51 protein-coding genes, 4 tRNA genes and 1 pseudogene (2 of these 56 running past the window's edge) are annotated in these 57,671 nt (G+C 45.0%); 30 read left to right on the top strand and 26 right to left on the bottom strand.

The genetic code is table 11. The features are described from left to right. Window positions 1–1,009 carry the 5' portion of an MFS transporter gene (locus MHB78_RS24055; protein ID WP_046129427.1) on the bottom strand. It extends 290 nt beyond the left edge of the window, so the window shows 1,009 of its 1,299 coding nt (coding positions 1–1,009); its start codon is at window positions 1,007–1,009; its stop codon lies beyond the left edge, outside the window. Between the two features lie 184 nt (window positions 1,010–1,193). Here MHB78_RS24055 and MHB78_RS24050 point away from each other — a divergent pair, with 184 nt between their 5' ends. After that, window positions 1,194–2,654 carry a SulP family inorganic anion transporter gene (locus MHB78_RS24050; RefSeq protein WP_082094031.1) on the top strand — a complete coding sequence of 487 codons (1,461 nt, stop codon included), beginning with the start codon at window positions 1,194–1,196 and terminating at the stop codon, window positions 2,652–2,654. A gap of 48 nt (window positions 2,655–2,702) precedes the next feature. Here the strand turns inward: MHB78_RS24050 and MHB78_RS24045 are convergent. Next, a pseudogene (locus MHB78_RS24045) lies at window positions 2,703–3,162 on the bottom strand (spore coat protein). 144 nt (window positions 3,163–3,306) lie between these two features. Between MHB78_RS24045 and MHB78_RS24040 the strand changes: the two are divergent. From MHB78_RS24040 to rplI, 4 genes are all read left to right on the top strand, one after another. Beyond that, the gene (locus MHB78_RS24040; RefSeq protein ID WP_046129426.1) at window positions 3,307–3,447 is read left to right on the top strand and encodes a hypothetical protein; all 141 of its coding nucleotides are present in this window, start codon (window positions 3,307–3,309) and stop codon (window positions 3,445–3,447) included. 232 nt (window positions 3,448–3,679) lie between these two features. Continuing rightward, window positions 3,680–4,615, top strand: coding sequence for a DUF2232 domain-containing protein (locus MHB78_RS24035; protein WP_046129425.1), 936 nt, complete (start codon window positions 3,680–3,682; stop codon window positions 4,613–4,615). A 34-nt stretch (window positions 4,616–4,649) separates the two neighbouring features. Next, a complete protein-coding gene (locus tag MHB78_RS24030) occupies window positions 4,650–6,632 on the top strand; it encodes a DHH family phosphoesterase (protein WP_046129424.1) in 1,983 nt (660 codons plus the stop codon). Continuing rightward, window positions 6,629–7,078: a 50S ribosomal protein L9 gene (gene rplI / locus MHB78_RS24025; protein ID WP_046129423.1), complete on the top strand. Its 450-nt coding sequence runs from the start codon at window positions 6,629–6,631 to the stop codon at window positions 7,076–7,078. Before MHB78_RS24030 ends, rplI begins: the two co-directional genes overlap by 4 nt. Before the next feature lie 29 nt (window positions 7,079–7,107). On the opposite strand, the gene nagE is transcribed toward rplI, so the two are convergent. The 7 genes from nagE to MHB78_RS23990 all read right to left on the bottom strand — a co-directional run bounded on the left by nagE (window position 7,108) and on the right by MHB78_RS23990 (window position 13,593). Further along, window positions 7,108–8,475 carry an N-acetylglucosamine-specific PTS transporter subunit IIBC gene (gene nagE, locus MHB78_RS24020; protein WP_340033296.1) on the bottom strand — a complete coding sequence of 456 codons (1,368 nt, stop codon included), beginning with the start codon at window positions 8,473–8,475 and terminating at the stop codon, window positions 7,108–7,110. Beyond that, entirely contained in the window at window positions 8,475–9,374 is a 900-nt protein-coding gene (murQ, locus tag MHB78_RS24015) for an N-acetylmuramic acid 6-phosphate etherase (protein WP_046129421.1), read from the bottom strand. Before murQ ends, nagE begins: the two co-directional genes overlap by 1 nt. After that, complete coding sequence (locus MHB78_RS24010; protein ID WP_046129420.1) at window positions 9,371–10,102, bottom strand: GntR family transcriptional regulator; 732 nt, start codon at window positions 10,100–10,102, stop codon at window positions 9,371–9,373. Before MHB78_RS24010 ends, murQ begins: the two co-directional genes overlap by 4 nt. After that, window positions 10,099–10,845, bottom strand: coding sequence for a glucosamine-6-phosphate deaminase (gene nagB, locus MHB78_RS24005; RefSeq protein ID WP_046129419.1), 747 nt, complete (start codon window positions 10,843–10,845; stop codon window positions 10,099–10,101). Before nagB ends, MHB78_RS24010 begins: the two co-directional genes overlap by 4 nt. Window positions 10,846–10,847: 2 nt before the next feature. After that, window positions 10,848–12,047 carry an N-acetylglucosamine-6-phosphate deacetylase gene (gene nagA / locus MHB78_RS24000; protein ID WP_099047084.1) on the bottom strand — a complete coding sequence of 400 codons (1,200 nt, stop codon included), beginning with the start codon at window positions 12,045–12,047 and terminating at the stop codon, window positions 10,848–10,850. Between the two features lie 179 nt (window positions 12,048–12,226). After that, the gene (locus MHB78_RS23995; RefSeq protein ID WP_046129418.1) at window positions 12,227–13,432 is read right to left on the bottom strand and encodes an MFS transporter; all 1,206 of its coding nucleotides are present in this window, start codon (window positions 13,430–13,432) and stop codon (window positions 12,227–12,229) included. Between the two features lie 68 nt (window positions 13,433–13,500). Then, window positions 13,501–13,593, bottom strand: a complete 93-nt coding sequence (locus tag MHB78_RS23990) for a YycC family protein (protein ID WP_128748418.1) — start codon at window positions 13,591–13,593, stop codon at window positions 13,501–13,503. 130 nt (window positions 13,594–13,723) lie between these two features. Here MHB78_RS23990 and MHB78_RS23985 point away from each other — a divergent pair, with 130 nt between their 5' ends. Beyond that, window positions 13,724–13,942 (top strand): hypothetical protein, encoded by a 219-nt coding sequence (locus MHB78_RS23985; RefSeq protein ID WP_046129417.1) that lies wholly within the window; start codon window positions 13,724–13,726, stop codon window positions 13,940–13,942. A 130-nt stretch (window positions 13,943–14,072) separates the two neighbouring features. Beyond that, window positions 14,073–15,437, top strand: coding sequence for a replicative DNA helicase (gene dnaB / locus MHB78_RS23980; RefSeq protein ID WP_046129416.1), 1,365 nt, complete (start codon window positions 14,073–14,075; stop codon window positions 15,435–15,437). 18 nt (window positions 15,438–15,455) lie between these two features. On the opposite strand, the gene MHB78_RS23975 is transcribed toward dnaB, so the two are convergent. Then, entirely contained in the window at window positions 15,456–15,722 is a 267-nt protein-coding gene (locus MHB78_RS23975; protein ID WP_046129415.1) for a holin, read from the bottom strand. Between the two features lie 256 nt (window positions 15,723–15,978). On the opposite strand from MHB78_RS23975, the gene MHB78_RS23970 reads away from it, so the two are divergent. From MHB78_RS23970 to MHB78_RS23880, 19 genes are all read left to right on the top strand, one after another. Further along, on the top strand, window positions 15,979–17,271 hold the full coding sequence (locus MHB78_RS23970) for an adenylosuccinate synthase (RefSeq protein ID WP_046129414.1): 1,293 nt from the start codon (window positions 15,979–15,981) through the stop codon (window positions 17,269–17,271). Window positions 17,272–17,542: 271 nt separating this feature from the next. Beyond that, a tRNA-Lys gene (locus MHB78_RS23965) sits at window positions 17,543–17,618 on the top strand. Window positions 17,619–17,628: 10 nt separating this feature from the next. Further along, window positions 17,629–17,700 (top strand) — tRNA-Glu (locus MHB78_RS23960). Between the two features lie 90 nt (window positions 17,701–17,790). Further along, a tRNA-Asp gene (locus MHB78_RS23955) sits at window positions 17,791–17,867 on the top strand. A 10-nt stretch (window positions 17,868–17,877) separates the two neighbouring features. Beyond that, window positions 17,878–17,950: transfer RNA gene (locus MHB78_RS23950), tRNA-Phe, on the top strand. 384 nt (window positions 17,951–18,334) lie between these two features. Then, window positions 18,335–19,042 carry a cell wall metabolism DNA-binding response regulator WalR gene (walR, locus tag MHB78_RS23945; protein ID WP_046130588.1) on the top strand — a complete coding sequence of 236 codons (708 nt, stop codon included), beginning with the start codon at window positions 18,335–18,337 and terminating at the stop codon, window positions 19,040–19,042. Between the two features lie 7 nt (window positions 19,043–19,049). Next, a complete protein-coding gene (gene walK, locus MHB78_RS23940; RefSeq protein ID WP_046130587.1) occupies window positions 19,050–20,894 on the top strand; it encodes a cell wall metabolism sensor histidine kinase WalK in 1,845 nt (614 codons plus the stop codon). Next, complete coding sequence (gene yycH / locus MHB78_RS23935) at window positions 20,884–22,248, top strand: two-component system activity regulator YycH (RefSeq protein ID WP_046130586.1); 1,365 nt, start codon at window positions 20,884–20,886, stop codon at window positions 22,246–22,248. Before walK ends, yycH begins: the two co-directional genes overlap by 11 nt. Next, complete coding sequence (yycI, locus tag MHB78_RS23930; RefSeq protein ID WP_340033294.1) at window positions 22,235–23,077, top strand: two-component system regulatory protein YycI; 843 nt, start codon at window positions 22,235–22,237, stop codon at window positions 23,075–23,077. The genes yycH and yycI overlap by 14 nt, the downstream gene beginning before the upstream one ends. A 14-nt stretch (window positions 23,078–23,091) precedes the next feature. Beyond that, window positions 23,092–23,886 carry an MBL fold metallo-hydrolase gene (locus MHB78_RS23925; protein WP_046130584.1) on the top strand — a complete coding sequence of 265 codons (795 nt, stop codon included), beginning with the start codon at window positions 23,092–23,094 and terminating at the stop codon, window positions 23,884–23,886. Window positions 23,887–23,967: 81 nt separating this feature from the next. Further along, window positions 23,968–25,179, top strand: a complete 1,212-nt coding sequence (locus tag MHB78_RS23920; RefSeq protein ID WP_046130583.1) for a S1C family serine protease — start codon at window positions 23,968–23,970, stop codon at window positions 25,177–25,179. 231 nt (window positions 25,180–25,410) lie between these two features. Further along, window positions 25,411–26,256, top strand: a complete 846-nt coding sequence (locus MHB78_RS23915; RefSeq protein WP_046130582.1) for an S-adenosyl-l-methionine hydroxide adenosyltransferase family protein — start codon at window positions 25,411–25,413, stop codon at window positions 26,254–26,256. 187 nt (window positions 26,257–26,443) lie between these two features. Further along, window positions 26,444–26,914, top strand: a complete 471-nt coding sequence (locus tag MHB78_RS23910) for a hypothetical protein (protein ID WP_046130581.1) — start codon at window positions 26,444–26,446, stop codon at window positions 26,912–26,914. Window positions 26,915–26,925: 11 nt separating this feature from the next. Beyond that, window positions 26,926–27,408 (top strand): GNAT family N-acetyltransferase, encoded by a 483-nt coding sequence (locus MHB78_RS23905; protein WP_046130580.1) that lies wholly within the window; start codon window positions 26,926–26,928, stop codon window positions 27,406–27,408. A gap of 329 nt (window positions 27,409–27,737) precedes the next feature. Beyond that, window positions 27,738–28,238, top strand: a complete 501-nt coding sequence (locus tag MHB78_RS23900; RefSeq protein ID WP_046130579.1) for a DUF4234 domain-containing protein — start codon at window positions 27,738–27,740, stop codon at window positions 28,236–28,238. A gap of 184 nt (window positions 28,239–28,422) precedes the next feature. After that, the gene (locus MHB78_RS23895; RefSeq protein ID WP_065894714.1) at window positions 28,423–28,581 is read left to right on the top strand and encodes a CxxH/CxxC protein; all 159 of its coding nucleotides are present in this window, start codon (window positions 28,423–28,425) and stop codon (window positions 28,579–28,581) included. A gap of 80 nt (window positions 28,582–28,661) precedes the next feature. Next, entirely contained in the window at window positions 28,662–29,141 is a 480-nt protein-coding gene (gene rlmH, locus MHB78_RS23890; RefSeq protein WP_046130578.1) for a 23S rRNA (pseudouridine(1915)-N(3))-methyltransferase RlmH, read from the top strand. A gap of 265 nt (window positions 29,142–29,406) precedes the next feature. After that, window positions 29,407–30,954: a hypothetical protein gene (locus MHB78_RS23885; RefSeq protein ID WP_052948515.1), complete on the top strand. Its 1,548-nt coding sequence runs from the start codon at window positions 29,407–29,409 to the stop codon at window positions 30,952–30,954. Between the two features lie 286 nt (window positions 30,955–31,240). Then, window positions 31,241–32,104, top strand: a complete 864-nt coding sequence (locus MHB78_RS23880) for a DNA adenine methylase (protein ID WP_046130577.1) — start codon at window positions 31,241–31,243, stop codon at window positions 32,102–32,104. A gap of 397 nt (window positions 32,105–32,501) precedes the next feature. Here MHB78_RS23880 and MHB78_RS23875 read toward each other — a convergent pair whose 3' ends face one another. The 7 genes from MHB78_RS23875 to MHB78_RS23845 form a co-directional block, all read right to left on the bottom strand. Next, a complete protein-coding gene (locus tag MHB78_RS23875) occupies window positions 32,502–33,104 on the bottom strand; it encodes a response regulator transcription factor (RefSeq protein WP_046130576.1) in 603 nt (200 codons plus the stop codon). Next, window positions 33,101–34,243: a sensor histidine kinase gene (locus MHB78_RS23870; RefSeq protein WP_046130575.1), complete on the bottom strand. Its 1,143-nt coding sequence runs from the start codon at window positions 34,241–34,243 to the stop codon at window positions 33,101–33,103. Before MHB78_RS23870 ends, MHB78_RS23875 begins: the two co-directional genes overlap by 4 nt. A 5-nt stretch (window positions 34,244–34,248) precedes the next feature. Then, window positions 34,249–34,986, bottom strand: a complete 738-nt coding sequence (locus tag MHB78_RS23865) for an ABC transporter permease (RefSeq protein ID WP_046130574.1) — start codon at window positions 34,984–34,986, stop codon at window positions 34,249–34,251. Next, the gene (locus MHB78_RS23860; protein WP_046130573.1) at window positions 34,983–35,885 is read right to left on the bottom strand and encodes an ABC transporter ATP-binding protein; all 903 of its coding nucleotides are present in this window, start codon (window positions 35,883–35,885) and stop codon (window positions 34,983–34,985) included. The genes MHB78_RS23865 and MHB78_RS23860 overlap by 4 nt, the downstream gene beginning before the upstream one ends. A gap of 381 nt (window positions 35,886–36,266) precedes the next feature. Then, window positions 36,267–36,578 (bottom strand): nucleotide pyrophosphohydrolase, encoded by a 312-nt coding sequence (locus MHB78_RS23855; protein WP_046130572.1) that lies wholly within the window; start codon window positions 36,576–36,578, stop codon window positions 36,267–36,269. After that, window positions 36,575–38,218 carry a DUF2075 domain-containing protein gene (locus MHB78_RS23850; RefSeq protein ID WP_046130571.1) on the bottom strand — a complete coding sequence of 548 codons (1,644 nt, stop codon included), beginning with the start codon at window positions 38,216–38,218 and terminating at the stop codon, window positions 36,575–36,577. The genes MHB78_RS23855 and MHB78_RS23850 overlap by 4 nt, the downstream gene beginning before the upstream one ends. A 358-nt stretch (window positions 38,219–38,576) precedes the next feature. Then, window positions 38,577–39,284: a GntR family transcriptional regulator gene (locus tag MHB78_RS23845; RefSeq protein WP_046130570.1), complete on the bottom strand. Its 708-nt coding sequence runs from the start codon at window positions 39,282–39,284 to the stop codon at window positions 38,577–38,579. Window positions 39,285–39,433: 149 nt separating this feature from the next. Between MHB78_RS23845 and MHB78_RS23840 the strand changes: the two genes are divergently transcribed. Then, window positions 39,434–41,290: a beta-glucoside-specific PTS transporter subunit IIABC gene (locus tag MHB78_RS23840; RefSeq protein WP_046130569.1), complete on the top strand. Its 1,857-nt coding sequence runs from the start codon at window positions 39,434–39,436 to the stop codon at window positions 41,288–41,290. A 15-nt stretch (window positions 41,291–41,305) separates the two neighbouring features. Continuing rightward, window positions 41,306–42,745 carry a 6-phospho-beta-glucosidase BglA gene (bglA, locus tag MHB78_RS23835; protein WP_046130568.1) on the top strand — a complete coding sequence of 480 codons (1,440 nt, stop codon included), beginning with the start codon at window positions 41,306–41,308 and terminating at the stop codon, window positions 42,743–42,745. A 100-nt stretch (window positions 42,746–42,845) separates the two neighbouring features. On the opposite strand, the gene ahpF is transcribed toward bglA, so the two are convergent. Together ahpF and ahpC are read right to left on the bottom strand one after the other, a co-directional pair. After that, window positions 42,846–44,375 (bottom strand): alkyl hydroperoxide reductase subunit F, encoded by a 1,530-nt coding sequence (gene ahpF / locus MHB78_RS23830; RefSeq protein ID WP_046130567.1) that lies wholly within the window; start codon window positions 44,373–44,375, stop codon window positions 42,846–42,848. A gap of 13 nt (window positions 44,376–44,388) precedes the next feature. Then, entirely contained in the window at window positions 44,389–44,952 is a 564-nt protein-coding gene (gene ahpC, locus MHB78_RS23825) for an alkyl hydroperoxide reductase subunit C (RefSeq protein ID WP_046130566.1), read from the bottom strand. 270 nt (window positions 44,953–45,222) lie between these two features. Between ahpC and MHB78_RS23820 the strand changes: the two genes are divergently transcribed. Continuing rightward, on the top strand, window positions 45,223–45,852 hold the full coding sequence (locus MHB78_RS23820) for a hypothetical protein (protein WP_046130565.1): 630 nt from the start codon (window positions 45,223–45,225) through the stop codon (window positions 45,850–45,852). A gap of 17 nt (window positions 45,853–45,869) precedes the next feature. Here the strand turns inward: MHB78_RS23820 and adhE are convergent, their stop codons facing one another. The 5 genes from adhE to MHB78_RS23795 form a co-directional block, all read right to left on the bottom strand. Further along, window positions 45,870–48,473: a bifunctional acetaldehyde-CoA/alcohol dehydrogenase gene (gene adhE / locus MHB78_RS23815; protein WP_046130564.1), complete on the bottom strand. Its 2,604-nt coding sequence runs from the start codon at window positions 48,471–48,473 to the stop codon at window positions 45,870–45,872. A 381-nt stretch (window positions 48,474–48,854) separates the two neighbouring features. Next, window positions 48,855–50,261, bottom strand: coding sequence for a decarboxylating NADP(+)-dependent phosphogluconate dehydrogenase (gene gnd, locus MHB78_RS23810; protein ID WP_046130563.1), 1,407 nt, complete (start codon window positions 50,259–50,261; stop codon window positions 48,855–48,857). A gap of 22 nt (window positions 50,262–50,283) precedes the next feature. Further along, complete coding sequence (locus MHB78_RS23805) at window positions 50,284–51,630, bottom strand: GntP family permease (RefSeq protein ID WP_046130562.1); 1,347 nt, start codon at window positions 51,628–51,630, stop codon at window positions 50,284–50,286. A gap of 19 nt (window positions 51,631–51,649) precedes the next feature. Further along, the gene (gene gntK / locus MHB78_RS23800) at window positions 51,650–53,188 is read right to left on the bottom strand and encodes a gluconokinase (RefSeq protein WP_046130561.1); all 1,539 of its coding nucleotides are present in this window, start codon (window positions 53,186–53,188) and stop codon (window positions 51,650–51,652) included. Then, the gene (locus tag MHB78_RS23795; protein ID WP_046130560.1) at window positions 53,181–53,912 is read right to left on the bottom strand and encodes a GntR family transcriptional regulator; all 732 of its coding nucleotides are present in this window, start codon (window positions 53,910–53,912) and stop codon (window positions 53,181–53,183) included. The genes gntK and MHB78_RS23795 overlap by 8 nt, the downstream gene beginning before the upstream one ends. Window positions 53,913–54,401: 489 nt before the next feature. Between MHB78_RS23795 and MHB78_RS23790 the strand changes: the two genes are divergently transcribed. After that, window positions 54,402–55,568 carry an ROK family transcriptional regulator gene (locus tag MHB78_RS23790; protein WP_046130559.1) on the top strand — a complete coding sequence of 389 codons (1,167 nt, stop codon included), beginning with the start codon at window positions 54,402–54,404 and terminating at the stop codon, window positions 55,566–55,568. 26 nt (window positions 55,569–55,594) lie between these two features. Here the strand turns inward: MHB78_RS23790 and MHB78_RS23785 are convergent, their stop codons facing one another. Together MHB78_RS23785 and galE are read right to left on the bottom strand one after the other, a co-directional pair. After that, a complete protein-coding gene (locus MHB78_RS23785) occupies window positions 55,595–57,076 on the bottom strand; it encodes a UDP-glucose--hexose-1-phosphate uridylyltransferase (RefSeq protein ID WP_046130558.1) in 1,482 nt (493 codons plus the stop codon). Window positions 57,077–57,078: 2 nt separating this feature from the next. After that, window positions 57,079–57,671 carry the 3' portion of a UDP-glucose 4-epimerase GalE gene (galE, locus tag MHB78_RS23780; protein WP_046130557.1) on the bottom strand. 403 nt of this gene lie beyond the right edge of the window, so the window shows 593 of its 996 coding nt (coding positions 404–996); its start codon lies off the right edge, out of view; it ends in the stop codon at window positions 57,079–57,081.

Genomic DNA, 57,671 nt, shown 5'->3' with positions numbered 1-57,671 from the left:
AAATGATTGCAATGATGATGTTATGCGTGAAAATCGCGCCTAAAAAAGCAAATCCCAGGCTCATGCCGATCACGATGATCGTTTGATACACTTTTGTATTTGAATGCCCCTTTTTTATCAAAGAGTCGACAAGCCATCCGCCGACAATGATTCCGGAGATGGTCGAGATAAGCCAGGGAACGGCCGTAAACAGTCCTGATGACATGATGTCCAGTCCATAGGTTTCTTTAAAAAAGGTGGGGAGCCAAGTTAACAGCAGGTTGAACGTATAACCGTAACCCGTAAACCCGATCATCAGTCCCCATGCTTTTCGGTTTGTTATCATCGTTTTCAGGGCGTCTATTGTACGTTCTGATATTTCTTCAGTTGATACGGCATTATGCTTTTGAATGTAATGAAGCTCTTCCTTTGAGACCAATTTGTGCCGGTCAGGCTGCTCATAATACCACCAGAAAAAGATCGTAAAACATATATTCATGATTCCGATCGTCAAAAATGCGGTCCGCCAGTCATACGTCGTCACAAGGAATGCAACGAGCGGCGCACCGATTACATTTGCAAATTTCGCAGCCGAATCAAACAACGAATTGGCAAGGCCGCGTTCGTTCGGCGGAAACCAGAGGGCGGTCGCTTTCGAAGCTGCGGGAAACGCCGATGCGCTTGTCAGTCCGATTAAAAAACGAACGATATATAACAGCAGTTTTCCGTGCAAAAAAGCCAAAATGACCGTTAAAAGGCTCCAAATCGTCATTCCGATCCTTGTTACCCAGGCGACGCCGAACCTGTCCAGCAGGCTGCCGACGGGAAGCTGCATGAGGGTATAGGAATAAGTATATATCGAAAAGACCACGCCCAATTGTGTCGCCGTCAATTGAAAGGAGTCCTGTATCGCAGGAGCTGCGACAGAAATGGCGACACGGTCAAAGTAATTTAAAATGATCATGCTGCTTAATAGTGATGAAATATACCATCTTGTATGTCCCGGCCGTTTTTCCAGCTCTTGCGCCATGATGAAACCTCCTCTTTTCCTTAGATTGATCTCTTTTTTCAAAATACATTCCCTTTTTGCACTTTCTGATAACGGAAAAACTATATAGACATTTAGATGCATGTTTGCTAAAGTGAATCATGTTAAAAACAGACGGCTTCTATGAGAGTTGGAAGCAAAACAGATAAAAGAGGTGTTGAATATTTTGAGTATCAAACAATTAAATAGCGAATGGTTTTCAAATGTACGGGGTGATATCCTTTCGGGTATCGTCGTAGCGCTGGCTCTCATTCCCGAAGCCATTGCGTTTTCCATTATTGCGGGCGTAGACCCGATGGTCGGTTTGTATGCGTCGTTTTGTATTGCTGTTGTGATTTCGTTTGCAGGAGGGCGGCCGGCGATGATTTCGGCTGCAACGGGAGCGATGGCTCTCTTAATGGGTACGCTGGTCAGGGATTATGGCATCGAGTATTTGTTTGCGACTACGATTTTAACCGGAATCATCCAATTCATATTTGGGTTACTGAAAATCGCGCGCTTTATGAAATTTATTCCACGGTCGGTTATGGTAGGTTTCGTAAATGCGCTGGCCATTTTGATCTTTTTGGTCCAGGTTCCCCATTTTGTTGGAGTTTCGTATATGACGTATGTGGTTGTCGGTATTACATTGTTGATTATTTACATTTTGCCCCGCTTCACAAAAGCCATTCCATCTGCTCTTGTTGCGATCATTGCCATGACCGCATTTTCTATTTTCGGCCATCTTGATCTTCGCACGGTCGGAGATTTGGGAGAGATTAAGCAATCTTTGCCATCTTTTATGATCCCGAATATTCCTTTAAACTTTGACACGTTGTCGATCATTTTTCCGACTGCTTTTGCTCTTTCCATCGTCGGTCTTTTGGAATCATTATTAACATCTTCTATTGTGGATGACATGACGGAAACGGAAAGCGACAAACATAGGGAAAGCCGCGGTCAGGGAATAGCCAATATCGTTGCCGGGTTTTTCGGGGGCATGGCAGGCTGTGCGATGATCGGCCAGTCCGTGATCAATGTAAAATCAGGAGGAAGAGGACGTTTGTCCACTTTTGTGGCAGGTGTTTTCTTAATGTTTTTGATCATGGTGCTGGGCGATTGGGTCGTCCAAATTCCGATGGCTGCTTTGGCAGGGGTCATGATTATGGTTTCCATCGGAACATTTGACTGGTCTTCATTCGGCATGTTGAAAAAGGTGCCGCTTACCGATTCGATTGTCATGCTGGTGACAGTCATTACCGTCGTAGCCACGCATGATTTGTCAAAAGGCGTGTTTGCCGGCGTCATCTTAAGCGCGATCTTTTTTGCGGCGAAAATTTCTAAAATCAAAGTCGATACCGCATCAACCGGAAAAGAAAAAATATACATGCTCAAAGGTCAAATTTTCTTTGCATCTGTACACGACCTTGTAAAATCCATCGAAATAGACGATGACGCCAAAAAGGTTATTTTTGATTTTTCAGAAGCGCATATATGGGACGATTCCGCCGTTGCGGCAATCGATAAAATCATTCTGAAATACAAGGAGCAAGGCGCGGACGTTGAGGTGACGGGCTTGAATGAATCAAGCGGCAGGCTCGTCAAAAAGATGGCGACATATCATCTGCCAGAGCGTTCCGTGTCCTGATATAAAAAAAACCAGCCAGTAAGGATTAGATCCTTGCTGGTTGGTTTTTTATCGCATCGAAATCGCCTTCTGGGCGTGCATCGCATCGCCCTTTAAGAGCTCAGTGAGGTTGTAGGCAGGGTACAGTCCTCTTTGGTACATGAAGCCTGATGGCTGCATTAATCTGCTTCACCAGCACTCTTCTGAGCTCAGGGGTTGCCGTTTCCGTGATGGCGATTGCATAATTTCGGACGCTTGTTTTCGCCAATGCTAATAACTCTCCTGCTTCAAAGAAAAGATCCGCTCTTTCATCATCCCGGTGGAAAACCGGAGCCTTCGGCAAAAACGGGAGAAGCTCTCGTAAATTCCCCTCCAATCCTCTTGCCGCCATGCTGTAAAGGTGTCTGAGCTGGGGATCTCTAATCTTTTTCAGGCTCTTTTTCACCTTGATTAAGCCTACTGATTGTGTGGCGATCAGTTCATGCAATTCCAGCGTTTCATGCCACGCCAATGTTCTTGTATGACTCATATCCATTCTCCTTTATTGCTTTCTCTTTGATAGCATATGCCTAAAACGCCCAAAAGGTTAAAGGAACGTTTCAGACCGTAAAGGGGAATTCTTAAGTATGAGATTTTTCAGCTGAGTGATTACACAAGTGAGAGGTGATAAAGGGTGCTGGATTCTGTAAAAGACTTCTTTTTATTTATGAGCGGAGGACTTCGGATCACGATATTGATCATGGTTTTGATCATCTTGTTTATGATCAGAAAGGCGAAGAAAAAAAATAAAGATAAATCCGGATTTTTAGATTGATTGAGCTGCTTTTCTTGAAAGAAGGGGATGTTTCACATGGAACATTCCCTTCGTCGCCGCTGGCCTTATTTTACTTGAGATTTGCCCTTATGTTAAAATTAAAGAAACAATGAGAGAAGGCTTTGCACCTGCTCATGTTATCGTCTTATTGAAAATGAAATTGCGACGGAAAAAGAGCAGTCGTCCATGCTGCTCTTTTTGGATTCAGAAAACAAAAATATGAGGTGAACAAGTGAAACAAACAAGAGCTTTGGTAGAGGGCGCTATTTTGGTCAGTCTTTTTGCCGTTGTAATGATGATAAGCCTCTATCTTCCTTTCGTCGGAACGTTTCTCTTATTGGCATTGCCTTTGCCTGCCATGATTCAAACGATCAGGCACGGGGTAAAGCCCGGTCTTTTCATGGGCTTAGTGAGCTTGCCTGTTTCACTGATAACAGGCTCTTTGAGCGGTCTGGCTTTCGCTGTTCCCGTAACTGCCGCGGGGATTCTCATGGGGTTTCATTACAGAAAAAACGAGCCTGCGCAGGCGATTGCTTCAGCCGCTGTTGCTTATATGGTTTCCATTGTGCTGCTGTTGTTTATTAGCATTCAGTTTCTCGGGTTAAACTTAATAGAAGAGATCAATCAATCATATAATGAATCATTCAAAATGTCTGAATCGATTATGAAGCAGTTTGGAAATGACGATGAGGCGGCGAAACAGCTGGAACTCGTCAGAGTACAATTAAAACAGGCGCAGTATTTATATCCGACGGTGATCGTGATCTTTTCCGCCATCACCGCATTTTTAAACCATCTGATCGCAAAGCCGGTGCTGCGGCGTTTTGCCATGCAAATTCCGTCCCTGAAGCCTTTTAGGGAGCTGAAGCTTCCACAGGGCACGATTTGGCTGTATTTGCTGACGATTCTTCTGTCGCTGGCACCTGCTGAAGAGGGAAGCGTGTTCTACTCGATTATTTTAAATGCGAGCGTGATGATGGGGTTCATTATTGCCATTCAAGGTTTTTCATTCGTTTTTTATTTTTGTCACGCCAAAAAGCTGCCAACGGCCCTGCCGGTTCTTTTTTTGATCTTCGGGCTGCTTACGCCCTTGATGTATCTTGTCCGTATCTTGGGTATAATTGACATAGGTTTTAACTTAAGGGAGAAAGTAAAGAAATCATCGTGATGATGTTCTCTCTGGTGGTGAGGAGTTGATTGGAGTGCCAAGTTTTTATGAAAAACCGTTATTTCGATATCCCATTTATTCTTTAATTATCGTCACAATCATTTCTGTCCTCATCAACGTTTATTTTAATTGGGTGGCAGGAGCGGCCGGCGTCCTTATCCTTGGCGTCATTTTATTCTTTTTAAAACGTGCGGATTCTCAAATCAGACAAGAATTGGATGACTATATCTCGACTTTGTCCTACAGGCTGAAAAAAGTCGGGGAAGAAGCGCTGCTGGAAATGCCGATCGGGATCATGCTTTTCAATGACCAGTATTATGTTGAATGGGCGAATCCGTTCATGGCGTCATGCTTTAGCGAAAGTACGCTCGTCGGAAGGTCGCTTTATGATATTTGCGAATCGGTCGTACCTTTGATCAAGCAGGAAGTCGATACGGAAACGATCACCTTAAACGACCGGAAATTTAACGTCGTCATTAAAAGGGAAGAAAAGCTCTTATACTTCTTTGATGTCACAGAGCAAACGCAGATTGAGAAGCAGTATGAAAACGAACGAACGGTTCTGGCTTACATATTTTTAGACAATTATGATGATGTAACACAAGGTCTTGATGACCAGACAAGAAGCACGATGAACAGTGAAGTGACATCCCTTCTGAATCAATGGGCCAAACAATACGACATTTTTCTCAAGCGGATTTCATCCGAGCGGTTTATCGGTGTTTTAAACGAGCACATTTTAAGCGAATTGGAAGCATCGAAGTTTTCAATTCTCGATGAAATCCGGGAAAAGACGTCTGTTCATGCCATTTCGCTAACTTTAAGCATCGGGATCGGCGCGTCTGTCTCCTCTTTGAAAGAGCTTGGCGACCTTGCGCAATCAAGCCTTGATCTGGCGCTTGGCCGCGGCGGCGACCAGGTGGCGATCAAGCAGCCGAACGGAAAAGTGAAATTTTACGGCGGAAAAACGAACCCGATGGAAAAGCGGACACGGGTTAGAGCACGGGTGATTTCCCATGCGCTTAAGGAAATCGTTTCTGAAAGCAGCAATGTCATCATCATGGGGCATAAGTATCCCGATATGGATTCCATCGGTTCGGCGATCGGGATTTTAAAAGTGGCGCAGGCAAACGGAAAAGACGGATTCGTCGTGATTGACTCCGATCAGATCGGTGCAAGCGTTCAGCGGCTAATCGGGGAAATCAAAAAATACGAAGAGCTCTGGTCGCGGTTTATTACGCCTGAAGAAGCGCTTGAGATTGCCAAAGATGATACGCTGCTTGTGATCGTCGATACGCACAGGCCGTCTTTTGTTATTGAAGAGAGACTGGTCAATAAAATTGAAAATGTCGTCGTAATCGATCATCATAGAAGAGGAGAAGAATTTATTAAAGATCCGCTGCTCGTCTATATGGAGCCATACGCTTCGTCGACGGCTGAGCTTGTCACTGAGCTGCTTGAGTATCAGCCGAAACGCCTGAAACTCAATATGATTGAAGCGACCGCACTGCTGGCAGGGATTATCGTCGATACAAAAAGCTTTTCTCTCCGTACCGGCTCCCGTACGTTTGATGCGGCCTCATACTTGAGGGCTAAGGGCGCCGACACCGTGCTTGTGCAAAAGTTTTTGAAAGAGACAGCCGATCATTATATTAAAAGGGCGAGGCTCATTCAGCATACATCCTTTTATAAAGAGGGTATCGCCATTGCATCTCTGCCCGGCGGCGGGGATGATGACTATTTTGACCAGGTCATTATCGCTCAAGCCGCGGATTCTCTTCTTTCGATGAGCGAGGTTGAAGCTTCTTTTGCAGTGGCGAGAAGAGACGAGAGCACGGTATGCATCAGTGCAAGATCGCTAGGCGAGGTAAACGTTCAAATCATCATGGAGGCTCTTGAAGGCGGGGGGCATTTAACAAATGCCGCTACACAACTGACGGATGTCTCGGTTGAGGAGGCGCTCCGCCGTCTAAAAGAAGCGATTGACGAGTATTTTGAAGGAGGCAATGAGACATGAAGGTAATTTTTTTACAGGATGTAAAAGGCAAAGGGAAAAAAGGCGAGGTCAAAAACGTGGCAGACGGATACGCGCACAACTTTTTGATCAAAAAAGGCCTTGCTGTTGAAGCAACACCTTCCAACATCAGCGCGCTTGAAGGACAGAAGAAGAAAGAGAAAAAAGAAGCGGCTGAAGAGCTGAAGCAGGCTAAAGAGATGAAAGAAAAGCTTGAAAACATTACGGTTGAGCTTTCTGCCAAGTCAGGGGAAGGCGGCCGTCTGTTCGGTTCTGTCACAAGCAAGCAGATTGCCGATGCGCTGCAAAAGGGACACCAATTAAAAGTTGATAAGCGGAAAATTGAACTGAACGATGCCATTCGCACGCTGGGATATACAAACGTCCCGGTTAAGCTGCATCCGGAGGTACAGGCGACGCTGAAAGTACACGTGAAAGAGCAATCATAAGATAAAGCCCCTGCAAGAGGGGCTTTTTTTTATAAATCTTTCCGCATTTCGTTTGCCAAAAATTCAACATCTGTGCCGACGATTACCTGTATTTCGTGCTGGTACAGCTTGACGATCCCCTTGGCCCCCAGCGTTTTCAGCGATTTTTCGTCCAGCTTGGATGCGTCGCGGATTTTGAGGCGGAGGCGGGTCACGCAGTTGTTCAGCGTATCGATGTTTTCCTTTCCGCCCAGGGCTTTAAGGTATTGGACGGCAAGGCTTTCGTATTTGGATGAACCCGTTTCTGTTTCAGCCGGCGCAGCTGATTCTTCTTCGTCTTCACGTCCAGGCGTTTTTAAATTCAGCTTCGTGATCAAGAAATAAAACATGACGAAATAAATGGCGCCGTACACCAGTCCGATCGGCAGCAGGAGCAGCGGCTTTGTGGCGATTCCGAAGTTTAAGAGATAATCGATGATACCTGCAGAAAACGTAAAGCCGTGATGGATGCCCAGCATATTGGTAATGGCCATTGCGCTCGCCGTTAACACGGCATGAATGCCGAAAAGCAATGGCGACAGGAACATAAAGGTGAATTCAATAGGTTCCGTGATCCCGGTTAAAAACGACGTGAACGCCAAGCCGATCAAAAATCCGGCCGTTGCTTTGCGGCGGTGTTTTTTAGCGGCTGCAATCATAGCCAGACATGCGGCAGGAAGGCCGAACATCATGATCGGAAAGAAGCCCGTCATAAACGCGCCGGCACTCGGATCCCCGGCAAAGAATCGGTTCATGTCGCCCGTTTTGCCGGCAAATTCTCCAAATACCATCCATACCATGTTGTTTAAAATGTGATGAAGCCCCAGCGGAAGCAGCAATCTGTTTAAAAGGCCAAAAATTCCGACGCCGACCGCTCCGGCATGAATGATCCAGCTTCCGACGGCATCGATCGCCTGCTGTGCGTATATCCAGACAAACCCGAAAATGGCCGCGAGAATGATAGAAGACATGGCCGTCATAATCGGAACGCAGCGTTTACCGCCGAAGAAGCCGAGCCATTCCGGAAGTTTTGCATCTTTAAAGCGGTTGTACATCATAGCGGCGACCACGCCCGAGATAATGCCGCCGAGCACGCCCATGTTCAAATCTTTATTGATCGCTGCAAGGCCGCCCGTCAGCACGAAATAGCCGATTGCTCCAGACAGCGCTGCGGCCCCGTGTCCATCTTTCGATAAGCCGATGGCAACCCCGATTGCAAAGATGATCGGCAATTGATCAAGGATCGATTGTCCTGAGGCGGCGATAAACGGAATGTTGAACAAATCTGCTCTTCCCAAAGCGAGCAAAAGGCCCGCGGCAGGAAGAACGGCGATCGGCAGCATTAAAGCGCGCCCGATGTTTTGAAGAAAACCAAGCATCATGAAAACCCCTTTCGATGATATTGAATCGCGTGTTTTAAACGGCCATTTTCATAGGATAAACAGCGGTCTGCCTCTTCAAGCGTCCCGCCCGTCAGCACCATAAAAATCGCAGCTTTGACGTTGTAGCGGCTTTCTTTTAAAGCCTGTAACGCTTCGTCCCGTGATAAGCCGGTCGTGTTCATTAAAATGCCTGCGGCCCGGTTTTTGAGCTTTTGATTGACCAATTGCATATTGACCATCTCGTTTTGATAGACGTGGCCGAGACGGACCATTGCCGCAGTTGACAGCATGTTGAGAATCAGTTTTTGAGCCGTTCCCGCTTTTAAGCGGGTCGAGCCGCGGATAATTTCCGGTCCTGTCTCAGCCTCGATCGCAATGTCGCTGAACCTGGCTGCTTCCGTTTCCTTGTTGCAGCTGATCGAAACGGAGACGGCTCCCATCTCTTTTGCATAGGATAATCCCGCAAGGACATAAGGCGTTGAACCGCTGGCTGTGACGCCGATGAACACATCCGCTTCTGAAAATGAATGTGCCTTGAGCTGGGAGACGATGATGTCCCGGTCGTCTTCATTTTCTTCGATCGGCTTCCACATGGCCTCGTAATGTCCGGCAATCAGACCGACCCACTGACGTTCGTCAAGCGAGAATGTCGGCGGCAGTTCGGCGGCGTCAAGGACGGCAAGCCTTCCGCTCGTGCCTGCTCCTGCGGCAAACACCCTGCCTCCCGACTGAAGGCGGCTGACAATCGTGTCGGCGGCATGGGCGATATCGGGAAGACACGGTTTGACGGCTTGCGGCACCGTATGGTCTTCCTCGTTCATCAGTGCGACGATATCGAGCGAAGTCATCTCATCGAGTGCTTTGCTTTTTGCGTTTGTTCCTTCTGTTGTTTTCATCGTTCTTTCCTCTTCATGTCGATTACGAATTTGTAGCGGTCTCCTCTGTAAACCGATTTCACCATCTCAAACGGCCTGCCGTTTGTTAAATAGCTGCATCGTTCGATTAAAAGGACGGGTGATCCTACCTCGATGTCCAGCGGTTCGCTTTCGGCCTGCTGTGCGATGGAAGGCTCAAGCGTTTGCGCGGCTCTGTCGATTGTAAGGGACAGCTTGTTTTCCACATAGTCGTACAGCGAAGCATTCATAATTTCTTCTGTAAGGCCTTTGACAAGTTCAACAGGCAGATAAGAAATTTCATAAGCCATCGGAATCTTATCGGCAAGGCGGATCCGTTTGACTTCATAGACGGAAGAACCTTCAGGTATCTCAAGCTTTGCAGCCGTTCTATGATCACACGGAATGATCCCGAAGCCGAGCATCTTCGTCCCCGGCGTCATGCCTCTTGACTTCATGTCTTCGGAAAAGCTCGTCAGGCCTTGAAGAGGCTGCTCGATCTTTGGTTCGGCAATAAAGGTTCCTTTTCCCCGCTGCCTGACCAGAATCCCTTCATTTACGAGATTGTTGACAGCTTGCCTGACGGTCATTCTGCTCACTTCGTATTTTTCGGCAAATTCCCTTTCAGAGGGGATGAGGTCTCCGGGTTTTAAATCTTTCGTTTCTGCGAGCTTCTTAATTTCGGTTTCGATTTGGTAGTATATAGGAATGTGGGAATCTTTTTTGATCAAAAGGCAATGCTCCTTTCTTTTACAACCGATAATGCGTCACTGTCAGCGATGATCACCACGTCCCGGTGCATGTTTAAGACGGAAGCAGGAATGTCCTCATTCGGTTGTTCGCTGAGCAGCTTTGCCAGAATGCCGGCCTTTTTCTCTCCTGACACGAGCAGCAGAATCTGTTTGCTTCTCATGATCGTTGCAATGCCCATCGTGACGGCCTGAGCAGGCACGGATGACAGAGAATTAAAATAACGGGCATTTGCCTTTCTTGTAGAATCGGTCAGTTCAACGACATGTGTTTCAGATGAAAAGGGCGTCCCCGGCTCATTGAAGCCGATGTGGCCGTTCATGCCGAGGCCGAGCAATTGCAGATCAACGCCTCCGAGCCGCTCGATCAAAGATTCGTAGCGCCGGCACTCGCCTTGCAGATCTGCGGCCATTCCGTCAGGCAAATGAGTATGGCTCGCCGGAATGTCGATGTGGCCAAAAAGCTCCTTTTTCATGTAAAACGTATAGCTGTTGTCATCATCAGGCGAAAGGCCGACATACTCGTCTAAATTCACTGTATAGACATGCTGGTAAGACGTTTGATTGTTCAGATGGTCTTCCCGCAGGAACCGGTATGTTCCAAGCGGCGTTCCTCCGGTGGCCAGCCCGAGCACGGGCGCTGATGAACCGTTTATTTTTTCGATGATGAAGCTGGCCGCTTTTTTGCTCATATCCTCATAATTCCTGGCTTCAATGATTTTCATGATCAAACCTCCCTTTTGCTGTAAGCGATTGCTCCTTTACATAGCGTGAGAACGATTTCGTTATGTTCGTTTAATACGATCAGGTCGGCGTCTTTGCCGTTTCGAATGCTGCCTTTCCGATCAAACACCTGAAGCTGTTTGGCAGGATTGACCGCCGTCATATAGACGATGTCCTCGAGCGCGCAATCTGCGAATTCCATCATGTTCCTCGCGGCCTGTTCCATCTTAAGAATGCTTCCGGCCAATGTTCCGTCCTGTAAAACGGCTTTTTCGCCTTCGACGAAAACTTCCTGTCCCCCTAATGTGTAAGTTCCGTTCTGTAAGCATTTGGCGCGCATGGCATCCGTGATCAAAATGATGCCTTCTTTTTGTTTTTGCATGAACGTCAATTTGACAACGGCAGGGTGGACATGGATGCCGTCGGCAATCAGCTCCGTCTTAAGCTCAGGATATAAAAGGGCGCTTCCCGCAACTCCCGGCTCGCGGTGATGAAGGCCCCGCATGCCGTTAAATAAATGGGTCACATGTGAAATCCCGGCTTTTATCCCGGCTTTCATTTCTTCGAGCCCCGCGTCGGAGTGACCGGCTGACGCGATAACGCCGGTCTCTTTCAAATAGGCGATCAGTTCTAAAGCCCCTTCGGCCTCAGGCGCGATTGTAACTAATTTAATGTTATTCCCCGACAGCCGCTGCCATTCTTTGAATACCGCAAGATCGGGCGAAATGATGGCATCGGCCGGCTGGGCTCCGCAGCGTTTTTCCGAAATAAAAGGGCCTTCCAGGTGAATCCCGAGTATTTCCGCCGCACCGGGCTGATTTTGCTCTGATTGATACCGTTTTGCATTTTCAAGGGCGCGTTCGATGGTTGACGCATCCTGTGTCATCGTGGTCGCTAGAAAGCTTGTCGTGCCCTCCTTCGGAAGTGCTTCAGCCATCGTCTTTAACGCTTCCTGCGTCCCGTCCATCACATCGGCTCCATCGGCGCCGTGAATATGAACGTCAATCATGCCCGGCAGCACTTTGAAGTTCTCCGGGAACTGAAGCGGCTCGGCCGTCTCCGCTGAATCGGGAATATCGGCCATTGGTCCGTAAGCCTCAATCTTTTCTCCGTTCGTCAGAAGAAATCCGTCTTGAATCGTTTCATTTTCGCCATAAATCGTAAGGTGCTTAAAAATAAAGCGCTGAGATTTTTTTATCAACACAGTCAAAAGTCCTTTCTTGAAAACGTTATCATAAGTATAGAATAGTATAATTCTAGTTGTCTAGACCATTCGCGAAAATTTATTTTTTCTGGCATATGATGATCATGAAGAATCATTTATTTGGCCGCTTTATTGTCAGAATTTTATGACGTAAAAAAGCCGACTCGATGGTCGGCTTTTTAAGCGGCTTTTGCGTATATATAGAGATTTCTTCCCGCGCCGAGGCCTGTCCCGATCAAGGCGATCAGTGCGGCGATGAACAGGAGGATCGGTCCGTTCCAGGAATGCGTATGATCATACAGAAAACCGACAAAGCTCGGGCCGATCGCCGCCAGCAAGTAACCGGCGGACTGTGACATTCCTGATAAAGCTGCGGCTTGATGCGCATTCTCGCTCCGCAGTCCGATTAATGTCAAGGCCAAGCTGATGCTAGAGCCTTGTCCGACTCCGATCAAGATCACCCAAAAGGTCAGCATGGCCGGGCTGCCGCCGTACAAAAGGCCCGCCATTCCGGATAAATAAAGAATGCCGAGTCCGAGGACGATGCTTTTTTGGTCGCGGAAACGGCCGGCGAGAACCGGGGTTAAAAACGTTGACGGAAGGCTGGCAAACTGCATAAGCGAAAGCATCCAGCCTGCAAGCGACATGCTCATCCCGTGGGATCTGAGGATTTCGGGAAGCCAAGCGATCGTACAGTAAAACAGGAAAGACTGAATCCCCATAAAAAATGTGACTTGCCAGGCGATTTTCGACCGCCAGACCGATTGCCCGTCTGCTTTCAACTGAACTGTGCGGTTTGCCGTGTCATGATAGCGGAGCTGGGGAACCCAGATCAATATCGCCAAAAAGGCCAGTCCCGCCCAGACCATGAGTGAGGCGCTCCATCCCCAGTCCAAACCGTGGGAAAGGGGAATGCTGATCCCTGATGCCAAAGCCGCAAATATCGACATGGCCGTCGTATAAATACTCGTCATGATTCCCGCTTTATCAGGGAATTTATGTTTGATCAGGCTCGGCAGCAGAACGTTTAAGACAGCGATGCCGACGCCGATCAGAGCGGTTCCGGCAAACAATGTGAACGCTTCCCCGTAGGAGCGGAGCAAAATTCCGATCAAAAGAACGACCAGACCGATCCAGAGTGTTCTTTCATTGCCCAGCCGTTGTCCCAGCTTGGGGGTGACCGGGGAAAGAAACGCAAAAGACAATAGCGGCAAAGTCGTCAAAAAACCTGCCATTCCGTTTGTCATATCCAGATCGGTACGGATCGAACTGATCAGCGGTCCGACAGATGTAATGGCGGGCCTTAGATTAAAAGCGATGAATATAATTCCCGCAATGAGAAAGATTCTGTTGATGCGGGTCCGTCGTGCGTCAATGTGGTGCATGGTGTATTCTCCTTTGCTTTCGGGTGAACAAGTGGCATGAAAAAGAAACCCGGAAACGAGGTCCAAGGTTACTCTTCCTCTGTTTCGGCCAGCTTCGCAGGCAAAATATGCTGCGGCATATGCATGATTTGTTCAGTAGGAATATGTAAAGACTTCGATATTTTCTATTGTACTAAAGTGGAAAAGGGGCGCAACAGTAAATATTGTTCCCAACAATCATTGTAACATCATATAACGGGTTGGTTGGAAGAAAAACAAATAAAGGATATAAATAAAACAGGAGGTGATGTGATGAACACACCGTTATCGGCATTAAAAAAGAAATTGTATGAGCAGCAGGTCAGAGCGCAGGGGATGTATACGTTTGAAGAGTCGAAAGATATGCGCAACGCGTTGCAAACGCTGCGCATGAAATTTGCCGCTTACGAAGAATGGGAGCTGTATCAGAAAGCGACCGATGTAATGGTCGGCATGCTGTTTAAAGACAATTGGAACAAAAGAGCGGAATAATGCCGCCGCACCGGTTTGTTTCCTCTGCCCATTTCTAAAAATGCCCATTTTAATAGAGAGTCTACTATATTTTTTGTAAAAATGATAAAATAGACGTTGGGTTATTTTTAATGGGAGGACGGTGCTTAACATGACAGATCTTCTGAATGACAGGCTGCCGCCGCAGAATATTGAAGCTGAACAGGCCGTGTTAGGTGCTGTTTTTTTAGAGCCTTCCGCGCTCACGTTGGCGTCTGAAGTCTTAATTCCAGATGATTTTTACAGAATGTCGCACCAAAAAATATTCAACGCCATGCTGATTCTGGGGGACCGCGGCGAGCCTGTGGACTTGGTGACAGTCACATCAGAGCTTGCAAATACCGGCCTTTTGGAAGAAGTCGGCGGGATTTCTTATTTGACGGATATTGCAAATTCTGTGCCTACTGCGGCTAATATAGAGTATTACGCAAAAATCGTGGAAGAAAAATCGATTCTCCGCCGCTTGATCCGCACCGCAACGACGATTGCGCAGGACGGATATACAAGGGAGGACGAAGTCGAAGACCTTTTAAGCGAAGCAGAAAAAACGATTATGGAAGTCGCCCAGCGGAAAAACTCGGGCGCCTTTCAAAATATTAAGGATGTTCTCGTTCAAACCTACGATAATATCGAACAGCTTCACAACCGGAAAGGGGATATCACCGGAATCCCGACCGGCTTCACGGAGCTTGACAGAATGACGGCCGGATTCCAGAGAAACGACCTGATCATCGTCGCCGCGCGTCCGTCGGTCGGGAAAACCGCCTTTGCCTTGAACATCGCGCAAAACGTAGCGACGAAAACGGACGAAAGCGTCGCGATCTTCAGTCTTGAGATGGGGGCAGAGCAGCTGGTCATGCGGATGCTTTGCGCCGAGGGAAATATCAACGCCCAAAATCTCCGTACCGGAAATTTGACGGAAGAGGACTGGGGCAAGCTGACAATGGCGATGGGGAGCCTGTCAAACAGCGGAATTTTCATTGACGATACTCCGGGTATCAGGGTCAGCGAAATCCGTTCAAAATGCAGGCGTTTAAAGCAGGAGCACGGACTCGGCATGATTTTGATCGACTATTTGCAGCTCATCCAGGGAAGCGGCAGATCAAAAGACAACCGTCAGCAGGAAGTATCGGAAATATCCCGTTCCCTGAAAGCGCTGGCGAGGGAGCTCGAAGTTCCGGTCATCGCGCTTTCCCAGCTTTCCCGCGGCGTTGAGCAGCGCCAAGACAAGCGTCCGATGATGTCAGACATCCGGGAATCGGGAAGTATCGAGCAGGACGCCGACATCGTCGCCTTCCTGTATCGTGACGATTATTATGATAAAGAAACAGAGAATAAAAACATTATCGAGATCATTATTGCTAAACAGCGGAACGGCCCGGTCGGCACCGTATCACTCGCATTTGTAAAAGAATATAATAAGTTCGTAAACTTGGAGCGCCGTTTTGACGACGCAGGTGTTCCGCCTGGTGCATAGATCCCTAAGAATTGCTTCTTAGGGATTTTTTTTGTTTCTTGTTCCGCGGTTTTTGCCGATCTCAAACAGGCCGGTTGCCGTTAAGCCTGCCAGACCGCCGGCCCATAATCGCAGAACAAGCTCAAGTTCTGTAAACGGATATGCGGCGGCTCCGATCAGAAAACCAATCAATAGAGACGTAAGCGGAATCAAATTTTTGGGCACTCTTACCGTTTTTTTCACCAGCTCGACAAGCGCCAAAATGATGGGCGATAATACGGAAGCAAAAATCAATACGGTTTCCATTGGACATTCCCCTCCTTACTAATTTCATATTGAAGAAGACGGCGTTTTATGTGTATTTGTCCAATAAAAATGTAGTTTTTGAGATTTTATCTTAAAAACATCTCCCAAAAAAGAAATATATAAATCAATAACGAACAATATGTTTTGTGAAAAAAATAAATGTTCGGATTTACGATTGACTTTGCCTTCTTACACTGATAAACTGAATGTGTTTGATATTGATATCGTTTGAAAAGGTTAACGGAGGTGCACGGATATGTCTTCAGTAGTTGTTGTCGGTACGCAGTGGGGTGACGAAGGGAAAGGCAAAATTACCGATTTCCTTTCAGAGAACGCAGAGGTTATCGCACGGTACCAAGGTGGAAATAACGCAGGACATACGATTAAATTCAACGGGGTAACGTATAAGCTTCATTTAATCCCATCCGGTATTTTTTATAAAGATAAAATATGTGTGATCGGAAACGGCATGGTCGTTGATCCGAAAGCATTGGTTGCAGAGCTTGCATATCTTCATGAACGCAATGTCGCGACAGACAACCTGAGAATCTCAAACAGAGCCCATGTCATTCTGCCGTATCATTTGAAGCTTGACGCGGTGGAAGAAGAACGGAAAGGGGCCAACAAAATCGGAACGACGAAAAAAGGAATCGGCCCGGCTTATATGGACAAAGCGGCCCGCGTGGGAATCCGCATTGCCGACCTTTTGGACCGCGACGTTTTTGAAGAAAAGCTCGCCCGCAATTTAGACGAGAAAAACCGCCTGCTTGAAAAAATGTACGAAGCAGAAGGGTTTAAAATCGAAGACATTCTTGATGAATATTATGAATACGGCCAGCAAATCAAACAGTACGTATGCGACACATCGGTTGTCTTAAACGACGCGCTAGACGACGGACGTCGCGTCCTGTTTGAAGGCGCACAAGGGGTTATGCTTGATATCGACCAAGGAACATATCCGTTTGTTACGTCTTCCAACCCGGTTGCCGGCGGCGTGACGATCGGTTCAGGCGTCGGTCCTACAAAAATCAAGCATGTCGTCGGGGTATCGAAAGCATACACGACCCGCGTCGGAGACGGTCCGTTCCCGACTGAGCTTAACGATGAGATCGGAGACCAAATCCGTGAGGTCGGCCGCGAATACGGAACAACAACAGGACGTCCGCGCCGCGTCGGCTGGTTCGACAGCGTGGTTGTCCGCCATGCCCGCCGCGTCAGCGGAATTACTGATCTTTCTCTCAATTCCATTGATGTACTGACCGGAATCGAAACCGTGAAAATCTGCGTCGCTTACAAGTATCGCGGAGAAATTCTTGAAGAATTCCCTGCAAGCCTGAAAGCCTTGGCAGAATGTGAACCGGTATATGAAGAAATGCCGGGCTGGACTGAGGACATCACAGGAGCGAAAAGCCTCAGCGACCTGCCTGAGAATGCCCGCCACTACCTTGAGCGCATCTCACAGCTGACAGGCATTCCGCTTTCGATTTTCTCAGTCGGTCCTGACCGCTCTCAGACAAACGTCGTCAGAAGCGTCTACCGTCCGAATTAACCGATTTAGCCTCTGCAATCTGCAGAGGCTTTGTTTTTTACGGGTTGATTCGCAGAAGAGAAGGCCGTCAGCCTCCCGGGATTTTGGCGGAGCCTTGAGCAATGATAAGGAATGAATGCTCACCTGGCAATTTTAAGCTGTCTATAAACCGCGAAGGAACGGGGGAAACCATGGCAGGAAAAAATAAATAGAGAAAAAAATAAAAAAACATATTGCCACTTCTGTTCGTTCTATGATAATATAAATCTCGTTGTTGCGAAAACAACGACAAGAGCCATTAGCTCAGTTGGTAGAGCATCTGACTTTTAATCAGAGGGTCGAAGGTTCGAGTCCTTCATGGCTCACCATTTACCATATGGCCCGTTGGTCAAGCGGTTAAGACACCGCCCTTTCACGGCGGTAACACGGGTTCGAATCCCGTACGGGTCATTGATTTTACTTAGCATTATTGCTAAATCCCCGCTTGCTTCGGAAGGACCACGATTCCTTTCCGGAGCAGGTACTGTAAATAAAATATACGGTCCGGTAGTTCAGTTGGTTAGAATGCCTGCCTGTCACGCAGGAGGTCGCGGGTTCGAGTCCCGTCCGGACCGCCATTTACATAAAGGCTCGGTAGCTCAGTTGGTAGAGCAACGGACTGAAAATCCGTGTGTCGGCGGTTCGATTCCGTCCCGAGCCACTTTAAAGCGCGTCTGCTTTTAGCAGATGCGTTTTTCTTATAGGTTAAGCTTTAGCGGAAATTTTTTTTGAAAAGCAGCGGAGCGTTTATGAGAGAGAAAAAAAGAGAGGCCGGAGCAGCCGGCCAAAGAAGAAGACGTTACTATATAGACGTTCAAAAACGAAAGATGTTTCACTTTTCAGTAAAAAAAGTAACAGAAATTTAATTGGTGAGAAAGAAGCTGAAATATTATGAATGGGGGATATTACCAATTCATTTCCTTATAACTATTTTTTTAATTTTTGTCTCATAAACGTTATAATGTATAAGAAATCTATTTTGAATGTTACGACATGAACTTAATATAAACACTGTAAACAAACCCTGAACCAGGAGGAATAAGTAATGGAAAAAAAGATACTTGTTGTAGATGACGAAAAGCCGATTGCCGATATTTTAGAGTTTAATCTGAAAAAAGAAGGCTATGATGTTCATTGCGCTTATGACGGCAATGAAGCGCTTGAGATGGTCGAGGAGCTGAATCCTGATTTAATCCTTCTCGATATCATGCTTCCGAACAAAGACGGTGTGGAAGTATGCCGTGAGGTCCGTAAAAAATATGATATGCCGATCATCATGCTGACCGCAAAAGATTCCGAAATCGACAAGGTCATCGGTCTTGAGCTCGGTGCTGACGACTATGTCACAAAGCCTTTCAGTACCCGCGAACTATTGGCCCGTGTCAAAGCGAACCTGAGACGGCAGACTACGGCTGCGCCTGCTGAAGAAGAGCAAACGACAAACGAAATCCAAATCGGATCGCTCGTCATTTTTCCGGATGCCTATGTTGTGTCAAAACGCGATGAGACAATCGAGCTGACCCACAGGGAATTTGAGCTGCTTCACTACCTTGCAAAACATATCGGACAAGTCATGACCCGCGAACATCTGCTGCAAACGGTGTGGGGGTACGATTATTTTGGTGATGTCCGCACAGTTGATGTCACCGTACGCCGCCTTCGCGAAAAAATCGAAGATAATCCGAGCCACCCGAGCTGGATCGTGACGAGACGCGGTGTCGGTTATTATTTGAGAAATCCGGAACAGGACTAATGACCAAATGAACAAAGTCGGTTTTTTTCGATCCATTCATTTCAAGTTTACGTTAATATACGTACTGCTCATTATCGTCGCGATGCAAATTATCGGCGTGTACTTCGTAAATGCGATGGAGAAATACCTTCTCGATACGTATAAGGAATCACTCGATCAGCGGGTAAACAATCTGTCGTATTATCTTGAACAGGAGATGACGAAAGACAGAGGCACACCATCCTCCACAACGTTGAAGGAGGATGCTGAGCGGATTTTAAGCGATTTCAGCAAGGAAGGCAAAATTCTAGAGGTCAGCCTGATTGACAAAAGCTATGAAGTCATTGCGACTTCCAATCCGTATAACAGGGAAGTAGCCGGAAAAAAGACAACGGAAGGCATCATAAAAAGAACGCTGCTTGTCGGTCAGCCGTATGAAAACAAATTTTTTGATCCGGTACGGGACAGCAGAGTCCAAATTTCCGTCACTCCGATTAAAAAAGCCAATGAAGAGACGATCGGAGCGATTTATGTCGTAGCTTCAATGGACGATGTCTACAATCAAATCCGGATGATCAATACGATTTTAGCTTCAGGAACGATCCTTGCACTTGGGATCACTGCCTTTTTGGGAGTGTTTGTGGCGCGGACCATTACACACCCGCTTTCAGATATGCGAAAGCAGGCAATCGAACTGGCGAAAGGGAATTTCTCCCGAAAGGTCAGGAAATATGGAAACGACGAAATTGGCCAGCTCGCCACGACCTTTAATTATTTAACGAGAGAACTGAAAGAAGCACAGTCGATGACGGAAGGCGAACGGAAGAAACTATCTTCTGTTATCGCATATATGACGGATGGGGTCATCGCGACAAACCGAAACGGCGCCATCATACTATTAAATACACCGGCATTGGAGCTTTTGAATGTTTCACGTGAAACTGCTCTCGAAATGCCGATTACTACATTGCTCGGCCTTGATAAAGAATATACGTTTGAAGATTTAGTCGAACAGCAGGATTCTCTCATTCTTGAGATTGAACAGGAAGAAAGAACTTCTGTGCTTCGCGTTAACTTTTCGGTGATACAAAAAGAGCACGGAAAGATCGACGGATTAATCGCGGTCATTTACGATGTCACTGAACAGGAACAGATTGACCAGGAAAGAAGAGAGTTTGTGGCAAACGTGTCTCATGAGCTCAGAACACCGTTGACGACGATGCGAAGCTATTTAGAAGCGCTGGCTGAAGGCGCTTGGCAGGACGCAAATATTGCGCCGCATTTCCTGAATGTCACGCAAAATGAAACAGAACGGATGATCAGGCTCGTCAATGACCTGCTTCAACTTTCAAAATTTGACAGCAGGGATTACCAATTCAACAAGGAATGGATTCATTTTATCCGCTTCTTCTCTCTTATTATTGAGCGTTTTGAAATGACAAAGGAACAGCATGTCGATTTTATCAGCCATCTTCCTGACAGAGATCTGTATGTCGAAATGGATCCTGATAAAATTACGCAGGTGTTGGATAATATTATTTCAAACGCATTGAAATATTCTCCTGAGGGAGGCCATATTACCTTCTCCGTCGATGTAAATGAAGAAGAAGAGCTTCTTTATATCAGCGTCAAAGATGAAGGCGTCGGCATTCCAAGAAAGGATATGGAGCGGATTTTCGAACGTTTCTACCGCGTCGATAAAGCGAGAACGAGAAAGCTCGGCGGCACAGGTCTTGGTCTGGCAATCGCAAAAGAAATGGTGCAGGCTCACGGCGGAGACATCTGGGCCGACAGCATCGAAGGAAAAGGAACAACGATCACATTTACCCTGCCGTACAAAGAGGAAAAAGAGGATGATTGGGATGAAGCGTGAAACAATTAAAACGATAGTATTGTCCGTTTTAGTTTTGATCAGTCTTCTTTTTACCTTTAACATTTGGGGGTTTCAGGGCAATTACGAAAAGATCTCCAACTCCAAGGCGCAGGTAAGCGATAAGCAGCCGATCACAAATCAGACCAAATTATTGAACGAAGCGGTTAAACCGCAGCAAATGTTTATACATGACAAGGGAAAACACTATTTGCTAAACGATTTAACGCTTTACACGCAGCTGTGGGATGATATGAGCCGCTGGGAAGTCAAATCGCTGAAAGACATTTCAGATACCTTTGGCAAACAGCAGTTCAAAGATTGGCTTTATGCTTCAAACAAAGATCCAAAATTGGACCTTGTCTTCAGTGACAGCATTCCGCTTGACGTTTTGCAGCCGCTGTTCAAATGGAGTGCGAATTCTTATGAATATAACTCTTTTGACAGGATTGTCCTTCCTATCGACGAAGGAAGCGGAACGAAAAAGATTTATTTTGTTTCCTTCAGCAAAGAAACGGTCGTTGAAGCTGATATTGAATCGGCTAATTATCGAAACATCGTGTCGGAAATCTACAAGGAAAAATCGCGTATGCCTGCCTACAAGGCGTATGCCATTAATTCAAGAAGAGATGTGCTCCTTCCTGTTAACAGGCTGCACCTGACAGAAAAAGAGTACTTTACGGAAACGATCAGCCCAAGCCGATTTAAAAAGGCTTTGTTTGATGACCCTGAAACCGTTCGGCAGGAGACGAATTTAAACAATCCTATTTACACTGATGGAACCAGCCTTTTGGAAATTTATTCGAACAACAGACAGGTGAAGTTTCAGCACCGCAACTTAGAGCCGAGTTCATCTTATCAAAATGGAGAGCTGATTAATAAAAGCTTTAAATATTTAAACGATACCGGAAGCTGGACAGATGATTACCAGTTTTTCAGCTTAAATGAGAATCAGCAGATCAGTTTTTACCTGTATATGGATCAGCTGCCGGTCGTCAACAGTCAAAGCCAGCCTTTTGGAACGACTTCCATCGATCTGCGCTGGGCCAATAATGACATATTGGATTATAAGCATCCAAACTATGTTTTGGGGGCAAATTCAAACCCTCTCAGCAAAAAAAGCAAAGAAATCATGAACGGCAAGGAATTAATCGAGTACTTGAAAGAGCATGATGAATACAATTTTGATAGCATTGAACAAATTTTTCCTGCTTATGAAATGGTCTCGGTGTCTGAAGAACAAGACCCGGTTGTCAAGCTGGTGCCGACATGGTGCATTAAAATAAACGGCACAGTACAGCCCGTTTCTAAGGCGAATGAAGCGGTGAAGGAGGGCGAAGCAAATGGAGTGGAATAGAACGAAAACAATCTTCATTATCGTCTTCCTTATCCTTGATATCTTTTTGGCTTTTCAATATTTTGATAAGCGCACCAAAAACCAGTTCCCGATTTTAGAAAAATCGACGCTCCAGGAAGATATGAAAGCCGATCATATAACTTATGACAGCTTGTCCAAGGAATCACAAAAAGGCACTTCGATTTCAGCACAAAAAAAAGTGTTTAAAACGAGCGAGATTAAATCGCTGAAAGGACAAAAGCCTTTAATGGACATGTCAAAAGGAGACTCCCTTACTGAAATTGAGATGGGATTTGAAGAACCGATCCTTCTGCCGAAAGAGGACATGGAGACGAAGGCCAGGGAAATTGTGAACGAGCAATTACTGGACGGAAGCAAGTATAAGCTTTGGAAAGTCGACAAATCGCAAAAACAGATCATTTTCTTTCAAACGTATAAAGGGGACTACATTTTTCAGAACCAAAAAGATGATGCCGCAAATGAAATAGGCGAAGTTGTTTTGTTTTACAATGATAAAAATGAAGTCGTCAAGTACAAACAGTCGATGCTGAAAGAAATAAAAGAAGTCAAAACGGAAAACCTGATTTCCGCTGTCGGAGCGGTTGAAGCTTTATACTATCCTGATTTTCTTAAGCCTAACAGCAAAATTAAAACCGCCGAGATTGGGTATTACACGCAATATCCTCTTGCAAGCGCACAAATTTTCGTACCGGTTTGGCGGATCGAAGTACAGCGCAAATCGGACAACGGCGCGATATATGAAGAATTCATCATTGATGCACGGGATGGAGCCGTTCTTCAGTCACAGGAGAGAAAGGAAAAATCATAATGGAGTGAGGAACCATGAGGCTGCAATTTAGCGTACTTGCGAGCGGGAGTACGGGAAATGCATTTTATTTGGAAACCGAAGACCACGCTTTTTTAGTAGACGCAGGGCTTAGCGGGAAGGCAATCGAAGGGCTGATGGCCCAGATAGACCGCAGCTTGGACAAGCTTGACGGCATTTTCGTCACGCATGAGCACAGCGACCATATTAAAGGACTGGGCGTGCTGGCAAGAAAATACGAATTGCCCGTTTACGCGAATGAAAAGACATGGAAGGCGATGGAAGGGCACATCGGAAATATCGATACCGGCCAAAAATTCGTGTTCCCGATGGAAACGGTAAAATCGTTCGGCTCCCTTGATGTCGAATCGTTCGGCGTATCCCACGATGCAGCAGAGCCGATGTTTTATGTGTTTCACTACAATGGGCGAAAACTTGCGCTTATTACGGATACGGGTTATGTGAGCGATAGAATGAAGGGCATCATCAGGTCGGCCAACGTTTTTGTATTTGAAAGCAATCATGACGTCGGCATGCTGCAAATGGGCCGCTATCCGTGGAATATTAAACGGCGGATTTTAAGCGATGTCGGCCATGTATCAAATGAGGACGCAGCGCTTGCGATGACAGACGTCATCGGTGATGAGACATCGCGCATCTACTTAGCCCATCTAAGCCAGGATAACAACATGAAGGAACTCGCAAGAATGTCAGTGCAGCAAACCCTTGCTGCAAAAGGCCTGATTACAGGTGAAACGTTTGATTTATATGATACGGATCCAAAAAAACCGACACCTCTTGCAGCGGTATAAATTTTTCGGAATCAATGATTAATCTCACTGTTTGTGAACCACACTATATACATATATCGTTCCTTGAAAGGATTGAATATAGTGGAGTTTAATCATGATGATGAAAAATACGTTCGCGAAAAACCGGCGAGAAACTGGAGAACCTTTTTGTTTTCAAGCCTCGTCGGCGCCGTGATTGGTGCTTTATTAACGGTATTTGCCCTGCCGTACCTCTCACAGCAGGGGCTTTTGCCGTACAACCTCCAAGTCGCCGAACCGGACGGAAGCCAGGCGGCTGGACAAGGCGGAGCCGTTCGCAATGTCTCGGTCAATGTAAATACCGATGTCACAAGACTGGTCTCTAAAGTGTCTGATTCGGTCGTCGGCGTCATCAACATTCAAAAAACGGGTGTCTGGGATGAAAAAGGTGAAGCGGGAACCGGTTCCGGCGTGGTATACAAAAAGAACGGAAGCATATCCCATATCGTGACAAACCACCATGTCATCGAAGGCGCAACACAACTCGAAGTCAGCTTGCAGGACGGAAGCAGAATTCCGGCAAAGCTTATCGGCAGCGACAAGCTGATGGACCTTGCCGTTCTTCAAGTCAAAAGCAATAAAATAAAGTCGGCTGCCGATTTCGGAAATTCAGATAAAGTCAAAACAGGTGAACCGGTCATAGCGATCGGAAACCCGCTCGGCCTCGAATTCTCGGGCTCTGTAACGCAAGGAATCATCTCGGGAACAGAGCGTGCCGTTCCAGTTGATTTAGATGATGACGGCCAGCCGGACTGGAATGCGGAAGTATTGCAAACGGATGCGGCGATTAACCCGGGAAACAGCGGCGGAGGGCTGTTTGATCTTGACGGGAAAGTGATCGGCATTAACTCGATGAAAATCGCCGAAAGCGCCGTTGAAGGAATCGGATTGAGCATTCCGGCAAACCTTGCGATTCCGGTCATCAACGATCTGGAAACATACGGCGAAGTCAGACGTCCGTATCTCGGAATCGAAATGAAATCGCTCGGCGACATCGCAAGCTATCATTGGCAGGAAACCCTTAAACTGCCGACAAACGTAACATCGGGCGTCGTCGTTATGAGCGTGCAGGCATTATCTCCGGCTGCAAAAGCCGGGCTAAATGGCCTTGATGTCATCGTTGAATTTGACGGCAAGCGGGTGTACGATATCATCGATCTCCGCAAAAAGCTCTATACAAAAAAAGTCGGTGACACCGTGACATTCAAGTATTACCACCGCGGAAAAGTAAAAACGGCAAAAGTGAAGCTTACGCGATCCAAATTGGGGAGCTAACCATGAACAGTCTGGCCTTTGCAGCCAGGCTGTTTTTCGTATGCGTCCATTATGAAACGGCTGAGGAATTTCGTCAAAAGGCCAAAAAACGATTTTGATTAATCAAATATCAGTTTTCATACTATGGAAAAAACGGACATGCCGTTGTATTGCGTTTCATTTCCGCCTGCTGTATGATGATTTTAATATTTTTGACAGAGAACTAAAAATCGGGATGGAAAGGGAGATAGAATGAGTCGGAATGCGTTGGTCTTACAATCGGATTTTGGCATTGACGACGGGGCTGTCAATGCGATGTACGGAGTGGCTTATTCGGTTGACAGTTCGATCCGGATTTTCGATGTAACGCACAATATTCCTGTGTTTCACATTTGGGAAGCTTCATACCGTTTGCTGCAGACGGTTTCCTACTGGCCGGAAGGAACTGTATTCGTATCCGTCGTTGACCCCGGCGTCGGTTCGGAGCGCCGCAGCGTGGCAGTCAGGACGTCTTCAAATCAATATATCATTACCCCGGATAACGGCACGCTTACCCATGTCGTACAGAAAAACGGCATTGCCGAAGCGCGCCATCTCGACGAGGCGTTGAACAGGCTGCCAAACTCCGGTGAATCGCACACGTTTCACGGCCGCGACATCTACGCATACACAGGCGCAAGGCTAGCGTCAGGCGCAATCCGCTTCGACCAGATCGGCCCGGAGGTATCCCCCGATTCCCTCATCAAACTCCCTGTCATGGAAGCCTATATCGATCATGAGTGGGTTGCGGGCACCATCGATATTTTAGATATTCGCTTCGGAAACCTTTGGACCAATATCAGCCGCAGGCTTTTCAGCAATTTAGACATCCGCTATGGGGACGCTGTAGAAGTCGTCATCACTCACGGTATCAATGAAGTATACCGGCAAACCATCGTCTTTGGACGCTCTTTTGCTGATATACCTGTGGGCGAACCGCTCGTTTATGTGAATTCGCTGGACAATTTAGGCGTTGCGATCAATCAGGGCTCTTTCGCTGAGACGCACCATATCGGAACCGGAATCGATTGGCGGATTTCGATTCGCAAAGCGGGATAGACGAAAAACAATCTGGAGAAATTCAGATTGTTTTTTCATGTAAGCCGGGAATTTATGTCGAAAATAGTACAAAAGCCGTCTTAGTGCATAAGACTTATTGTCTAAAATTGTGAAAACAGATATATTGATGGAGTGTGCGTTATTAAGAATATTCGTTTGGAAAACTCAATACCCGGAGGAATCCTAGATGAACCACAATGAAATGATGGCGATGAAAGCGCTGTCCGGTGCGAAAAGCAAACGTATCATGTCCGTTTTTGTATTGTGTCTTGTCACCTTGGGAATGTATATTCCATACTGGTTTCTTTCACGGAAAAAAGTTCTCGATCTTCTGCCTAGTCTTGATATTCCATACACCACACTAAAAGTCATTATATTTTATTATTTATTTTCAATCCCAATAAGAATTACAGCACCGTTTGCATTTTCTGATATGCACTACAGCCTTTTCCTTTTGCTGCACAGAATCATCATGATCTTATCCGCAGGCGTTCTCATCTATTGTGCACTTTCAGTGACGGCAGCCGTCAACAAGCTGTCCGGAGATGAACCCGCCAAAGGAACCGCTCTCGCTTTCCTTTTGAACATCTTATACATACAGCACCGAATCAACAAAATGTCCGAACCGAAACATGCATATATCACGAGGGCTTCATAGGAGTGAACCAAATGTTAAAAAAACCGACAGTGGGTCTAACCCCCATGTCAGACAAAGATTTTACAGCCTACCGATCGTATTCAGTCGAACACTACGCCATGGAAAAAGTAAAAGCCGGCACATGGACGCTAGCAGAGGCTTTAGAGAAAGCGGAGGAACAGCTCCGGAAGCTTTTGCCGAACGGAACGAAAAGCACCAACCACCGCCTCTTCTCGATTGTCAACGAAAACAAGGACGTCATCGGGTGGCTTTGGGTTTATGCCGACCCGCATCATCCTCAGAAAGAAGCGTTTATTTATGATTTTGGCCTTTATGAAGCGTACCGCGGCCAGGGGAACGGGCGGCAGGCGCTTTTGGCTTTGGAAGAAGAGGCCAGAAGGCTTGGAATCGAGAAGCTGTCCCTTCACGTATTTGCCCATAATAAAACGGCAAGGAGCTTATATGAGAAGATGAATTTTGAAGTTACCGATTTGAATATGAGTAAGCTGCTGTAAAAGAGGAGGATCAAGGCTGACATAGCTTTGATCTTTTTTCTGCTTTGATAGGGAGAAAAAATGATTCGGGAATGAAAAATGGTTATTTAGACCTTATTTTTTAGAATGAAGACCTATTTATAAACAATATTTGAGAATTGATGTGGCATAAGAATCGATACGAAAGGCGTTGTTTATTCGATTGATTCAATAAAAAGCGCAAATTGACCCGGCGATATCTATTTAATTACAAATCGCAGTTTTGATTTCTCGGTTATTTTATAGTACCTTTTGAAAGTGGAAAAGTATACATACAGAGGATAAAAAGACCGAAAGAAGTGGATTTTATAATGAATGCGGAACAAAAATCAGCAGAATTTCCGAAAATTCGGGTTGGATATACAATCTTATTAACGATCGTGACGTTCGGAATGTATATTCCATATTGGTTTCTGTCGCGAAGACAAGCGCTTGAACGGCTTCACATAAAGCTGCCATATGTTTTCATAAAAGTAACTGTACTATTATTTGTTTTTTCGGTTTTGGAGTATTTTTGGATAGCATCTATAACAACTATGCAAAGTTTATTGTTTAAAGACATTTTACCTTTTGAAAATAACCCTTTTCTGCTTCCGCTGATTCCGGAAGACAGTTTTTTAAGCGAGTTCGGCTTTTTGCTGTTTACGATCGTAAGCATCATCAGCAGCTTTAAAATCCGGAATGGATTGAAAAAACAGCTTCCAAATCAATCGGTAAACGGATGGCTCACGTTCTTTTTTCACATTTGGTATTTGCAGCATATTGTGAATAAACATGCCTCAAGCGATCTAACAGCAAAAGAATCGGCATAACAGAAAAAATTTTAGTATTGGCTGAGGAGGCCGATGCTTTTTTAGTTATCCAGAAGTCTCGAGTGTCCTTGTGGATAAACCAGCTATAGAAGCATAACACCTATTAACATGTGAATAAATAGGGTATATTGAATATATAGCCTTTTAAAAAAGAGCCTAATGAATCAATATTGGAGGTACACTCATGAAGTCTTGTGAGGAACACATTGAAACCGTCATTGACATGTATGTAGACGAAGAAGAATCAGCCCCTGAAATCAGAAAAATCGAACATACGCACAGTTTATCCACAACCTGTGAATTGTGCGAAAAGCCAGCAGTATATATAGTAGGGAACGAATGATCGGACACTAAATACACAACTTTTATCCACAATTGTGGATAATATATATGAATAACTTGTTCTTAAAGTGGGGATGACCTGTGAATATATCAATCGTAGCAATCGGAAAACTAAAAGAAAAATACTTAAAACAAGGAATCGACGAATACATAAAACGGCTTTCCGCATACGCAAAAGTCGACATCATCGAACTCCCGGACGAAAAAGCACCGGAGAACCTGAGCGACCAGGACATGAAAATCATCAAAGACAAAGAAGGCGACCGAATCCTCTCCAAAATCAGCCCTGACGCCCACGTCATCGCCCTCGCAATCGAAGGAAAAATGAAAAGCTCGGAAGAATTAGCCGATAATATGGATAGACTCGCCACATATGGAAAGAGCAAGGTGACCTTTGTTATCGGAGGCTCGCTGGGCCTGAGCGACGCTGTCTTGAAACGCGCGGATGAGAAGCTGTCGTTTTCGAGGATGACGTTTCCGCATCAGCTTATGCGGCTGATTTTGCTTGAGCAGGTTTACCGGGCGTTTCGGATTAATCGGGGGGAGCCTTATCATAAGTGAGTAAAAGTTTGTAAATTATTAAGGGCAATTTTAATTATTTGAGAATATTGGCTATTTCAATTATTTGGTTAATTCTTCACAATTAATTAGTTTTTTAGCCTAATTAAAAACAATTTATTGAATTAAATCAGATTTTCAAACAATTTATGTTCCAGTTACATTTCTCTTATTTTAAAATAGTAAGAGTAAATATAAGTTAACAACCAAGAAGGCAAGGATGTTATAGTTTATATTTTTAATATCATCATAAATAGGAGGGCACAAAATGAGTAATGCGTATGAGATTATTAGTTTGAAAATTTCAGATTTAAATATTAATATTGGCAATCCTCGGTTTGAACCGGTTTCTACCCAACACGAAGCTATTGAAATAATTATTGAAGATCAAAAAGATAAGATTGTAGCTCTTGTGACAGATATATTGGAGGAAGGATTAAACCCATCAGATTTACCAATTGTTACACCAGATGATACACAGGAAGGCAAGTATGTCGTTTTAGAAGGAAACAGAAGAATGACTGCCTTAAAAATACTATTAGAACCGAACTTAATTCCTAAACGTTTTGGTAATATCGCAAAGAAAATTGAAAATCTAAAAAAAAGAAATCCTTACATAAAAATTACTGAGATAGATTGCGTAGTTTATGATAACCCGGATGATGCACTTCATTGGATAGAACTTAAGCATACCGGAGAGGGAAATGGCGAAGGGACTGTAAAGTGGGATAGTTTAGCAATACAAAGATTTAGATTTAATGTTAAAAGAGGAAAAACATCTCTTGCACTTCAAGTTATAAATTATTTGAATAATTCTCAACAAGTTAGTGACAAATTGCGTATGTCTGCTAAAAAAGTTCCCATTACAAACTTGGATAGATTAATTACAGACCCAGATGTCCGGGCACTTTTAGGTATAGAATTAAACGAAGGAAAACTTGTATCACATGTGCATCCTTCAGAAGTTATTAAAGGGTTGAGTAAAATAATATATGATCTTTCTAATAAAGAGATAACTGTAAATGATATTAAATTAAAAGGAGATAGATTTGATTACCTAGCTTCTTTTAGTGAAATAGATTTACCTAATTTGAATAATAAAGCACAAAAAAAATGGGATTTTATTGACGGATATAATCTCGAAGACTCTGAGGAAAAGCCCTCAGGTAAGGAGCAAGCAGGTGGAACAACGGGTGGAACAACAGGTGGAACAACAGGTGGAACAACAGGTGGAACAACAGGTGGAACAACGGGTGGAACAACGGGTGGAACAACAGGTGGAACAACAGGTGGAACAACGGGTGGAACAACAGGTGAAACAACGGGTGGAACAACGGCGGACGAAACAGGAAAAAGAAAAGCTGGTACACGAAGTAAAGCATATTCAACAAAGAGGAAATATGTGATACCTACTAATTTTATTTTAAAAATTGATGATAAGAGAATAAACAATATATACTTAGAACTTAGAAAGCTAAACGTAAATGACTTCCCTAATGCAGCCGCTGTATCTTTAAGAGTGTTCATTGAACTAAGTTTAGATTATTATATGAATAAGGTTAGTCTCCCTAATATCACTAACAATAGTAAACTTGTTCAAAAAATAAAGGTAGCCTCTAAATATATGGAGGAAAACAGAATTCTTTCTAAATATGAGCTTAAACCAGTTAGGACAGCTACGTCATCACCGGAAAATATTTTGTCTACAGAGACGTTAAATGCATACGTTCATAATAGATTAATGCAGCCTATTGCTAATGATTTAAAGATAACATGGGATAATTTTGGACCGTTTATTAAGGCGATATTTACTTAAGTAGATTAATTTGGGTTTATGAGAATTAATACTATCTTCTCTTTGAAAAGGAGTTAATTCATAATGTATAAAGTAATTTCACATTGGTATAATACAGGGAAATTATAATTTGAAGGAGTTCTATTTGTACTTATAATTTTCATTGTAGATACCAATCATAAAAACTAATTATTAATATAAAACAATTAAACATTGCATCACTTTATTAAAATAACCCCCTATCTATATATGTGAAAAAGGTTATATAGTGGGAGATCATTATTAAAATTGAAGGAGGCGATATAATTTGCCAAGAACACTTTCACCACTCAGATATCCAGGGGGAAAGACTCAATTATATAAGTTTGTAAAAAAATTGATTGAGCAAAATAATATTTTGCTACCTATCTATGTAGAACCATTCGCTGGTGGAGCTGGATTAGCTATAGAGTTACTTTTGAGAGGTGATGTAAACTCTATTATAATTAATGATTTCGACCCTGCAATTTATAATTTTTGGAAATGCGTCCTTTATGATACAGATAATTTTGTGAATTTAATAGAGGAAACGCCAATTAATATATCAGAATGGGAGAAACAGAAAGAAATATACAATAATCAACTAAATTATAGTGAACTCGAGGTAGGTTTTGCAACCTTTTATTTAAATAGAACAAATCGCTCAGGGATAATTAAAGGCGGTCCTATTAGTAGGGATAATAGTGGGAAATACAAGTTAGATTGTCGTTTTAATAAAGTAGATCTTATCAATAAAATCAGACATATTTCTTTAGTTAAAGATAGTATTAACCTTTATAACTATGATGCTATATTTTTCATAAAACATATTCTACCTATTTTTCCTGAGCAACAACTCTTTATTTTTTTCGACCCTCCATATTATGAACAGGGAAAAAATTTATATACAAACTTTTATACTCATAATGATCATGAAGAACTTTGTAATGCAATTAAAGAGATTTCAGAAAGTCATTGGATTACAACTTATGATTTTAATCAAGCTATAGCTAACCTTTATAAGGATGTTCCTACAAAGGTGTATCAACTACATTATTCAGCAAATCGAAAAAGGAAAGAAAAAGAATTCTTATTTCATAATATAAAAACAAGAGTAGATTCATTTGAAAAAGTTCAATTTGTTGAAAGCTAATTAGGGTAGTATAGGCGTTCATACTCGTTTTTCAATTCATGTTTTGTTTATAAATTAAAGGGGTTTTTTTGTAACAAGTACGGCTAGGTATTTCCCTAAAAATAATTGCAATACCTGAATAACGGGCGATAAAAAAGTTTTTGAGCTGAATTACTTTTGAAATCTATTAAGATAATACATTATTATAAGCTTTAATGTAGTAGAGAGGCCAATTCTTTAATATAACTTGAGGAAAACCTTGGTTTATTTAGTCGAGAAAAAAGAAAATTTAAGGAACAAAATATGATAATGAATTGGTGAGAACGACTATCTATGAAATACAACGGATATTCTACTAAAATTCGATAAAAGGGGAGATTCCTTTGACCAAGTTTTTTTGATATATTATAGCAAAAACTCAAATCCACCCCTCCCCCTCAGCAACCTTCGCCGCCTCCGTCCGGTTCTTCGCACCCAGCTTATGCATAATTTCAGAAATATAATTCCGGACGGTGCCGGCTGACAGGAACAGCTCAGCGGCAATTTCTTTCGTCGTCTTTCCTAAAGCTGCCAAGCGCAGGATTTCCTGCTCGCGTTCGGAGAGCGGGTTTACCTTGCGGATGGCATCGAAGGTGAGTTCCGGGCTGAAGATTCGCTTGCCTGTCATGCATTTGCGGATGGCGTCTGCGAGTTCGTCGATTTCTCCGTCTTTCAGCAGGTAGCCGTGTACATTGCTTTTGACGGCGCGTTCGAAGTAGCCGGGACGGGCAAATGTTGTTAAAATGACAACCTTACTTTTTGAGCCTCGTTTCGTCAGCTCTTCAGCCACTTCCAAGCCGCTTTTGACAGGCATTTCGATATCCATGAGACAGACGTCCGGTTCAAGTTTCAAAATGGCGGCAAGCGCTTCTTCGCCGTTTGTTGCCTGGCCGATGACTTTCATGTCCTCTTCCAGGTCAAGCAAGGAGCCCAGGGCGCTTAACAGCATTCTTTGATCTTCAGCGATAAATAAACGAATCATTGCATTGCTTCCTTTCGTTCTGCTTTCTTTACAATCGGGACGGTGATGTGTAAAACAGCGCCGTTATGGGTTGAAACGTCCAGTGCTCCGTCGATTAATGAGAGTCTTTCTTTCATTCCGCGCAAACCGTTTCCAAACGGTTTCTTTTGATCGATCCCCATTCCGTCGTCTTTAACCGTGATGCTCATTTTTTCATCCGATTGAGAAATAGAGATCATGCAATGGTTGGCACGGCTGTGTTTGACGATATTTGTGGCTGCTTCCCGTATACACATGCTGACGATATTTTGTGTGACCGGAGGGACTTTTGAAAAATCTGAGTCTCCATCGTATTGGAATGTCATTTCCGCAGCTCGGAGTATTTGCTGGATGTGGATGAGCTCTTCTGCGATTGTGGCGGTTTTCATATCGGACACGAGCTCTCTTGCTTGCTTTAAGGCGGCTCTCGATGTGATTTCCATTTCTTTTGCTTCTTTGCGCGCCCGTTCGGAATCGATGGTGACGATCCGCTGGACAAGCTGGCTTTTTAAGGTGAGCAGTGACAGGGTATGGCCGAGTGTATCGTGAAGGTCGCGGGCAATCCGTGTCCGCTCTTCGCGTTTTACTAACTCCTTGATATGCTGATTTGCTTTGTCAAGCTGTTGTTCCAGTTCTATCCGGCGGAACATGGAACGGATGCCGAATGGCGACATGAGCATAATAATGAAAAAGGGAAGAAAGCGAACGATCTGGCTTGCCGTCTGGGATAAATTACTTTGAATGAAATAAAAAACAAAAGGGATCAACAATACGAAAACTAAACTAATAAAACCGTGCTGAAACTTCTTTTTATCCCGATAAAAACCGATAAAGTTCGCCGGAAAAAAGCCTAAAAATATGAAGCTGATATCGTATAATACACTGAAAATAAGGATGATTGAAAGCTGTACAGTCAGCCAATAAGAGAATCCTTTTTTTTGCGGTGAAACACAATAAAGCTGGCGGTACGTTATAAAGAAAAGCAGCACCATTCCATAGCCGTTAAGCTGTTTGATCCCCGTTTCTTGCGTCAAATAAAAGATCGGCATCAGCAAATAGACTAAAAAGATATAGGGGAAGAAGCCGTAGTGGCTCGGAAATATGCTGATTGTTTTTTTCATTCTGGTCACACCGCTTCTTGTTTTCTTCTCATATATTTAGATAGTAGCATAAGCACGATGAAATAGGCGAACAGAATGAGAACATTGTTCCAGTCCGGCATTTTGCCTCGAACAATTTCCCATGCTCCATTTCCAAAATGATAGGATGGCAGCCAATGGCTGAAACTCTGCATCATTTTCGGCATTACCTCAAGCGGCATCCACATCCCCCCGGTAACAGCGAGGACCATATAGAGCACATTGCTGACTCCGGCCGCTGTATCGACTTTTTTCATCATCCCGATCAATGTCCCGATCGCCAGAAACGGGAGGGAGCCAAGCAGGATCCACAAGCCGCTCATGAACCATTCAAACGGGGTCAAAGAAACTCCGTTGATGATGGCGCCGAATGAGAAAATAACCGTGATCGAAAGAATATGAATGACGCTTTGTCCGGCCATTTGGGCGATAAAATAAACATGATCAGAAAGAGGCGTCATGCGAATGAACGTCGACCAGCCTTGGGTGCGCTCTTGAACCATGCGGATCCCGAGCGACATGATTGAGGAGCCCATGACGCTGAATGTTGTCATCGACATTAAATAATGCGCTTTCCAAGCCCCAGGATCCGGAGCATTCGTATTGACGACGTTTGTAAAAATGTAATAGAAGGCAATCGGCATGACCAATGACCAAAAGACAAAATAGCGGTTTCTGAGCATTCTTTTGATTTCCATTTTGCATTGCATTTGAAATACATTCATTTTACATCGTCTCCTTTGCCTGTCAGCTGACGAAACGCCTCTTCGAGATTTCCGCGTTCAATTTGAATATCATAAGCGCCGGTCTTTTCAGTGAAGAGAAGTTCCAATATTTTGTCCGTATTAGTCGTGTCGATGTAAATCCGATTGTTTTCCCGGGAAATTTGCCCGATTTCCGGGTGCTGATACAGCTTCTCCAGCGATTTTGCCGGATCGGCCATAAATGAAACGGAATGCTTCGATATTTTTGATTTAATGTGCAGCGGCGTTCCGTCTGCAACAATCCTGCCGTCTTTAAACAGCAAGATTCGTTGTGCGGCATCATCAGCTTCCTGTAAGTAGTGTGTAGAAAAAATGATCGTTTTTCCTCGATCTGCGAGCGTTTTGACCGTTTGCCAAAAGCGGTTTCTTGATGTGATATCCATGCCGACCGTAGGTTCGTCAAAGATCATCAGCTCTGGATCACCGGCAAGCGCCAAGGCAAAGCTCAGACGCCGCTTTTGGCCTCCTGACAACTTTTCTGCTCGTGTTTTTACATCTTTTTTTGTCAGACCTGTTAATGCGGTGAGCTTCTGAAAGGATAACGGCTTTGGATAGTAGCTCCGGACAAGTTCGATGATTTCGCCTGCGCGCAAACCCGGTGTTACGCTGACTTGCTGCAGCATCGTGCCGATTTTTTCGCGTACCTGTTTTTCGTGCGGCAGGGAATTAAATAATGTAATGTTGCCGGATGTCGGTTTTAACAGCCCCAACATCATGGAAATCGTTGTTGTTTTTCCGGCCCCGTTTGGCCCCAGAATCGCTACAATTTCCCCTTGTCCGATTGAAAAATTGATATGTTCAACCGCCGTTTTTTGGCGGAATGTTTTTGTCACGTTTGCCAAGCTTACAACATTCCCCATTGCACAACACCTCCTGATTACTTAAGGTCATTGTACAGTCGCAGGAAAGAAGATTTTAGTATGTGATGTCATCAAAATCGGGTGACAAATGTCATTTTTTTAAACAATGAAAATAATATGGAGCTGACGTTGTAGAAAGAATGGAAGTGTTAAGCAAATGAAGGCAGGGAGGATTACTGTAAGATAAGCAAGCAGGGCGCCGTAATTATCGGCGTCCTGCTTGTTTCATTTCAACTGAATTCTTTTGTATGATTACGGATGGCCATTTACTATGGAGGTGTAGAGAGAGCTGTCAAAGAAACTCTCTCTATATATGCATTGTCATAGAACGTGTTTCGGCCCTCTCTATCGCTGGTTGAAGAATCAAAGACATATTAAAGATTAACCATTATTTTTAACCGGATACTTCCTCCCATTCTTCACAATCTTCTCTTCCACAATCTCTTTTACGTCCAATCCAAGATCGTTACACAGCATGAATGAGTAGATCAAAACATCTGCGATTTCTTCACGGATGTTTTCTTTATTTGCTTTGAGGGCTTCTTCACTGCTGATCCATTGGAAGTCTTCGAGCAGCTCTGCTGCTTCGATGGAGATGGAGATGGCGAGGTCTTTTGGGTTATGGTATTGCCTCCAGTTTCGTTCATCTCTGAATTCGTTGATTACGTTGATTAGGCTTTGGATATCACTCATGATGATTTTCCCCTTTCTAACTCGAGTAGTCTCTTTCTTAATTTAGGGTCTGTCGCATAAATATATAGGCCGTGGATGCCCCGTTTCATCAGGACATTTATTGAATTTAAGATGATTTGTTCTTTAATTTGTTCATTCTGTTCTGGAGACAAATCTGTACGTGACACGAATGCCCCTTTATCTTTGTATTTAGAAGTATCAATTACTAGTTCGTCGTTGTCTTCATCATAGCTTACGGAAGGGCCGAGAACGACGCCGACGTAATTTAAATCAAACCCCTGCACGGTATAAATGGAACCGACTTCTTTAATAGAATTCGGATTTTCGGCCCATGTCACCTTATCCTGAGTGCTGTTCCAGGGCATATTAATCCCTTCTTCATCGACAATGTAAGTCTTTTTATCTTTTTTATGTAAATAATCAAAGGTCGAGACAATCCGGGAGAGCCCGTCTTCACTGTTTTTGCGTTCAATAGCTGTTTTAAACGCAGCAGCATCTTCAAATATTTTAAGCTCGAAGGAGGAGTCTTCAGTCGGTAAAGGAAGAACTTTCTTTTCAACAAAGCGGTCAATCCACTTGATCGTTTCTGGATTGGCGTTCATTCTCATTTGGTCTGTAAGCTTTACGGTTTTCGCATGATACTGGTTTTTGATTTCTTCGAGCAATCTATCGTTCCAATAACTTTTAATCTTTAGGACTTGTTTTGGATCAAAGATGACAACGGTGATTTTACTGCGCTTAATGATCTCATCCAGCTGGTTTTGGTAGCGGAAATTGTTATAGGAATCTTCCTTTGTCAGAAGCAGGTGGGCTTCGTCTACTAATACGATATCTGCTGTTGCTCCCGTCTTAGTTTTCTCGTTAATAAATGGTGTTGGCTTCATGAGACTCTTTTTCTTCAAATTCGGTAAGCTGTTGGCGATGCTTTTATAAGTCTTCAGCATTTCGCTGTGATTCACCAGCAAGTAATTATCTGTTTCTTTCAAAAAAGGGTCTTCGCTGTTAGCCAAATCTTGAATTGTATTAAACAAAGAGCTTAACAGGACACTTTTACCTGTGCCGGCATCTCCTTCAATAACAATGACATGATTTCCTTCTTTTTGTAAATGTTCTTTACAGAAATCAAGGATCTCATTTTTTATATCAATCTGCTGAGGCGAGAGCTCTTTATAGGGAGATAGTTTATAAATGTCTTTATTCCTAAGGTTTTCAAGGGAATCGCCTACAATTTTCTCTTCTCTAAGTTTCTCCCAAATGACTTGAAAGATCTCTTCATTATAAAAGGGTTTCTGATAGTAGTTGTGCATTTCCCTGGATCTTGTCTGGCTTACGTTTTGCAGCTGGTAGCGGTTATCGGCGATAAAATAGTTAATTAGATTTGATTCAATATTGTACGTCGCAGACTGATGAAATTTCTCATGCCCGATTAAAATAAAGCGGTTCAAACTCTTTCGCTTTTTATCATCTATATGATTTTTCAAACGCCGTGCAGCTTGAACCGTTTGCCCAATATATGCAGTCGGCTTCTTTTTCTCATTATAAAGGATATATACAATCGGATAGTTATTTAAATGCAGTGCTTTTACAACGTTTACATGGTCTGGAGTGAATTCTCTCTTTTCAAACACAAGTTCATTCATTGTTTTAGCCTCTAAATCTCTTTTTTTAAAGTAATAGTATCATATTTGATAGATTAATCTAAATTTTAACAAACAGAAGTTTTCGGAGGGCAACCTATGAAGGGCTCTGAAACATCCTTTGTTTCAGTTGAAAACAGGGAAATTATACAAATTTTCATTAGAAGTAAATGGGAAAATGATATTCGCTTTACCGGGGGATATTACAAAACCGGATTGCAACGGCAATGCTTCGTACCCTTTAAATATCAATGAAATGATTAATTAGTAAATATTGTGGATTGAGTTTGTTTTGGGTGCAAGGAAAAGAGGTTCTCTTGCACCATTTTTAGTTAAGCATTAGCCTGGGAGAAATGCCTTATCATCCATAACTATTCGCTTGAATCACAAACTGCGACTGCTCATAGTTATACGAAATCCTGGAGAAATCAAACGGCTGCCCGTTCGTTAAATGAAAGATGCTTTCCACGTAAAGCTTAGGCAATCCGGTCTTCAATCCCAAATACCTCGCTTCTTCCTCATTCAGCTGCCCGACATGAAGGAATAAATCTGAAAAGCCGATTTTAAGCCCCAGTCCTTCCCGGATGTAATTGAATATGGAATCAGATACGATTTCTTTGTTCAAATACGTAATAATCGATTTATTGTAATACGATTCTTCAAAGCATAACGTTTGTCCGTTAATATAGCGGACCCTTTTGACATAGTAGATATCATCGTCGAGCCCGATGTTCAAGTTTTCGGCAGCTTCTTTTGTCGGTTTTCTTACGTCTAATTCAATGACCTTTGAGGTGACGTTAAAATCCTCAAGATCCTTTTTAAACCCTTGATTGGACAGCAGGCTGATATAACCTTTTCTTTTATGCCTTCTGACAAAAATGCCGCTGCCTCTGACTTGAAAGATAACCCCTTTTTTCTCCAACAGGTCTAACGATTTCGTAATCGTGCTTTTGCTTACTTCGAATTGAGCCATCAATGTTTCCAATACCGGCAGTTTATCCCCTTGTTGAAGATTGTGGTCTTCCATATACTTTTCGATTTCCGCTGCGATTTGCTGGTACTTTAACATACGCATTCCTCATTAGTTTTTTACAAAAATTATAGCATAAACCCCAACCGAAAATAATGAATGCGTAAATATATTGTTTGGTGATTGAAAAATTAGACCGGTACAATTATAATGTAAGCGTAAACAAAAAAACTAAGGGGGGGGTCAAAATGTCGGGGAAAGTGAGAGATTATACGAAGCTTGCGAAAGATATTTTAGAGGCTGTCGGCGGGGAAGGGAACGTGATCGGCGTTACGCGTTGTGCAACGAGGCTCAGATTGGTGCTGAAGCGGTCGAATCCGAAAGCTAGAGACATCGTAAAATCGATGCCTGGCGTTATTACAGTCGTAGAAAACAACGGTCAATTCCAAGTTGTAATTGGACAGCATGTCGGTGAAGTCTATGAGGAGTTTACGGGTTTAGTAAACATCGAAACGTCTGATGAACAAAGCGAACATAAAGGAACGGTTTTGAATCGCGTGATTGCAACGATGTCGGCCGTGTTTGCGCCATTTGTGTATATTTTGGCCGCCGCCGGTATTTTGCAAGGGTTGTTAATCATTATCAATTTATTTTTTGATCGTTTTGCTGAAAGTGGGACTTATCAGGTTTTAAGTTTTATATCATGGGCGCCGTTCACTTTCTTGCCGATTTTTATCGCGATTACGGCATCAAAGCATTTTAAGACAAACACATATATTGCAGTGGCATGCTGCGCGGCTCTGGTCAGCCAGACATGGACGGACATGGCGGCTCAAATTGCAGATGGAAAGAGCATGTCTTTCTTGGGTGTTGCCTTAAGCGAAACGACATACACGTCTTCCGTACTTCCACCGTTATTTTTAGTGTGGATTTTGTCCTACCTTGAAAGGTTTTTGAATAAGAAAATGAACGAAGTCGTGAGACCGTTGTTTGTCCCGTTTTTATGCATGGTCATCATGGTGCCGCTGACGATTGTATTAATCGGCCCCGTGACAACGCTGGGAGCAAACGGAATTGCCAATGGGTATAACTTCTTGGCAGAACACGCGCCGGCTGTGGCAGGAGCGATTATCGGCGCCTTCTGGCAGGTCATTGTGATTTTTGGCGTGCACTGGGGAATCACCCCGATGGTGCTGGCGAATTTTGATTTATACGGCCGTGATTCATTTCAGGCATATCAAACGATCGCCGTTATTGCCCAAGTCGGGGCGGTGCTTGGGGTGATTTTGAAAGCGAAAAGCCGGGAAACGAGAAAAGTAAGCGTTTCCGCAGGTGTAACAGGGTTGTTTGGCATTACTGAACCGGCGATTTACGGTGTGACGCTGAGGTTTAAGAAGCCGTTTATATTCGGCTGTATTTCAGGCGCAATCGGTGCGATAGCGGCAAGTTTCTTTAATCCGTATTACTTTGCCTATGCCGGATTGCCGGGACCGCTTACGATCGTGAATGGGATCAACGAAAAGTATCCCATGTCGATTTGGGGAATTTTAATCGGAGTTGCAATTGCTGTTATTCTTCCGGTTGTATTGATTCAAATTTTCGGATATGGCGAAGATGCAGCAACCCCTGTGAAAAAGCCGGAACCAAACAATGAAGAAACGGTCTATGCACCGTTTAGCGGGAGGGTCATTCCGCTTTCAAAGGTTCCTGATGAAGTGTTCAGCTCAGGTGCCATGGGACAGGGGCTGGCGATTGAGCCATCCGATAATAAACTGTATGCTCCGTTTGACGGAACGGTCGTTATGGTAGCGCCTACAAAGCATGCGATCGGCTTGCGTTCGGCATCCGGCGTTGAAGTCCTTGTGCACATTGGATTGGATACGGTTACTTTAGACGGAAAGCCTTTTGCTTTAAAGATAAAAGAGGGGGACAAAGTCAAAAAAGGTGAAGTGCTTGCCGAATTCGACAAAGAATTCATTGAAAGGAAAGGGTTAAAAACGATCACCCCGGTCATTATCACCAATTCGCATGCATATCAGGAAATTCTCATCGAAGATCTTAAAGAAAGTGCATTAGACCAAAAATTATTTACAGTCGTAAGCTAGGGAGGAGAATGAAAAATGGAGAAAATGCCGAAGGATTTCTTATGGGGCGGCGCTTTGGCTGCTCACCAATTCGAAGGCGGCTGGGATCAAGGCGGCAAAGGACCGAGTGTCGTCGATGTCATGACTACAGGCGCCCACGGCGTGCCGAGAAGAATCACCGACACAATTGAAGAAAATGAATTTTACCCGAACCACGAAGCTATCGATTTCTATCATCGGTATAAGGAAGATATCGCTTTATTTGCCGAAATGGGCTTAAAATGTTTGCGGACATCGATCGGATGGAGCCGAATCTTCCCAAAAGGTGATGAGGCTGAGCCTAATGAAGAAGGACTGCAATTCTATGACGATGTGTTTGACGAATTGCTCAAACACGGAATTGAACCGGTCATTACATTGTCCCACTTTGAAATGCCGCTGCACTTGGCAAGGGAATACGGGGGATTCAGAAATCGAAAAGTCGTAGACTTCTTCGTGAAGTTCGCTGAAATTTGTTTCAATCGGTATAAAGATAAAGTGAAATACTGGATGACATTTAACGAGATTAACAACCAAATGGATGTGAACAATCCACTGTTTTTATGGACAAATTCGGGTGTTATCGTAGGAGAAAACGAGAATGCCAAGGAAGTCATGTATCAAACGGCGCACCACGAATTAGTGGCAAGCGCATTGGCCGTGGCAAAAGGAAAAGAAATCAACCCTGAATTCCAAATCGGGGCCATGGTGTCACACGTACCGATTTATCCTTATTCGTCCAATCCGGAAGATGTGATGCTGGCCGAAGAGGAAATGAGACAGCGCTATTTCTTCCCGGATGTACAGGTCCGCGGTTATTATCCAAGATATGCGTTAAAAGAATTTGAAAGAGAAGGATACAATATCAAGTTCGAAGACGGCGATGATGAGATTTTAAGAAATGGAACGGTCGATTATTTAGGCTTCAGTTATTACATGTCGACAACTGTTAAAAGCGATGTAGAAAACGACAATACGGGGGATGTTGTAAACGGCGGATTGCCGAACAGCGTTGAAAATCCGTACATCAAATCGAGCGATTGGGGCTGGGCGATCGATCCGACCGGATTGAGGTATACGTTAAACCGTTTTTATGACCGGTATCAAATACCGTTATTCATCGTCGAAAACGGCTTTGGCGCCGTCGATACGTTAGAAGAGGACGGCACTGTCCATGACCCGGAAAGAATTCAATATTTAAAATCGCATATTGAAGCATTAGAAAAAGCCGTCATTTACGACGGCGTCGAGTTGATCGGCTACACCCCTTGGGGCATAATCGATATCGTGTCATTTACAACAGGCGAAATGAAAAAACGCTACGGCATGATTTATGTCGACCGTGACAACGAAGGAAACGGATCGATGAAGCGGTATAAGAAGGATTCGTTTGAGTGGTATAAAAAAGTCATTCAGACGAATGGCGAAGAGTTGTAATACGTGAATCTAGACCCGAATGAAGCGTGCTTTGTTCGGGTTTTTAAGATGTTAAAAAAGCCGCGGTACTGCCATTGAAGCAGCACAGCGGCTTTTTATATTAATTCCGAATCAGGTAATCAAACGCTCCTAACGCAGCATTCGCACCAGATCCCATCGAAATGATGATTTGGTTATACGGGCTGTCTGTGCAGTCGCCTGCAGCGAACAGGCCTGGGATGGTTGTTTCGCCGCGTTTGTCGACTACGATTTCGCCGATGCGGTTGCGTTCGACGGTTTCAGGCAGCCATTCCGTGTTTGGTACGAGACCGATTTGGACGAAGACGCCTTGGAGTTCGACGTGTTTTTCCGCTCCAGTTTCGCGGTCTACGTACGTGATGCCGTTTACGTTTTCTTCGCCTGTGATTTCTTTTGTCTGTGCGTTTTTCACGACAGTCACGTTAGGGAGGCTGTAGAGACGTTTTTGCAGAACTTCGTCAGCTTTCAGCTCCGGCGCAAACTCAAGAACAGTGACATGATTGACGATGCCTGCGAGGTCAATCGCTGCTTCGATTCCGGAGTTGCCGCCGCCGATGACGGCTACGTCTTTGCCTTCAAACAATGGTCCGTCACAGTGAGGGCAGTATGCGACACCTTTGTTTTTGAACTCTTGTTCGCCGGGTACGCCGATATTGCGCCAGCGCGCTCCTGTTGAAAGGATCACGGTTTTGCTTTTCAGAACAGCGCCGTTTTCGAGTTCAAGCTCGAACAGATCTTTTTTCTCGAGATGTTTTGCGCGCTGAAGATTCATGACGTCAATATCATAATCCTTCACGTGTTCTTCAAGACTTGCTGCGAGCTTCGGTCCTTCGGTGCGTTTTACGCTGATGAAGTTCTCGATGCTCATCGTGTCAAGGACCTGACCGCCGAAGCGTTCAGCGACAATGCCTGTGCGGATGCCTTTGCGGGCCGCATAGATCGCTGCGCTTGCACCGGCCGGACCGCCGCCGACGACAAGGACATCGAACGGATCTTTGTCAGAAAGCTCAGAGGTGTCTGTGCCGCTGCCCATCTTCGCAAGAATCTCTTCGATTGTCATGCGGCCGCTTCCGAATGATTCGCCGTTCAGGAATACGGTCGGCACTGCCATGATGTTTTTGCTTTCAACTTCAGATTTGTATGCCGCGCCGTCGATCATGGTGTGTGTGATATTCGGGTTGAGCACGCTCATCATGTTCAAAGCTTGGACAACGTCGGGGCAGTTGTGGCACGTCAGGCTGATATAAGATTCAAAGTGGTATTCGCCGCTGATGTTTTTGATTTGATCGATGATTTTTTGATCGACTTTAGGCGGTCTTCCGCTCACTTGCAAAAGCGCCAGCACTAATGAAGTGAATTCGTGTCCGAGCGGTACACCGGCGAATGTGATGCCGGTTTCTTCTCCGGCACGATTGACGCTGAAGCTTGGCGTTCTGTTTAATTGCGCTTTTTCGACAGTGACTTTGGATGACATGGATGCCAGCTCTTCAACGAGAGCCAGCATATCCTTTGAGACGTCATCTTCGCCTGCGCTAACTTTGAGAACAATGTCATTCTCAATTAGCTGCATGTATTGGTTTAATTGTGCTTTGATATTTGCTTCAAGTACCAATTGAATGCACTCCTTAGATTTTGCCTACCAGGTCAAGGCTTGGCGTAAGGGTTTCAGAACCTTCTTCCCATTTAGCCGGGCAAACTTCACCTGGGTTTTGGCGAACGTATTGTGCCGCTTTGACTTTGTTGATCAGGATGCTTGCATCACGGCCGATACCGCCGGCGTTGATTTCAACAGCTTGGATCACGCCGTCTGGATCGATGATGAATGTTCCGCGGTCAGCAAGTCCTTCTTCTTCGTTAAGTACTTCAAAGTTGCGGGAGATCGTTTGAGACGGGTCACCGATCATCGCGTAAGTAATTTTGCCGATTTTTTCAGAGCTGTCATGCCAGCCTTTGTGTACGAAGTGAGTGTCAGTAGAAACAGAGTACACTTCAACGCCAAGCTCTTTTAGGGCAGCGTAATGGTTTTGCAGATCTTCAAGCTCAGTTGGGCATACGAATGAGAAATCTGCCGGATAGAAGCAGAAAATGCTCCATTGACCTTTCAGATCCTCGTGTGTTACATCGATAAACTCACCGTTTTTGTAAGCTTTCGCTGCAAATGGTTTTACTTCTTTTCCGATTAGAGACATAATATCGTCCTCCTATATGTTAATGTAATAAATAACAAAAGTTAAAACTTTAGTTATCTAAAATAATTCTAATCATGTACAAATTATTAAATAATATATTTTATTTGTCAAGGCAGAAAAACTATATTTTTATGTTTATTTCTGCATCTGTTTCTGTTTTATCTTGCGAAGTGAAAGGGTTGTACCGGGTTTCAGCTTTAATTGTTACAATCGTGTTAAAAATTATGATTCTCAATTAGTAAGTGTATTTGAGGTTACAAGAGGGATGATATGTACAGATCAACAAAGAAAAAAATCAGGGGCTGGAAAAGGCATAAAAGAAAAATTGACGTGTGGAAGGAGCGTCATCTTCGGCTGGATATGGAGCATGTCAGAGACCGTCACAGGGATTATGCAAAACTGTGGATATACCCTTTTTACGGTATTCCAAACGTGAATCCTCCTGTTTGGTATAGCCGTTTGTTAGTAAGAGCCATGATTGATGTTTATGATGAATGGCACAGGCAAATGGAGGCCGAGAATGAAGATTTCTATTTGAAAATCTGGCTGTTTGAACACGATTTTATCAGGTCGCAGATTGTGGTCGTCTATAAAGAAGCGATCGATTTTTACAGCGGTGCTTTTGACAAGCAGAAAAGAGGTCAATCGTTCCCTATGAAACGATTTGAACCGCTGCAACACGAGCTGAACCGTTTTGATTGGCAGCTGCATATTGATGCTCACCACTGCTGGCTTTCAGAAATGGAGGAAGACGCGGCAGCCGGGCTTATCGCCCGGGAAGATATTCTCGATATAAAAGACGCTTCTTATCAAAAAGTGACTTACGATCATGACGTGTTGTATAAAGTGAAGGCGGGAAATGTATGGATCGGCTCCTTAACGGAAGAGCCATCCTCTTAAGGATGGCTCTGGAATCTCTAAACGCCTTTAAATGCAGAGCGGTACACTTCAGCCAATTCGGATACTAGCGGAAGCTTTGGATTGGCTGTTGTGCATTGGTCCTCAAAGGCCCGGTCTGCCATGATATCGATCTTGCTTTCAAATTCAGCGGCATCTATGCCGTTTTGTTTGAGGCTCATCGGGATATCAAGCTCTTTGGCAAGCGAGATGACGGCCTGGATCAGACTTTCGACGCCTTCTTCGGTTGTTTTGGCCGGCAAGCCGAGCGTTCTGGCGATTTCCGCATAGCGCTGATCGGCTACGAAATGATTGTATTTCGGGAATGCCGTGAATTTTGTCGGTTTAGCCGCATTGTAGCGAATGACGTGCGGGAGAAGCACGGCATTTGCGCGTCCGTGGGCGATGTGAAACTCCGCGCCTAATTTATGGGCCAGGCTGTGGTTAATGCCCAGGAACGCATTTGAGAATGCCATGCCGGCGATTGTTGATGCATTGTGCATCTTTTCGCGGGCGATTTCGTCGCTGCCGTTTTTGTACGCTCTCGGCAAGTATTCAAATACAAGCTGGATGGCTTTCATTGCCAAGCCGTCAGTATAGTCGTTGGCCATGCAGGATACATAGGATTCAATCGCATGCGTCAAGACGTCCATTCCGGTATCAGCCGTGATATGCTTAGGCACGGTCATGACAAACTGCGGATCAATGATCGCCACATCCGGCGTTAGTTCATAGTCGGCCAATGGGTATTTCGTATTCGCCTCTTTATCTGTAACGACGGAGAATGAGGTAACTTCAGAGCCGGTGCCGGATGTCGTCGGAATGGCAACGAATTTTGCTTTTTCGCCTAATGGCGGATATTTGACGATGCGCTTGCGGATGTCTAAGAATTTTTGCTTTAAATCAAAGAATTCAGCATCAGGGTGCTCATAGAACATCCACATTCCTTTTGCGGCGTCCATTGCAGAGCCTCCGCCAAGCGCGATGATGACGTCAGGCTGGAATTTGGCCATCGCCAGGGCGCCGTTCATCACCGTTTCGATTGATGGATCAGGTTCTACGTCGGAGAAAATGTCGCAATGAACGTAATCCGGGCGTTTTCTTAAATAGTGAAGGACGCGGTCGACGTATCCAAGCTTCACCATTCCCGGGTCTGTCACGATAAACGCTTTTGAGATATTCGGCATTTTTGCTAAATATTGCGTTGCATGTTTTTCAAAATAAATTTTTGGCGGTACTTTAAACCATTGCATATTGACATTCCTCTTTGCCACTTTTTTCGTATTGATTAAATGAACCGCACCCACGTTTGTCGAAACGGAGTTCCCGCCGTAAGTGCCGCATCCGAGCGTCAAGGAAGGCATGTAGGCATTATAAATATCGCCGATCGCTCCTTGGGAAGACGGCGCGTTGACGATGATCCGCCCGGCTTTCATCCGTAAACCGAATTGCTCAATGGCTTCACGGTCGCTGGTATGGATGACCGCGGAGTGTCCGATGCCGCCGAATTCCAGCATTTCTTCGGCCCGTTTTAACCCTTCCTGGAGTCCGCTTACTTTGTAGCAGGCTAACACAGGACTTAATTTTTCCCTTGAAAGCGGGTATTCCGGTCCTACGCCTTTTAATTCGGCGACGAGGATTTTTGTATCCTCCGGAACCTTTATACCGGCCATTTCGGCGATTTTATAAGCCGGCATTCCGACGATGTCAGGGTTTACCGCACAGGTCGTTTCGTTGATAACCAATTTTTCCAATTTTGCTATTTCCGCCTCATTTAATAAATAGCAATTGTTGGAAGTGAGTTCTCTTTTCACGTCTGAATAAACGTCTTTATCGATAATGACTGCCTGTTCTGAAGCACAAATCATTCCATTGTCAAACGTTTTTGATAAGATCAGGTCGTTGACGGCTTGTTTCAAGTTCGCAGATCTCTCAATGTAGCATGGGACGTTTCCCGGTCCGACGCCGAGAGCCGGTTTGCCTGAGCTGTAAGCGGCTTTCACCATTCCGGCCCCTCCTGTGGCAAGAATCAGGGAAATCTTCGGATGAGTCATCAAAGCTTGGGTTGCTTCGCGCGACGGCGTTTCGATCCACTGAATGCAATGTTCAGGCGCCCCTGCTTGAACGGCCGCATCCCTCAAAATCCTTGCAGCTTCAATGCTGCATTTTTGAGCGGATGGATGGAAAGCAAACACGATTGGATTTCTTGTTTTTATCGAGATCAGGGATTTGAACATGGTCGTGGAAGTAGGATTTGTCACCGGCGTAACCCCTGCGATGACGCCGACAGGCTCGGCAATTTCAATGACTCCGTCGTGTTCATTTTCGCTGATGATTCCGACGGTTTTGTCGTATTTGATATTGTGATAGACATACTCTGTGGCAAACATGTTTTTAATGATCTTATCTTCGTATACGCCGCGTTTTGTTTCCTCTACAGCAAGCTTGGCAAGGTGCATATGCTGATCAAGGCCGGCAAGCGCCATCTGTTTGACGATATCATCGATCTGTTCCTGATCAAACCTGCGGAATTCTTCCAATGCTTTAAGACCCTTGTCGACTAAACGGTCAATCATTTTTGAAACGTTTATTTTTTGTTTAATTTCCTTTTCTTCAACTGCCATTGTATAACCCTCCAATGAAGTGATAGGATTTTCCGAAAAGAGTGCAACGGCTTAGGTTTGTGAAATATTTCACAAATGGTGTTAAAAATTTTTATGGCGATATGGGGATTTGCTGTGAGAATATAAAGTTCCTCATGACACCTCACTCCTTGTTTTTTATGAATCTTATCATAGCACGGATTTAATATAATAATTTGTGAAATGTTGAACAAAGTATGAAACATGAGTAAAAACGGGAATATTTACTTAAGAGTGTATTTTTTGGAAAGCGCTTTCGATTAGCACGACTAGATCATAAGTCATCAAAAAACTATTTTAAAATAATAAAAACTGCACTTCCGATTGTTAACACAATCGGGTGCAGTTTTATTTCAAAAAAGCTTACTCATTCCATTCTGTGTGAAACACACCTTCGATATCTGTCCGCTCATACGTATGGGCGCCGAAGTAATCGCGCTGTGCCTGCAGCAGGCTGGCGTTCGAGCGGCCCGTCCGGTAGCCGTCATAATAAGATAGAGCGGTGCTCAAGGCTGGGAACGAGATGCCTGAAGTGATACCTTCGCAGACGACTTTCCGAAGTCCTGTCTGGTAGTCTTTGAGCTTTTCTGCAAAGAAAGGTGCGATCAATAAGTTTGACAGGTCGGGCTGCTCGTTGTACGCTTCGCTGATCAGGTTTAAAAATTCGGCGCGGATGATGCAGCCGCCGCGGAAGATCAGAGCGATGTCCGAAAGCTTCAGGTTCCATCCGTAAAGCTCTGATGTCATTTTATACTGGGCGAAGCCTTGTGCATAGGCGCACACTTTTCCCATATATAATGCCTGTCTGACGTAGTCGATCCACACGTTTTTATCCAGATGCCAGTCTTCTTCCGCCGGACCGGCGAGAATTTTTTCCGCAGCCACCCGCTCTTCTTTTAAAGATGACAGGTAGCGGGCGAATAGCGATTCCGTGATAATGGACGACGGAATGCCGTTGTCGATCGCCTGCATGCTCGTCCATTTGCCTGTGCCTTTTTGGCCTGTTTTATCAAGGATGACGTCGATCAGCGGACCGCCTGTCCGGTCATCCTTTTTCCTTAAAATTTCGGCAGTGATTTCGATTAAATAGCTTTTCAGTTCGCCTTGATTCCACGTTTCAAAAATGTCGGCGATTTCATCGATGGACAGCTGCAGTTTTTCTCTTAAAAATGTATAGGCTTCTGCGATCAGCTGCATATCCGCGTATTCGATCCCGTTATGGACCATTTTCACGAAGTGTCCGGCTCCTTTCGGCCCGATGTAGGTGCAGCAAGGATCATTGCCGACTTGGGCTGCGATTTTTGTCAAGATCGGAGCAGCTTTTTCATAGACGTCCCGATCTCCCCCGGGCATGATCGAAGGACCTGTTAACGCTCCGACTTCGCCGCCGGAAATGCCGATTCCCAAATAGCCGATTCCTTCAGACTTCAGCCTGTCGTATCTTCGTTCTGTATCTTCGTAGTGGGAGTTGCCTCCGTCCATGATGACATCGCCTTCTTCAAGCAGCGGCACTAATGAATCGATCACTGAATCGACCGCTTTGCCCGCTGTTACCATGAGAAAGATTTTCCGCGGCTTTTCTAAAGACTGGACGAAATCCTTCAGCTCGTAGTACGGGCTGAGAGGCTGTCCTTCAATTTTCTCCATCAGTTTATCAGTTAAATCCCTTGTGTAATTGTAGACGGCGACTTGCTCCCCTTTGCCGGCCATGTTCAAGGCAATATTGCTGCCCATCACTCCAAGGCCGATGACGCCAATTGTATTGACCATAATTCCAGCTCCTTCAATAATGTTATACAAATAGACTTAGCAATAACGTAAATCCTAATCCGGCTACAGCGATGATCGTTTCGAGCAATGTCCATGTCGCAAATGTTTCTTTCATGCTTAAACCGAAGTACTCTTTGAACATCCAGAATCCGGCATCATTCACATGGGAAGCGATTACACTTCCGGCCCCGGTAGCGAGCACGACCAAGGCAAGGTTGACGTCAGAATGTCCAAGCATCGGAATGACGAGCCCCGTCGTCGATAAGGCTGCGACTGTGGCGGAGCCTAAAGAAATGCGCAGGATCGCCGCGATTAACCAGGCAAGCAGGATCGGCGACATCGACGTGCCTTTGAACAATTCGGCCACGTAGTCGCCTACCCCGCCGTTGATTAATACTTGTTTGAAGGCGCCGCCGCCCCCGATGATCAACAGCATCATCCCGATTTGCGAAATGGCTGTCGAACAGGAATCCATTACCGTTCTAATCGGAATGTTCCTGGCGATGCCCATCGTATAAACCGCGACTAATAAAGAAATGATCATTGACGTAGATGCATTGCCGATCAAACGAATACCTGCAAGAATGCTATTATCTGCAAACCCCATCGTTTCTTGAAGCAGCGTAATGATCGTAGAAATGGACATGATGATGACCGGAAGCATTGCTGTGAACACGCTGATTCCGAAACCGGGCGTATCTTCAAGTTTGAACGTTTTCTGCTCGCCTAAAGACGCGATATTTCCTGTTCTCGTAAACGAATCGGGTACGATTTTTTTCGCAAGCTTCGTAAATACAGGTCCGGCGATCAGCACCGTCGGAACTGCGATAATGAAGCCGTACAGTAGTACTTCCCCGATGTTTGCCCCGTATTCCCCGGCGATCGCCGTCGGCCCCGGATGCGGCGGCAGGAAGCCGTGCGTGACGGATAAGGCGGCCGCCATCGGGATGCCGAGGAACAGAATTGAAATTTTTAATTCTCTTGAGATCGCGAATACAATCGGAATTAATAATACCAGTCCTACTTCAAAGAATAAAGCCACACCGATAATGAATGAGGCGATCACGACCGCCCATTGGATATTTTTTTCGCCGAATTTATTGACGAGAGTCATTGCAATGCGCTGCGCGCCCCCTGAATCTGCGATCAGTTTGCCAAGCATGGCGCCGAGTCCAAAAATCAAAGCGATGTGTCCGAGCGTTCCGCCCAATCCTTCCTCAATCGTGCTGACGATTTTGTCAAGCGGCATGCCGAGCGCTAAAGCAACGCCGAACGAAACGATGATTAAGGAAAGAAAAGTGTTAAGTTTTAATCCCATAATGAACAGCAATAATACGACAATCCCGATTGCTACAATGATTAATGGCATGATAGCGCCTCCATTCCCTTTATTCGTTTATTAAGCTTCTTTGATAGTTTGCAATTTGTGCATACTCGTTTTCCAATGATCTTGATAAATTGATGAAAATCGGCATCAATTTCCGGTACTCTTTCGCCGAAGCTTCAATTGGCGTATGCCGGTTGGTGCTGCCGATCATGCCGGATGCGACATCGAAAGATTCGATTTTTCCCATGGCGTACAGACCTAAAATGCACGCGCCGAGACAGGAGCTTTCATAGCTTTCCGGAACGACGACTTCAGACTCGAATATATCGGCCATCATCTGCCGCCAAACGGCAGACCTCGCGAATCCCCCTGTCGCTTGAATCTTTGCGACGGGACCGTCCATACATTCTGTCAGCGCCAAAAATACGGTATACAAATTGTAGATGACCCCTTCCAATGCGGCCCGGATCATGTGCTCTTTTTTGTGGGACATGGTCAGGCCGAAAAATGAACCGCGCACATCCGGATTCCATAAAGGAGCGCGTTCGCCTGCGAGATATGGATGGAACAGCAGGCCGTCGGCACCGGGTCTTACGCGCTCGGCGATTTTGGTCAGCACGTCGTATGGATCGATTCCCAGTCTTTTCGCCGTTTCGATTTCTGAAGAGGCAAATTCATCTCTGATCCAGCGAAGCACGATTCCTCCATTGTTAACCGGACCGCCGATGACCCAATGCTTTTCCGTCAAGGCGTAGCAAAAGATTCGCCCTTTTTCGTCGGTTTGCGGTTTGTCGATGATCGTGCGGATGGCGCCGCTTGTCCCGATCGTGACTGCGATCTCGCCCTTCTTAATGGCATTGACGCCAAGGTTCGACAGCACGCCGTCGCTTGCCCCGATGACAAAAGGCGTTTCCGGATCAATTCCCATCTGCCTCGCTATATCCGGGTTGCAGCTGCGAAAGATCTCTGTCGTTGGCACGAGTTTAGATAAATGGTCAGGTGTGATGCCTGCGATCGTTAATGCTTCTTCATCCCAATCCAGCTTTTTGAGATTCATCATCCCCATGGCCGAAGCAAGTGAATAATCGACCACGTATTGACCGAAAAGTTTATGAAAGATGTATTCTTTGATCCCGATATATTTTTTTGCCTTGGAAGCGATTTCAGGATGTTCATGCACAATCCAGGCAATTTTGCTTAAAGGCGACATCGGATGAATCGGCGTCCCGGTCCGTTTGTAGACTTCGTGCCCGTTCAATTCGTCCTTGATTTTGCGCGCCCAGCCTTCGCTTCGGTTGTCCGCCCATGTGATGCAGGGCGTAAGCGGCCGTCCGTCTTCATCCATGGCAATGACGCTGTGCATGGCGCTGCTGAATGAAATAAATGATATCTTTTTTTTCTGGTGATGTTTCATGATGCCGGCAACCGCTTGCATCACCGCCTGAAAAATCTCTTCCGGCTTTTGTTCAGCCGTTGAGATATCCGGTGTGTAAAGCGGATAGCCGATATTTTCTTTTTGGATCACGTCCCCGTTTTCGCTGAATAAAACGGCCTTCGTGCTCGTTGTGCCGATATCGATGCCTAACATGTAACTAGTCATTTTCCTGTTCAGCTCCCTTCGTCAGCATTTGTTGCGACAGCCAAAGATCTTCTACTTTATCTTGAACATCATCAAAATTTTGATGTAAGGACTTTATCATCAAAGCCCGATCTTTCGTTTCGATCGCTTGAATATAAAGCTCGTGATTATCAAAAATTCTTGTGAAATCTTCGTATTTTTCTTTTAAACGGGCCCGCATCGACAACAGAATAAAGCTCTCCATAACGGGTTTTAAATTATTCCATATCATCTGAATGTACGAATGATTGATGGAGCGGACGATCGTCTCATGGAACAAAACGTCCTGATATGAGAACTCATCAGCATCTTCGTATTTGATCGAGACTTTCATCATTTCCAGTATCTTGCGAAGATCCTTGCCTAACTGATCGGTGTCTATTCTGACAAGCCGCTCAAAGACGAATGTCTCGATCAGAAGGCGGACATCGTAAATCTCTCTGATCTCTTTTTCCGTTAGGCCGATGACAACTGCGCCCATTCTTTCCAGCCGGATGATTTTTTCGGTTGCCAATGTCCGCAGAGCCTCCCGTACGGGGGAGCGGCTTACCGAAAAATCGGCAGCAATTTTATTTTCAGACAGAATGGTACCGCTTTCAATCATTCCGGAAATAATCCGCATCCTCAGTTCGCTCGCCACGCGAACCCCTGTTGAAGCTTTTGAAAGCCATTTGACGGGATATAAAAGGTCATTTGATTCGATCATAAACTCACCTTCCCACACAATGAGTATACTTGTATACAAGTATGATAACTCTAATTTTATATTTGTGCAAACACTTTCATTTCTAATTTTTCGAAAATTTTTTTCCAGAAGAGGAGACTTAAGTGATTCCAGAATCTATATTAATTGTAAAATTAAAGGTTGTAGAGGAGGGCGAATATTATAATAGAAAAATGAATACACAAAGCTGATAGGAGGCAAGGAGCAGGAAGGAAGGAAGGAAGGAAGGGGGCTTTTATGAATGGTTCGGTTATGAAAGGTTAAAAATTAAAACTTTCGAGAGCATAGCGGCTGTGCTTCAGAATTCATTAGCAAGAAAGGTCCTGATCTCTCAAGTAAGTCGCGAAATCTTGTAATGGTTTCGACAGCCTTTTTAAAGGACTAGCAATTGATTATAAATATCCATTCATTAATTAAATTAACTAATTATGTTACAATAAATTCAATGATATGTTCACTTGGAGGTTTTCCATGCAGCGCGGCACATTTCAATTAATGAAATCAGTCAATAAATCGATCATTTTAAATAAAATTCGTACGTCGGAACCTATTTCACGGGCGCAAATCGCCAAAGAAACGGGCATCACGCCGCCTACGGTCAGCAGCATTGTCAAAGAGCTGATAGAGCAGGGCCTGGTCACAGAGAGCGCACTCGGCCATTCGAGCGGCGGGCGGAAGCCGACGATGCTGCATATCAACAGCGGCGCGTTTTACGTGATTGGGGTCGATGCGGGGCCCGAGACGGTGGAATGTATACTAACCGATTTAACCGGCGAGATTTTTCACCGAACGTCAAGTTTGCTGAAAAAACCGTTAACAAATGAGCAGTTTATCAGCATTCTAAAGGAAAATATCTATACCATCTTGCGTCTTTCCAATGCCGATCAGGAAAAAATCATCGGAATCGGGATCGCGATGCACGGGGTGGTCGACGTTGAAACGGGGACTTCGCTCGTCGCGCCTATTTTGCATTTAACCGACGTCCCGATCAAAGAAGCGCTTGAAGAAGAGTTTGGCTTTACGGTAAAGGTCGAAAACGATGCGCGGGCGATGGCATTGGGCGAATCGTGGTTTGGCGGCCACGGCGACGACGGCAGCATGGTTGCCGTCAACATCGGTCGCGGCGTTGGTGCAGGTGTTGTGATGAACGGAAAACTGTATCATGGGGCACACGGAATCGCCGGAGAATTTGGCCATATGATCGTTGATGTCAACGGCGACACTTGCGAGTGCGGCAACCGGGGCTGCCTTCAAACGGTCATAAGCGGCCCTGCAATTGCCGAACGGGGGAAAAAGCGGATAACGGACAGTGACGCCCGCCTTACGGCTAAAGAAATATTCGATTTGGCGCAAAACGGCAGCGAGGCTTGCATTGACCTGTTCCGCGAAACGGGCAGGATGATCGGGATCGGCTTAATCAACCTCATTCATCTCGTGAATCCGAACAAAATTGTGCTTGGAGGCGGGGTCATGAAGAGCGAGAAATTCATGATGCCGGCGATTCTTGAGACGATTCAGCAGCGGGCGTTGACAGCCGAAGCGAAGCAGACAAAGGTGGCCGTCACCCAGCTTGGCGATGATGCGACACTGCTCGGCGCCGTTTCCTTGCTGTTAATCGAATTATTTGATCCGGTTTGAAAAAAGGCTGAACCAAGCTTAAAGGTTCAGCCTTTATTGACCGTATCAATAAACCGGAGGTAAGCCTCACGGTCTTTTAATACCCCTGCGTCTTCGAGCGCTTTTACAAATTTCTTTCCGAGTTCTTCCCTTACGATCGATTCAGCCTCTTTGGGGTCGGAAACCGTCCCGTATTGATCTTTCAGCTGTTCGGCCCATTCCTCGTGATACGGTTCCACGCCGCTTGGACGGCCTGACAGAAATTCCTTGACCGCCGCCAACTCGTCTTTCAGCCTCGGCGGCAGAACGGCCAGCCCCATGACCTCGATCAAGCCGATATTTTCCTTTTTGATATGGTGAACGTCTGCATGCGGATGAAAAATGCCGAGCGGATGTTGAGCTGAAGTCCGGTTGTTTCTCAGAACGAGATCGAGTTCAAATATCCCGCTTCTGTTTCTCGCAATTGGTGTAATCGTGTTATGCGGCGTGTCACCAGTAAACGCAAGGACGTCTGCTTGTGCATCCGAGTAGTTTTTCCAAGCGTGCAGAATGTCACCCGCTGCATCGGTAAGGCGGTCGATTTCTCTTCCTTTTAAGCGGATGACCGACATCGGCCATTTTAAAACAGAAGCTGCAATCTCCGGATGTTTCTTCAATTGAAACGAAAATGCATCATCCGCGCGGGTCATGGCAAACTCGTAGCGTCCGGCCTGGTAATGGTCGTGGCTAAGGATCGATCCTCCGACGATCGGCAAATCGGCATTTGACCCGATGAAATAATGCGGAAATTTGTCGGTAAACACGAGCAATCGTTTAAATGCATTTTTGTCGATTTTCATCTCGCGGTGCTCTTCGGAAAACAAAATGCTATGTTCGGTATAATACGCGTACGGCGAATATTGAAAATACCAATTTTCCTCAAGCAGCGGAATCCTGATGATCCTGTGGCTGGCCCGCGCCGGATGTCCAAGACGCCCTGCGTATCCTTCATTTTCCTTGCACAACAGGCATTTCGGGTAGCTCCCTGCCTGCTTTGCCGCGCGCTCCCGTTTGATTTGTTCAGGGTCTTTTTCGGGCTTTGACAAATTGATCGTAATATCCATTTGACCGTAGAAGGTGTCCGCTTGATAAGAAATATTTTTGGCGATCTGCTTCGTTTGGATGTAATTGCTGTTTTTGCTGAGACGGTAAAAATAGCCGGTTGCCGCAAGGGGCGATTGCTGATACTTTTGGTTGAAAATCGCATTGATCACGGAAGGTCTTGCGACAAAGCAATTCATGATATTTGCCGACAATATTTCTTTCGCCTCCGGGGCGTCTGTTATAACGCCCTGTTTGACGGCGCATGCGATTAAGCTTTCAAGCAGGTCGGGAATGGATTCATCGATTGTTTCAATCTTCTCTTCGGGGAACGACGCCAGCCCGAGCTGGTTCAATACTTGATTTCGCGCGTAATTGACGTCGGCCGGTTCGATTAATTCCGCTGCAAGCGCTTTTTGAATAAGGCTCTCAATATATTTGTAAACCAATGTTACTCTCCCTTTCCGTAGCCGTGTGGATGTGAGGAATGCCATTTCCAGGCGTCTTCGATGATTTTGGCGACGGACGTGCGCGACGGTTTCCAGCCGAGCACTCGTTTTGCTTTAGAGGAGCCTGCTATTAAAATGCTTGGATCGCCGGCTCTCCGGTCGCCGATGTTCGCGGGGATCTCTCTGCCTGTTACCGTTCTTGCGGCATCGATCATTTCTTTTACCGAAAAACCCCGGCTGCTTCCGAGGTTGAATACGTCGCTTTTGCCGCCGTTTCGCAAGTAATCCAATGCCAACAAGTGGGCATCGATCAGGTCTTCAACATGGACGTAGTCGCGGATGCAGGTTCCGTCGGGAGTGTCATAATCGCCGCCGAAAATGGTAATGTGTGATCTTTGTCCGAGAGTCGTCTGCAATATAATCGGGACGAGGTGTGTTTCAGGGCGGTGGTCTTCGCCGATATCCCCCGTTTCCCTTGCTCCTGCGACATTAAAATAGCGCAGAGAGACATAGTTGATGCCGTGGGCTTCGTCAGTCCGCTTGATCAACTTCTCCATGATCAGCTTCGTTTCCCCGTACGTACTGGTCGGAACGG

The organism is Bacillus sp. FSL K6-0138 (genome assembly GCF_037982765.1).
Classification (GTDB): Bacteria; Bacillota; Bacilli; order Bacillales; family Bacillaceae; genus Bacillus; species Bacillus glycinifermentans.
The sequence above is the reverse complement of the archived record's forward strand: the minus strand, read 5'-3'. Positions and strand labels throughout refer to the sequence as shown.

Coding starts and splice junctions, on each gene's coding strand:
- rplI (WP_046129423.1), top strand. CDS start 6,629: ATGAAGGTAATTTTTTTACAGGATGTAAAAGGCAAAGGGAAAAAAGGC.
- nagE (WP_340033296.1), bottom strand. CDS start 8,475: ATGCTTGGTTTTCTTCAAAACATCGGGCGCGCTTTAATGCTGCCGATC.
- murQ (WP_046129421.1), bottom strand. CDS start 9,374: ATGAAAACAACAGAAGGAACAAACGCAAAAAGCAAAGCACTCGATGAG.
- nagB (WP_046129419.1), bottom strand. CDS start 10,845: ATGAAAATCATTGAAGCCAGGAATTATGAGGATATGAGCAAAAAAGCG.
- MHB78_RS23995 (WP_046129418.1), bottom strand. CDS start 13,432: ATGCACCACATTGACGCACGACGGACCCGCATCAACAGAATCTTTCTC.
- MHB78_RS23985 (WP_046129417.1), top strand. CDS start 13,724: ATGAACACACCGTTATCGGCATTAAAAAAGAAATTGTATGAGCAGCAG.
- dnaB (WP_046129416.1), top strand. CDS start 14,073: ATGACAGATCTTCTGAATGACAGGCTGCCGCCGCAGAATATTGAAGCT.
- MHB78_RS23975 (WP_046129415.1), bottom strand. CDS start 15,722: ATGGAAACCGTATTGATTTTTGCTTCCGTATTATCGCCCATCATTTTG.
- MHB78_RS23970 (WP_046129414.1), top strand. CDS start 15,979: ATGTCTTCAGTAGTTGTTGTCGGTACGCAGTGGGGTGACGAAGGGAAA.
- walR (WP_046130588.1), top strand. CDS start 18,335: ATGGAAAAAAAGATACTTGTTGTAGATGACGAAAAGCCGATTGCCGAT.
- walK (WP_046130587.1), top strand. CDS start 19,050: ATGAACAAAGTCGGTTTTTTTCGATCCATTCATTTCAAGTTTACGTTA.
- yycH (WP_046130586.1), top strand. CDS start 20,884: ATGAAGCGTGAAACAATTAAAACGATAGTATTGTCCGTTTTAGTTTTG.
- yycI (WP_340033294.1), top strand. CDS start 22,235: ATGGAGTGGAATAGAACGAAAACAATCTTCATTATCGTCTTCCTTATC.
- MHB78_RS23925 (WP_046130584.1), top strand. CDS start 23,092: ATGAGGCTGCAATTTAGCGTACTTGCGAGCGGGAGTACGGGAAATGCA.
- MHB78_RS23915 (WP_046130582.1), top strand. CDS start 25,411: ATGAGTCGGAATGCGTTGGTCTTACAATCGGATTTTGGCATTGACGAC.
- MHB78_RS23910 (WP_046130581.1), top strand. CDS start 26,444: ATGAACCACAATGAAATGATGGCGATGAAAGCGCTGTCCGGTGCGAAA.
- MHB78_RS23905 (WP_046130580.1), top strand. CDS start 26,926: ATGTTAAAAAAACCGACAGTGGGTCTAACCCCCATGTCAGACAAAGAT.
- MHB78_RS23900 (WP_046130579.1), top strand. CDS start 27,738: ATGAATGCGGAACAAAAATCAGCAGAATTTCCGAAAATTCGGGTTGGA.
- MHB78_RS23895 (WP_065894714.1), top strand. CDS start 28,423: ATGAAGTCTTGTGAGGAACACATTGAAACCGTCATTGACATGTATGTA.
- MHB78_RS23885 (WP_052948515.1), top strand. CDS start 29,407: ATGAGTAATGCGTATGAGATTATTAGTTTGAAAATTTCAGATTTAAAT.
- MHB78_RS23875 (WP_046130576.1), bottom strand. CDS start 33,104: ATGATTCGTTTATTTATCGCTGAAGATCAAAGAATGCTGTTAAGCGCC.
- MHB78_RS23870 (WP_046130575.1), bottom strand. CDS start 34,243: ATGAAAAAAACAATCAGCATATTTCCGAGCCACTACGGCTTCTTCCCC.
- MHB78_RS23865 (WP_046130574.1), bottom strand. CDS start 34,986: ATGAATGTATTTCAAATGCAATGCAAAATGGAAATCAAAAGAATGCTC.
- MHB78_RS23860 (WP_046130573.1), bottom strand. CDS start 35,885: ATGGGGAATGTTGTAAGCTTGGCAAACGTGACAAAAACATTCCGCCAA.
- MHB78_RS23855 (WP_046130572.1), bottom strand. CDS start 36,578: ATGAGTGATATCCAAAGCCTAATCAACGTAATCAACGAATTCAGAGAT.
- MHB78_RS23850 (WP_046130571.1), bottom strand. CDS start 38,218: ATGAATGAACTTGTGTTTGAAAAGAGAGAATTCACTCCAGACCATGTA.
- MHB78_RS23845 (WP_046130570.1), bottom strand. CDS start 39,284: ATGTTAAAGTACCAGCAAATCGCAGCGGAAATCGAAAAGTATATGGAA.
- MHB78_RS23840 (WP_046130569.1), top strand. CDS start 39,434: ATGTCGGGGAAAGTGAGAGATTATACGAAGCTTGCGAAAGATATTTTA.
- bglA (WP_046130568.1), top strand. CDS start 41,306: ATGGAGAAAATGCCGAAGGATTTCTTATGGGGCGGCGCTTTGGCTGCT.
- ahpC (WP_046130566.1), bottom strand. CDS start 44,952: ATGTCTCTAATCGGAAAAGAAGTAAAACCATTTGCAGCGAAAGCTTAC.
- MHB78_RS23820 (WP_046130565.1), top strand. CDS start 45,223: ATGTACAGATCAACAAAGAAAAAAATCAGGGGCTGGAAAAGGCATAAA.
- adhE (WP_046130564.1), bottom strand. CDS start 48,473: ATGGCAGTTGAAGAAAAGGAAATTAAACAAAAAATAAACGTTTCAAAA.
- gnd (WP_046130563.1), bottom strand. CDS start 50,261: ATGGTCAATACAATTGGCGTCATCGGCCTTGGAGTGATGGGCAGCAAT.
- MHB78_RS23805 (WP_046130562.1), bottom strand. CDS start 51,630: ATGCCATTAATCATTGTAGCAATCGGGATTGTCGTATTATTGCTGTTC.
- gntK (WP_046130561.1), bottom strand. CDS start 53,188: ATGACTAGTTACATGTTAGGCATCGATATCGGCACAACGAGCACGAAG.
- MHB78_RS23795 (WP_046130560.1), bottom strand. CDS start 53,912: ATGATCGAATCAAATGACCTTTTATATCCCGTCAAATGGCTTTCAAAA.
- MHB78_RS23790 (WP_046130559.1), top strand. CDS start 54,402: ATGCAGCGCGGCACATTTCAATTAATGAAATCAGTCAATAAATCGATC.